The 57671-nt window shown below is 54.8% G+C and carries 48 protein-coding genes, 2 tRNA genes and 5 pseudogenes (1 of these 55 running past the window's edge); 35 read left to right on the forward strand and 20 right to left on the reverse strand.

What is annotated here, in order from left to right:
- Positions 1–798, forward strand: a 798-nt coding sequence (locus tag ACOTX2_RS06300) for an RHS repeat-associated core domain-containing protein (protein WP_421625891.1), incomplete at its 5' end; no start/stop codon positions are given.
- A complete protein-coding gene (locus tag ACOTX2_RS06305; RefSeq protein ID WP_063147192.1) occupies positions 795–1274 on the forward strand; it encodes a hypothetical protein in 480 nt (159 codons plus the stop codon). The genes ACOTX2_RS06300 and ACOTX2_RS06305, both read left to right, overlap by 4 nt.
- A 427-nt stretch (positions 1275–1701) precedes the next feature.
- Here the strand turns inward: ACOTX2_RS06305 and ACOTX2_RS06310 are convergent.
- Positions 1702–1950 (reverse strand): annotated as a pseudogene (locus tag ACOTX2_RS06310) (DUF933 domain-containing protein); the annotation flags it as partial.
- Between ACOTX2_RS06310 and ACOTX2_RS06315 the strand changes: the two are divergent.
- From ACOTX2_RS06315 to ACOTX2_RS06335, 5 genes and pseudogenes are all read left to right on the forward strand, one after another.
- Positions 1949–3122: pseudogene (locus tag ACOTX2_RS06315) on the forward strand (RHS repeat domain-containing protein); the annotation flags it as partial. The pseudogenes ACOTX2_RS06310 and ACOTX2_RS06315 overlap by 2 nt on opposite strands.
- An 8-nt stretch (positions 3123–3130) precedes the next feature.
- Positions 3131–3574 (forward strand): DUF6386 family protein, encoded by a 444-nt coding sequence (locus tag ACOTX2_RS06320; protein ID WP_058646411.1) that lies wholly within the window; start codon positions 3131–3133, stop codon positions 3572–3574.
- Between the two features lie 132 nt (positions 3575–3706).
- Positions 3707–3934 (forward strand): hypothetical protein, encoded by a 228-nt coding sequence (locus ACOTX2_RS06325; protein ID WP_023300301.1) that lies wholly within the window; start codon positions 3707–3709, stop codon positions 3932–3934.
- Positions 3935–4230: 296 nt separating this feature from the next.
- Positions 4231–4560: a hypothetical protein gene (locus ACOTX2_RS06330; RefSeq protein WP_226856410.1), complete on the forward strand. Its 330-nt coding sequence runs from the start codon at positions 4231–4233 to the stop codon at positions 4558–4560.
- Positions 4561–4660: 100 nt separating this feature from the next.
- A pseudogene (locus ACOTX2_RS06335) lies at positions 4661–5001 on the forward strand (hypothetical protein).
- A 59-nt stretch (positions 5002–5060) separates the two neighbouring features.
- Here the strand turns inward: ACOTX2_RS06335 and ACOTX2_RS06340 are convergent.
- A pseudogene (locus ACOTX2_RS06340) lies at positions 5061–5216 on the reverse strand (hypothetical protein); the annotation flags it as partial.
- Between ACOTX2_RS06340 and ACOTX2_RS06345 the strand changes: the two are divergent.
- A pseudogene (locus tag ACOTX2_RS06345) lies at positions 5200–6326 on the forward strand (RHS repeat-associated core domain-containing protein); the annotation flags it as partial. The pseudogenes ACOTX2_RS06340 and ACOTX2_RS06345 overlap by 17 nt on opposite strands.
- Before the next feature lie 11 nt (positions 6327–6337).
- Entirely contained in the window at positions 6338–6820 is a 483-nt protein-coding gene (locus tag ACOTX2_RS06350) for an SMI1/KNR4 family protein (protein WP_063147196.1), read from the forward strand.
- 276 nt (positions 6821–7096) lie between these two features.
- Here the strand turns inward: ACOTX2_RS06350 and ychF are convergent, their stop codons facing one another.
- Positions 7097–8191, reverse strand: a complete 1095-nt coding sequence (gene ychF, locus ACOTX2_RS06355; protein WP_010432886.1) for a redox-regulated ATPase YchF — start codon at positions 8189–8191, stop codon at positions 7097–7099.
- 126 nt (positions 8192–8317) lie between these two features.
- Complete coding sequence (gene pth, locus ACOTX2_RS06360) at positions 8318–8902, reverse strand: aminoacyl-tRNA hydrolase (RefSeq protein WP_006810922.1); 585 nt, start codon at positions 8900–8902, stop codon at positions 8318–8320.
- Positions 8903–9176: 274 nt separating this feature from the next.
- Between pth and ychH the strand changes: the two genes are divergently transcribed.
- Complete coding sequence (gene ychH, locus ACOTX2_RS06365; RefSeq protein WP_022648382.1) at positions 9177–9452, forward strand: stress-induced protein YchH; 276 nt, start codon at positions 9177–9179, stop codon at positions 9450–9452.
- Positions 9453–9572: 120 nt separating this feature from the next.
- Complete coding sequence (locus tag ACOTX2_RS06370; protein ID WP_421625892.1) at positions 9573–10631, forward strand: MerR family transcriptional regulator; 1059 nt, start codon at positions 9573–9575, stop codon at positions 10629–10631.
- On the opposite strand, the gene dauA is transcribed toward ACOTX2_RS06370, so the two are convergent.
- The 4 genes from dauA to lolB all read right to left on the reverse strand — a co-directional run bounded on the left by dauA (position 10617) and on the right by lolB (position 14971).
- Positions 10617–12296, reverse strand: coding sequence for a C4-dicarboxylic acid transporter DauA (gene dauA, locus ACOTX2_RS06375; RefSeq protein ID WP_063147197.1), 1680 nt, complete (start codon positions 12294–12296; stop codon positions 10617–10619). The two genes, ACOTX2_RS06370 and dauA, sit on opposite strands and share 15 nt — an antisense overlap.
- Before the next feature lie 124 nt (positions 12297–12420).
- The gene (prs, locus tag ACOTX2_RS06380) at positions 12421–13368 is read right to left on the reverse strand and encodes a ribose-phosphate diphosphokinase (RefSeq protein WP_003856663.1); all 948 of its coding nucleotides are present in this window, start codon (positions 13366–13368) and stop codon (positions 12421–12423) included.
- Between the two features lie 125 nt (positions 13369–13493).
- Positions 13494–14363, reverse strand: coding sequence for a 4-(cytidine 5'-diphospho)-2-C-methyl-D-erythritol kinase (gene ispE, locus ACOTX2_RS06385; RefSeq protein ID WP_063147199.1), 870 nt, complete (start codon positions 14361–14363; stop codon positions 13494–13496).
- Positions 14360–14971, reverse strand: coding sequence for a lipoprotein insertase outer membrane protein LolB (gene lolB / locus ACOTX2_RS06390; RefSeq protein WP_003856665.1), 612 nt, complete (start codon positions 14969–14971; stop codon positions 14360–14362). Before lolB ends, ispE begins: the two co-directional genes overlap by 4 nt.
- A 201-nt stretch (positions 14972–15172) precedes the next feature.
- Between lolB and hemA the strand changes: the two genes are divergently transcribed.
- From hemA to kdsA, 6 genes are read left to right on the forward strand one after another with little or no spacing between them, the layout of a single operon-like run.
- Entirely contained in the window at positions 15173–16429 is a 1257-nt protein-coding gene (gene hemA, locus ACOTX2_RS06395) for a glutamyl-tRNA reductase (protein WP_063147201.1), read from the forward strand.
- A gap of 41 nt (positions 16430–16470) precedes the next feature.
- On the forward strand, positions 16471–17553 hold the full coding sequence (prfA, locus tag ACOTX2_RS06400) for a peptide chain release factor 1 (protein ID WP_003856667.1): 1083 nt from the start codon (positions 16471–16473) through the stop codon (positions 17551–17553).
- On the forward strand, positions 17553–18383 hold the full coding sequence (gene prmC, locus ACOTX2_RS06405) for a peptide chain release factor N(5)-glutamine methyltransferase (protein ID WP_063147203.1): 831 nt from the start codon (positions 17553–17555) through the stop codon (positions 18381–18383). The genes prfA and prmC overlap by 1 nt, the downstream gene beginning before the upstream one ends.
- Positions 18380–18772, forward strand: a complete 393-nt coding sequence (gene sirB2 / locus ACOTX2_RS06410; protein WP_022648377.1) for an invasion regulator SirB2 — start codon at positions 18380–18382, stop codon at positions 18770–18772. Before prmC ends, sirB2 begins: the two co-directional genes overlap by 4 nt.
- A gap of 3 nt (positions 18773–18775) precedes the next feature.
- Complete coding sequence (sirB1, locus tag ACOTX2_RS06415; RefSeq protein WP_022648376.1) at positions 18776–19585, forward strand: invasion regulator SirB1; 810 nt, start codon at positions 18776–18778, stop codon at positions 19583–19585.
- A gap of 36 nt (positions 19586–19621) precedes the next feature.
- Complete coding sequence (kdsA, locus tag ACOTX2_RS06420) at positions 19622–20476, forward strand: 3-deoxy-8-phosphooctulonate synthase (RefSeq protein WP_022648375.1); 855 nt, start codon at positions 19622–19624, stop codon at positions 20474–20476.
- A 106-nt stretch (positions 20477–20582) separates the two neighbouring features.
- On the opposite strand, the gene chaA is transcribed toward kdsA, so the two are convergent.
- On the reverse strand, positions 20583–21683 hold the full coding sequence (chaA, locus tag ACOTX2_RS06425; RefSeq protein WP_003856672.1) for a sodium-potassium/proton antiporter ChaA: 1101 nt from the start codon (positions 21681–21683) through the stop codon (positions 20583–20585).
- Positions 21684–21951: 268 nt separating this feature from the next.
- Between chaA and chaB the strand changes: the two genes are divergently transcribed.
- Positions 21952–22182 (forward strand): putative cation transport regulator ChaB, encoded by a 231-nt coding sequence (chaB, locus tag ACOTX2_RS06430; RefSeq protein ID WP_003856674.1) that lies wholly within the window; start codon positions 21952–21954, stop codon positions 22180–22182.
- Between the two features lie 177 nt (positions 22183–22359).
- Positions 22360–23055 carry a gamma-glutamylcyclotransferase gene (locus ACOTX2_RS06435; RefSeq protein WP_017384255.1) on the forward strand — a complete coding sequence of 232 codons (696 nt, stop codon included), beginning with the start codon at positions 22360–22362 and terminating at the stop codon, positions 23053–23055.
- Positions 23056–23085: 30 nt separating this feature from the next.
- Here the strand turns inward: ACOTX2_RS06435 and ACOTX2_RS06440 are convergent, their stop codons facing one another.
- The 3 genes from ACOTX2_RS06440 to ACOTX2_RS06450 form a co-directional block, all read right to left on the reverse strand.
- Positions 23086–23325: a hypothetical protein gene (locus ACOTX2_RS06440; protein ID WP_015570352.1), complete on the reverse strand. Its 240-nt coding sequence runs from the start codon at positions 23323–23325 to the stop codon at positions 23086–23088.
- A 196-nt stretch (positions 23326–23521) separates the two neighbouring features.
- Complete coding sequence (locus ACOTX2_RS06445) at positions 23522–25306, reverse strand: methyl-accepting chemotaxis protein (protein WP_023306429.1); 1785 nt, start codon at positions 25304–25306, stop codon at positions 23522–23524.
- Positions 25307–25412: 106 nt separating this feature from the next.
- Positions 25413–25766: a DsrE/DsrF/TusD sulfur relay family protein gene (locus ACOTX2_RS06450; RefSeq protein ID WP_063147205.1), complete on the reverse strand. Its 354-nt coding sequence runs from the start codon at positions 25764–25766 to the stop codon at positions 25413–25415.
- A 73-nt stretch (positions 25767–25839) separates the two neighbouring features.
- On the opposite strand from ACOTX2_RS06450, the gene nasR reads away from it, so the two are divergent.
- From nasR to ACOTX2_RS06485, 7 genes are all read left to right on the forward strand, one after another.
- On the forward strand, positions 25840–27012 hold the full coding sequence (gene nasR / locus ACOTX2_RS06455; RefSeq protein ID WP_058646421.1) for a nitrate regulatory protein NasR: 1173 nt from the start codon (positions 25840–25842) through the stop codon (positions 27010–27012).
- A gap of 227 nt (positions 27013–27239) precedes the next feature.
- On the forward strand, positions 27240–28487 hold the full coding sequence (locus ACOTX2_RS06460) for a CmpA/NrtA family ABC transporter substrate-binding protein (protein ID WP_022648370.1): 1248 nt from the start codon (positions 27240–27242) through the stop codon (positions 28485–28487).
- Between the two features lie 2 nt (positions 28488–28489).
- A complete protein-coding gene (ntrB, locus tag ACOTX2_RS06465; protein WP_022648369.1) occupies positions 28490–29368 on the forward strand; it encodes a nitrate ABC transporter permease in 879 nt (292 codons plus the stop codon).
- 9 nt (positions 29369–29377) lie between these two features.
- Positions 29378–30166, forward strand: coding sequence for an ABC transporter ATP-binding protein (locus ACOTX2_RS06470; protein WP_042715167.1), 789 nt, complete (start codon positions 29378–29380; stop codon positions 30164–30166).
- A 12-nt stretch (positions 30167–30178) separates the two neighbouring features.
- A complete protein-coding gene (gene nirB / locus ACOTX2_RS06475; RefSeq protein WP_074136293.1) occupies positions 30179–34165 on the forward strand; it encodes a nitrite reductase large subunit NirB in 3987 nt (1328 codons plus the stop codon).
- Entirely contained in the window at positions 34162–36639 is a 2478-nt protein-coding gene (locus ACOTX2_RS06480; protein ID WP_063147207.1) for a nitrate reductase, read from the forward strand. The genes nirB and ACOTX2_RS06480 overlap by 4 nt, the downstream gene beginning before the upstream one ends.
- Positions 36640–36813: 174 nt before the next feature.
- On the forward strand, positions 36814–38232 hold the full coding sequence (locus tag ACOTX2_RS06485; RefSeq protein ID WP_022648365.1) for a YchO/YchP family invasin: 1419 nt from the start codon (positions 36814–36816) through the stop codon (positions 38230–38232).
- A 1-nt stretch (position 38233) separates the two neighbouring features.
- Here the strand turns inward: ACOTX2_RS06485 and narL are convergent, their stop codons facing one another.
- Together narL and narX are read right to left on the reverse strand one after the other, a co-directional pair.
- A complete protein-coding gene (gene narL / locus ACOTX2_RS06490) occupies positions 38234–38884 on the reverse strand; it encodes a two-component system response regulator NarL (protein WP_003856701.1) in 651 nt (216 codons plus the stop codon).
- Positions 38877–40673: a nitrate/nitrite two-component system sensor histidine kinase NarX gene (gene narX, locus ACOTX2_RS06495; RefSeq protein WP_063147209.1), complete on the reverse strand. Its 1797-nt coding sequence runs from the start codon at positions 40671–40673 to the stop codon at positions 38877–38879. The genes narL and narX overlap by 8 nt, the downstream gene beginning before the upstream one ends.
- A gap of 309 nt (positions 40674–40982) precedes the next feature.
- Between narX and ACOTX2_RS06500 the strand changes: the two genes are divergently transcribed.
- The 5 genes from ACOTX2_RS06500 to narI all read left to right on the forward strand — a co-directional run bounded on the left by ACOTX2_RS06500 (position 40983) and on the right by narI (position 49421).
- Positions 40983–42380 (forward strand): NarK family nitrate/nitrite MFS transporter, encoded by a 1398-nt coding sequence (locus ACOTX2_RS06500; protein ID WP_063147211.1) that lies wholly within the window; start codon positions 40983–40985, stop codon positions 42378–42380.
- A 381-nt stretch (positions 42381–42761) separates the two neighbouring features.
- Positions 42762–46505: a nitrate reductase subunit alpha gene (locus ACOTX2_RS06505; RefSeq protein ID WP_046619563.1), complete on the forward strand. Its 3744-nt coding sequence runs from the start codon at positions 42762–42764 to the stop codon at positions 46503–46505.
- The gene (gene narH / locus ACOTX2_RS06510) at positions 46502–48037 is read left to right on the forward strand and encodes a nitrate reductase subunit beta (RefSeq protein ID WP_032624103.1); all 1536 of its coding nucleotides are present in this window, start codon (positions 46502–46504) and stop codon (positions 48035–48037) included. The genes ACOTX2_RS06505 and narH overlap by 4 nt, the downstream gene beginning before the upstream one ends.
- Complete coding sequence (gene narJ, locus ACOTX2_RS06515; RefSeq protein WP_022648360.1) at positions 48034–48744, forward strand: nitrate reductase molybdenum cofactor assembly chaperone; 711 nt, start codon at positions 48034–48036, stop codon at positions 48742–48744. The genes narH and narJ overlap by 4 nt, the downstream gene beginning before the upstream one ends.
- A complete protein-coding gene (narI, locus tag ACOTX2_RS06520) occupies positions 48744–49421 on the forward strand; it encodes a respiratory nitrate reductase subunit gamma (RefSeq protein ID WP_022648359.1) in 678 nt (225 codons plus the stop codon). Before narJ ends, narI begins: the two co-directional genes overlap by 1 nt.
- A gap of 211 nt (positions 49422–49632) precedes the next feature.
- Here the strand turns inward: narI and ACOTX2_RS06525 are convergent.
- The 4 genes from ACOTX2_RS06525 to ACOTX2_RS06540 all read right to left on the reverse strand — a co-directional run bounded on the left by ACOTX2_RS06525 (position 49633) and on the right by ACOTX2_RS06540 (position 51342).
- Positions 49633–49717: transfer RNA gene (locus tag ACOTX2_RS06525), tRNA-Tyr, on the reverse strand.
- Positions 49718–49751: 34 nt separating this feature from the next.
- Positions 49752–49836 (reverse strand) — tRNA-Tyr (locus ACOTX2_RS06530).
- A gap of 157 nt (positions 49837–49993) precedes the next feature.
- Positions 49994–50836, reverse strand: coding sequence for a formyltetrahydrofolate deformylase (purU, locus tag ACOTX2_RS06535; protein WP_003856715.1), 843 nt, complete (start codon positions 50834–50836; stop codon positions 49994–49996).
- Between the two features lie 41 nt (positions 50837–50877).
- A complete protein-coding gene (locus ACOTX2_RS06540; protein WP_063147213.1) occupies positions 50878–51342 on the reverse strand; it encodes a YchJ family protein in 465 nt (154 codons plus the stop codon).
- Positions 51343–51455: 113 nt separating this feature from the next.
- On the opposite strand from ACOTX2_RS06540, the gene rssA reads away from it, so the two are divergent.
- From rssA to galU, 3 genes are all read left to right on the forward strand, one after another.
- Positions 51456–52358 (forward strand): patatin-like phospholipase RssA, encoded by a 903-nt coding sequence (gene rssA / locus ACOTX2_RS06545; RefSeq protein WP_022648357.1) that lies wholly within the window; start codon positions 51456–51458, stop codon positions 52356–52358.
- An 89-nt stretch (positions 52359–52447) separates the two neighbouring features.
- Positions 52448–53461: a two-component system response regulator RssB gene (gene rssB / locus ACOTX2_RS06550; RefSeq protein WP_003856721.1), complete on the forward strand. Its 1014-nt coding sequence runs from the start codon at positions 52448–52450 to the stop codon at positions 53459–53461.
- A gap of 199 nt (positions 53462–53660) precedes the next feature.
- Positions 53661–54566, forward strand: coding sequence for a UTP--glucose-1-phosphate uridylyltransferase GalU (gene galU / locus ACOTX2_RS06555; protein ID WP_022648355.1), 906 nt, complete (start codon positions 53661–53663; stop codon positions 54564–54566).
- A gap of 201 nt (positions 54567–54767) precedes the next feature.
- On the opposite strand, the gene hns is transcribed toward galU, so the two are convergent.
- Positions 54768–55181, reverse strand: a complete 414-nt coding sequence (gene hns, locus ACOTX2_RS06560; RefSeq protein WP_003856724.1) for a histone-like nucleoid-structuring protein H-NS — start codon at positions 55179–55181, stop codon at positions 54768–54770.
- Between the two features lie 550 nt (positions 55182–55731).
- Between hns and tdk the strand changes: the two genes are divergently transcribed.
- Positions 55732–56346: a thymidine kinase gene (gene tdk / locus ACOTX2_RS06565; protein ID WP_032622434.1), complete on the forward strand. Its 615-nt coding sequence runs from the start codon at positions 55732–55734 to the stop codon at positions 56344–56346.
- A gap of 69 nt (positions 56347–56415) precedes the next feature.
- Here tdk and adhE read toward each other — a convergent pair whose 3' ends face one another.
- Positions 56416–57671, reverse strand: partial view of a bifunctional acetaldehyde-CoA/alcohol dehydrogenase gene (adhE, locus tag ACOTX2_RS06570; RefSeq protein WP_063147215.1) — the end only. It continues 1426 nt past the right edge of the window; 1256 of the gene's 2682 nt are visible here — the last part of the coding sequence; its start codon lies beyond the right edge, outside the window — the gene reads right to left on this strand; its stop codon occupies positions 56416–56418.

A 57671-nucleotide genomic window follows, 5' to 3' on the forward strand; every position in this document is an offset into this window, starting at 1 on the left:
CCGCTGACCTACGTCTACAGCGATCAGGACAGCTACGATCCGCTGGCACGTATTGACGGCGTTGATGCCCCGGAAATCTTCTGGTTCCACTGTCAGCCCAACGGCACACCGGAGCGGATGACGGATATCGAAGGGCAGGTGCGCTGGGAAGGGGTGAACAGCGCCTGGGGCAAACTGCTGCGGGAAAGCGAAACGCAAGTATCAGGATATTCCCAGAACCTGCGCATGCAGGGGCAATACCTGGACCGCGAGACAGGGCTGCACTACAATCTGTTCCGGTATTACGACCCGGACTGCGGACGGTTTACGCAGCAGGACCCGATAGGGCTGGCGGGGGGGATAAATCTTTACCAGTATGCGCCGAATGCGCTGGGATGGGTGGATCCGTGGGGGTTGAGCCGTAAATGTAAGGATCCATCTAAAGAAGCTACGAAATGGCAAGGTCAAGGTGATTACAAAGGTATAGATGTCTACAAAAATAGGAAACTGAAAAAAGGCACGATTTTGTATGCATTATATCCGAACGGTGATACTCCTCCATCATATGCGGTGACTTATCCAACTGTTAGGCAAAACAAAGGAAATGCTATAGGCTACCATGAAGCGCTTCAGGTTAAAATTGATCCTCATCGTACATTAAGAACGCAAGTAAGAGCTTATTATGTCAGCGAGGATATTGATGTCGCATATGGAAGAGCATTGGCTAATAACATTTATGGCCGAGGGGGAGGGATGCAATTCTTTATCCCTGAGGAATTTAGAAATCTACTGATACCGGGGGAGGTTATAAGCATATGATTGATTTTGAAATTAACATCGCAGATGGCAAAGTTAAGTTAGATAATAAATATCTTTTCATACAACGGGAGGATACGTTTATAGTTTCTGAACTTTACAAATATCTTGAATCAAAAAATAAAATGCAAAGATTAATTCCTTATCATTATACCGTTAATACCGTTCTTTGGTTTGATAAGAAATTTGAGCTTATAATGCGCCCATTATGCTTTAGCAATTTTCCATTTATGGTGCAATTAATTTATAAAGAGGGTGAGTATTATCAGGCAATAAGTGATTGGAATAAAGTTTCTAACATTGATATGTTAAACAAAGAAGTTGATTTCTTATATCGTTGGGTAGCAGAGGAATATGATCTTGGCGAACCAGATGCAAAAGAAAAACATAGTGTAACATGGCGTTTGGAATGGGGTGATATTACTGTCTGCTATGACATTAAATCATTTAATTGCGGTATCTATATAACATGGAATTAACTATCAAATAAGTATCGCATGTTGACTGTTTTTTGATCTTTTCTTTTTTAATAATCGATACGCATAAACATATCAATGGTGTACCACGTCCACAGGTGGTCGATTCAGTGTAGTTAATGAGGGGTAAATAATTGCACACGTTTCTCTAGATCTCATTCTTAATGAAATCCGTGTAGCTGATTCCACAGATTGGAGCCTTCGAAAATAAAATGCCACAGTATGAATTAGGATTTATACTACGGATTATTACTTGATAAAAAGCCCAGCGCAAGCATTCGCTGGAACTATGACATCTTCTGTTAAACTGTGTAGAGCTCTAACGAGCGTGCCCGCTGCACTGTTGCAACTTTTCAAGTGCATATCTTGAATAAATTAATGGTGGAACATTACAGCTGCTAGGGATAGGACGCAATTACCCTATGATTTAGTCGGTGTGGATCTTACCGGCCGCCTGAGGCGCAGTCGCACCGACAGGGATGGTCCATGCACGCACTTCTTTTACGCCAGCAGTGAAGTAGATTTGCAGATTCAGCAGCTCATAGCCCGCGCGGATCACGCGGTTCAGGCCCGGCTCTTCCAGACCCGGCTCGGCCATTAAATCTTCACGATCGGTGTCGTTCATTTCAGCGATATCGGATTCAACCGCGGCGCAAACCGCCACCACTACAGAATCTTCACCGCTCGAAGATTTTGCTGAGAAGATCCCGCACAACCGCCTGTCGCAGCTCAACGGCATTCGCTGGCGTTATGACATCCATGGCCGCACCGTGGAGAAGGATAACGGCCAGACCCGCTGGCACTACCGCTACGACGGCGAGCACCGCCTGACGGAGGTCATCAGCCAGCCGCGGGACCGCAACAGACCGCCTGACGGAGGTCAGCTTCCGCTACGATCCGCTCGGGCGACGCATCAGCAAAACGCGCCGCCAGATGCTGGGCGGCCAGCCAACCGGCAAGCCGGTCACCACCCGGTTTGTCTGGGAAGGGTTCCGGCTGTTGCAGGAAGTGCACGGGGATGTGCCGCTGACCTACGTCTACAGCGATCAGGACAGCTACGATCCGCTGGCGCGTATTGACGGCGTTGATGCCCCGGAAATCTTCTGGTTCCACTGTCAGCCCAACGGCACGCCGGAGCGGATGACGGATAGCGAAGGGCAGGTGCGCTGGGAAGGGGTGAACAGCGCCTGGGGCAAACTGCTGCGGGAAAGCGAGACGCAGGTATCAGGATATTCCCAGAACCTGCGTATGCAGGGGCAATACCTGGATCGCGAGACAGGGCTGCACTACAATCTGTTCCGGTATTACGACCCGGACTGCGGACGGTTTACGCAGCAGGACCCGATAGGGCTGGCGGGAGGGATAAATCTTTACCAGTATGCGCCAAATGCGCTGGTATGGGTGGATCCGTGGGGGTTGAGTAGGTGTTCTGGAGGTACCCGCTTAACTGTTAATAAACCGAAGATTTTAAGCAGCACAAAGCTGTCATCAACTGAGAGAAAATTCCTCGAAAGACAGTTTATGAAAAAAATGAATGCCTTAAACCGAGCGGCTCAAAGAGGAGAGTTAGTTTGGTCTCCTGGCACCCATGAGGTTAGGATTTCATCTTTGCAAAGTTCTTACAGGCAGGCTGTTTCTGCACGCTTTGAAAAAATGTTTTGTTCAGCACCTGATCTAAGTAAATTAAACGCTGATCATCCTGTTGATTTAATTGTTGGAGGTTCGCCTACACAAAGATTACAAATGCTGAATGAAACTATTAATAAAAGTGTCGGTAGTTCTTTGAAAAATGCAGGCAGAAAGGCGGGGCTTCAGCCCGGAGATACCATCAGTGAAATAATATTTCAATAGGGGGTAAAATGAATAAATCTATTAATATACAGACGGATACTGCCACATTAGTAATTTATGATTTGATGTCATTAAAGCATAGGATTAATGATGATGCAGATTGGTGGAGTCTTCCAGAAGATGAAGTTGAAGAAATAAATAAAGGGAATGTATTATTTCTCAATGTTGGAGATGATGGTAACTATAAAGTTGATATTAAAAGTGAAATTGGTGAATATGCCGGATCGTTATTTTTAAACGTACCTACTGGAAAGGTTTTCATAGGGGCGGGAGAGGATGTCACTGGCGGAGATCTGGAGCCAGATGATTCAGATGCTATTTCAGGCGAGTTTATTACTTTAGAACCAGGTAGTTACGAGGTTAAATATAAAAAGCATGGTTCAGATGTGCTAATTTCCTTTACAAAAGCAACGTTTACTGAAAACTCATTAGAAGAGGGTGTTTATCTCTGAATAAAAATCCACGCCCTGGCGTAGATTTTTTCATCCAAAAAAATGTTAAAATGAAGAACCATAGATCAGCGACAAAAAGGCACTTCTAGTTATACTTGTGACTTTTTACATAAAATCAGTAAGGTAATCAAAATGTATTTTTTAGAAAGAAAAGATGCAGAAAAAATGCTCTTTGAATTTTTAAAGAGAACTTTAATAAAAGAATCAGATATTGATGAGTTAATGAGCATGGCAACTAAACATGATTCCGGCCCTCCGATGAAAGGTATAATGTATAAGTATGACAAAATGGAGAGAAATGAACTCACCGCACAAGATTTAGATGATCTTAGTACATTGATGCATTTTTATGGCCCGTGATTAAGCATATCAATCCTTTTCTTTTAAAATATTATAATTCCAGAGCCTGGAAAGCTATCAACAACCAAATAGATGATATTTTTATTATTTCTCAGATAAGATATTCAAATCAAAACTAAATTTAAGGTTGTTATTCTTAATGATAAAAACCTGAAGCCTCATTGGAATCTTGAGGCCGTTTTAAAGAGTAAAGTCAGCATCAATATCAAAAACTTTCAACATCATCCATGTATAAAAATAATTTTTTATTGAGAGCGAATATGATCGCTGACTTCAGGTTTATCTGAGAAAACAACGTGCTAGAATGGATTTTCTGTTCAAAAATTATTAGACTAAACATACCTCGCTTAGATGCCGCAAAGGTCGATCCTGTACGCCAATTAGTCTTTGCGATAAGCGAACCAGAACCATTACCAACCGTTTTGAAAATCTTCAATGTTGAGGGCCAAGAGCTATTACTTTCTGCACCACCTGAAAACGCTTATTTCTATTACTTAACATTTAATTTGTCGAAGGAAGTCATTGTTGTCTGTAGTTTCGCAATTCACCAAAATGGCTGGTATGACTGGTTTTATACCTATGATATGAAGCTTAACACGCTGTCTCGGTCAGGCCCTGCGTGTTGAGATCGAAAGCGCCCCAAAATATTAACAATAACTAGTGGCAAAAGAGGGTTGCATAAGCAGTTCTAACAAGTGGCTGATAAACTGTGCTGAGAAGCAAAGGATGAGCACTGTTTACTTTGTCATATTTACCTATATAAAACCAGTCAAAGAGATTGACGCAGCGATACCTGCTCATGTGGAATGGCTAGAAAAGGGGAATTCAGAGCGGATCTTTCAGGCGTCCGGCATACTGATACTGTGAATCGGAGGTGTCAGTCTCGCTAAGTGCTAGTGTCAGGCCTTACTTGGAAAGCATCTACGCGAGCAGTCTTTACAGACTTTAAAGTTTGAGACTCTGAAATCATTACTTTTGTACCCAGCTTGAAGACAGTTCTCTTAGACAATAACTTTTACCCTGCAATAAAAAATCCACCCCTAAGCGTGGATTTTTCCCGTTCATAAAAATTAAACGTAAACAAGAAGTTCATCACATCGCCATCTTCAACAATGTAATCTTTTCCTTATGCACGCATCTTGCCTCCTTCTTTCGCGCCTGGCCCTTCCTGACCCAGCTCGGCTATAAACTCTTCACGGTCGGCATCGTCCAGTTCAGCATTATCGGATTCAACCGTGGCGCAAACTACTACCACTAACGAACCTTCACCGCTTGAAGGTTCTGCTGAGAAGCACACGCAAAACCGTCTGACGCAGCTCAACGGCATTCGCTGGCGCTATGACGTTCACGGACGCACCGTGGAGAAAGATAACGGCCAGACCCGCTGGCACTACCGCTACGACGGCGAGCACCGCCTGACGGAGGTCATCAGCCAGCCGCGGGACCGCAACAGACCGCAGACGGAGGTCAGCTTCCGCTACGATCCACTGGGCCGCCTCATCAGCAATACGCACCGCCAGATGCCTGACGGCCTGCCAACCGGTAAGCTGGTCGCCACGCGGTTTGTCCGGGAACGGTTACGGCTGTTACAGGAAATGTGCGGGGATGTGCTGTTGACCTACGTCTACAGCGATCAGGACAGCTACGACCCGCTGGCGCGTATTGACGGCGTTGATGCCCCGGAAATCTTCTGGTTCCACTGTCAGCCCAACGGCACGCCGGAGCGGATGACGGATAGCGAAGGGCAGGTGCGCTGGGAAGGGGTGAACAACGCTGGGGCAAACTGCTGCGGGAAAGCGAGACGCAGGTATCTGGGTATTCCCAGAATCTGCGGATGCAGGGGCAATACCTGGATCGTGAGACAGGGCTGCACTACAATCTGTTCCGGTATTACGACCCGGACTGCGGACGGTTTACGCAGCAGGACCAGATAGGGCTGGCGGGGGGGATAAAACTATACCAGTATGCGCCGAATGCGCTGGGGTGGGTGGATCCGTGGGGGTTGGCATTAAAGGGAGTCGACTTTACAGGAAGCCCAGATCTTTTCCCAATCAATGGAACGAAACAGAATATTGTATCTATTACAATGCAAGGAACTCGAGATAGAGATTTCACCAAGGCATTCAAGGCAGCCGGTATTTCTAAAAACGAAGCAATCGGATATACATGGCACCATGTCGATGATTTTGACCCAGCCACAGGAAGGACAACAATGCAACTAGTAAAAACTTCTGCGCATGAAGCTATTTTCCCCCACAAAGGCTCAGTTTCACAATTCGAGAAATATTTTGGGGTAAAATATGGATCCCAAGAAGCTATTGCTGTTTCACATTCTAAAGGCTGGTTGAAGGGGTGTGTTCCGAAAAAATTGCGTGCAAACTGTCACCATTGAGGTATAAATCTATGAATCATTTCAGTAACTGTGAAAAAAAGATTGAACGTGCAGATATTGCTAAAATCGAAGAGAAATTATCTATTACCCTTCCGGATGATTTTGTTTCACATTATCTGCATTTTAATGGTGGCACTCCTGAGAAAAGTTGGTGGGACTGTGATGAAGATTTTGAGCCAGTAGAGGTGGCAGGGTTTAAACCGTTTGTTTATAATGCTCAGACAAATGATGATCCTAGATCTTTAATTGACGGCTGCTATATCAGCATGTTGGCTCGGGAAGTCATTCCTAATAACTTGCTTCCTTTCGCAAATGATTGGGGAGGGAACTTCTTTTGTCTGAATTTAGATAATTATTCAATCGTATATTTTGCTACAGATTCTTTTGATGAGGATTTGACTATGCAAGAAAATCACACAAAACTTCAAAGATATCTAACAAATTCATTTTCTAAATTTGTTAATGGATTGGTAACAGAAGAAGATCTTTCCTAAGAAGCCATTAAATGTAAGCGAATTATTCGCTACAGTTGCTGTTGTTATGAGATTTTTTAACAAAATGCAATGATAAGCCATAGGGTGTTATAAGGAAACAGCATGGCGCGCTTGATGGCATGAACGTACAGCTGCGAAGTTTTTGCTAGATGATCCTTGGAGGGTGAGAGAACCTCTTCCCAAAGAAGGTATTTTTTAAATTTAATACTGATCGGGGAATTAATCTCGGAATAAAAAAATCCACGCCAAGGCGTGGATTTTTTCACTCAAAACTAATCAGACGTTAAACAGGAAGTTCATCACATCGCCATCTTTAACGATGTAGTCTTTCCCTTCAGCACGCATCTTGCCAGCTTCTTTCGCGCCTTGCTCACCCTTGTAGGTGATAAAGTCTTCAAACGCGATAGTCTGCGCACGAATGAAGCCTTTCTCGAAGTCGGTGTGGATCTTACCAGCCGCCTGAGGCGCAGTCGCACCGACAGGGATGGTCCATGCACGCACTTCTTTTACACCAGCGGTGAAGTAGGTTTGCAGGTTCAGCAGCTCATAGCCCGCGCGGATCACGCGGTTCAGGCCCGGCTCTTCCAGACCCAGCTCGGCCATGAACTCTTCACGGTCGGCATCGTCCAGCTCGGCGATATCAGATTCAACGGCCGCGCAAACCGCTACCACCACAGAACCTTCAGCCGCGGCAATTTCACGCACTTTGTCGAGGTACGGGTTGTTCTCGAAACCGTCTTCGTTAACGTTGGCGATGTACATGGTTGGCTTCAGGGTCAGGAAGCTCAGGTATTTGATCGCCGCTTTGTCTTCTTCAGTCAGGTTTTTCAGCGCGCGCAGCATGCCCGCGTTTTCCAGCTGTGGCAGACATTTTTCCAGGGCAGCCAGTTCCGCTTTCGCGTCTTTGTCGCCGCCTTTGGCTTTCTTCTGCACGCGGTGAATGGCGCGCTCGCAGGTGTCGAGGTCAGAAAGGGCCAGCTCGGTGTTGATGACGTCGATGTCGTCAGCCGGATCCACTTTGTTGTTAACGTGGATAATGTTGTCGTTCTCGAAGCAGCGCACAACGTGGCCGATCGCTTCGGTTTCACGGATGTTGGTCAGGAACTGGTTGCCCAGGCCTTCACCTTTGGATGCGCCTTTTACCAGGCCCGCGATGTCCACGAACTCCATGGTGGTCGGCAGAATGCGCTGCGGCTTCACGATTTCCGCGAGCTGGTCCAGACGCGGATCGGGCATAGGAACAACACCGGTGTTCGGCTCGATGGTACAGAACGGGAAGTTCGCCGCTTCAATACCTGCCTTGGTGAGCGCGTTGAACAGGGTGGATTTGCCCACGTTTGGCAGACCGACGATACCGCATTTGAATCCCATTTCTAAATCACCTTAATATCTTGATAATCAATCCGTTAACGATAACCGATTGAAGAAAAGTAAATAACTACGCCTATTATACACGTAACCCGCGCGACGCGCGGTAAAAAAGCCCCATGGCGCCGATTATTGCGCTTTGAAAGCGTGCAGTCGATTGGTGGCTTTCGTCAGGCCGTCCTGAAGCCAAATCTCGGTGCAGCGGGCCGCTTCGTCCACCGCTTCGTCAATCAACTTCTGCTCAGAAACCGGTGGTTTACCCAGTACGAAACCAACAACTTTGTTTTTATCGCCCGGATGGCCGATTCCCACGCGCAAACGGTGGAAATTAGGGTTATTACCCAGTTTGCTGATGATGTCTTTAAGGCCGTTGTGGCCGCCATGACCGCCGCCCAGCTTGAACTTCGCCACGCCTGGCGGCAGATCCAGTTCGTCGTGGGCCACCAGGATCTCATCCGGATTGATGCGATAAAACGTTGCCATAGCCGCCACGGCTTTGCCGCTCAGGTTCATAAAGGTGGTTGGCACCAGCAACCGCACGTCAGCACCCGCAAGATTGATGCGTGAGGTATACCCGTAAAACTTGGGTTCTTCACGCAGGGGAGCGCGCAGACGTTCCGCCAGCAGATCAACATACCAGGCGCCGGCGTTATGGCGGGTAGCGGCATACTCTGCGCCCGGATTGGCGAGGCCGACAATCAGTTTAATCGTCACGATTTACTTCCTAATGGGTTCCAGATCTGGCGCGTAGTTTACTGTCTGGCGCGCCGCTTGACAAAGTTCTGCCTGCTGTACACCGAAATGCGAATAATTTCTTCTTTGAACAATTAGAATTTCAAGCTGTTCAATGTCTTATTTGTAAATTTTTGTCCGGGAGTTATCTGTAAATGTGATCATTCACGCAACTCATATAAGTGGCGTTGTCTATACTTTACACACAAGGAGAAGGGGTTTTTCCCCTGACAACCCAAAGTTCCGGAGGTGACATATGAAACGCAAAAACGCTTCAATGCTCGGTAACGTGCTAATGGGGTTGGGACTGTTCGTGATGGTCGCCGGTGTCGGTTATTCAATTTTAAACCAATTACCGCAGCTTGACCTCCCACAATACTTTGCGCATGGCGCGGTGCTGAGTATCTTCCTCGGTGCGGTATTGTGGCTCGCCGGGGCGCGCGTGAGCGGACATGAGGAAGTCTGCGATAAATACTGGTGGGTGCGCCATTACGATAAACGATGCCGCCGCGACCAGCATAAGCACGGCTAGTGCCCCATAAAGAACACCGAAACGACTTCATCTGAAGTCGTTTTTTTTTGCATGACGCATTGACCCTCACGTAACGTAAGGCTTCAGAGTAGCGACACTGGCAGAACAAAAGGAGCCGTTATGTTGATTCAGGTGGGTGAACTGGCGAAACGCGCAGGGATTACCGTGCGGACTTTGCATCACTACGAGCAAACAGGGCTGTTGTTACCTTCTGCCAGAAGCGCGGCAGGCTACCGGCTTTACAACCTGGCGGATGTGCAGCGTCTGCATATGATCCAGACGCTGGCAAAAGCCGGGCTGGAGCTTGCCGAAATCAGGGATTTTCTGGAACAGCGTTCGCTGTCATTAGCGGAATTACTCGACGGGCAAATCATTTTGCTGGACAAGCAACTGCGTAGCATCCATACGCTGCGCAACCGGCTGGTGGAATTGCGTACCGGGCTGACCGACGATGCGACGCCGGATCTGGAATCCTGGCTACAGACTCTGGAGTTAATGAATATGTACGATCGCTGGTTTAGCAAAGAAGAGTTGCAGCAACTACCGTTTGCGGTAGAGAAAGAGGCGCTGGCGGATATCTGGTCGGGTCTGGTGACGGAGGTTAAACACTTGCTGGAACAGAACGTCAGCGTCACGGACGCGCGGGCGACCGATTTGGCTTCACGGTGGATGGAACGCCTGGAACAGGATACCGCAGGCAAACCGGAATTTTTGACCCGTCTGAACGAAATGCACAGCGTGGAGCCGCAGATGCAGGAGCAAACCGGCATTACGCCGGAGATTACGGATTACATCACGCGGGCGTTTGCCGAATCAAAGCTCAGCATCTGGGAGAAATATCTCACTGCCGAAGAGATGGCCTTTACCCGGTCGCACTACTTTGACCGGATGATGGAGTGGCCGCCGCTGGTGGCGAAGCTGCATCAGGCGCAGCGGGATAATCTCAGTCCCGCTTCTGACGATGCGCAAAAGCTGGCAGAAAACTGGCTGGTTTTATTCCAGTCCTATGCGGGAACAAACCCGCAGACCCAGCAAAAATTTCGTCTCGCCATGCAGCAGGAGCCGCATCTGATGAAAGGCACGTGGATGACGCCTGCCGTGCTTGAATGGCTCCAGCAGGCGATCGGGGTGATGATGCAAAGACGTGTCTCTGCATCAGATGACTCACAGATCCGCTAATGCAGCTTCACGGTTAGGGTAGAAGGACAATCGGCCAGGGATCGGCTGCACGCCCGCGCGCGCCATGGTGCGCAGGGGCTGGAATTCGAGGTTACTGATCCGCAGCTCGCAGCCTTCCGGCAGGCGGGCAACAAAGCGCTGGAAGGCATCCAGACCGCCGGCATCCAGCACCGGGACGGCATCCCATTTCAGCACCACAATCCGTTTGCCCGCAATGCGGGATTCCAGATCGCTGAAAAGACCTTCCGCTGCGGCGAAGAACAGCGGGCCAATCACGCGCAGCACCAGCACATCGTCAGGCACCTCAACGTTAACCGGGGAGAGACGCGTCATCTGCGCGATGCGGCGCATAAACAGCAGCGAGGCCAGCACAATGCCGACGCTGATGGCGATAACCATATCGAACAGTACGGTCAACGACATGCAGATCAGCATCACGATAATGTCGTCTTTCGGCGCACGGCGCAGCAGATTCACCACCTTATGCGCCTCACTCATATTCCAGGCCACCATCAGCAGCAGCGCAGCCATGGCAGAGAGCGGAAGCCATGAAAGCAGTGGGGCAAGGATCAGCAGCGCCATGATCACCAGCAGGGAGTGAATGACCGCGGAAACCGGTGATGTCGCGCCCGCACGTACGTTCGCGGCGGAACGGGCAATCGCAGCCGTAGCCGTAATACCGCCGAAGAACGGTGCAACGATGTTCCCTAAGCCCTGACCGACCAGTTCGCTGTTGGCTTTGTGCTTAGTGCCGGTCATGCCGTCGAGCACGACGGCGCAGAGCAGGGATTCAATCGCGCCCAGCATTGCCATGGAGAACGCGGCAGGCAGCAGAGCGCGAAGGGAATCCCAGCTCAGGGTGAAGCTGGAGCCCGGCATGTCCCACGGCAGAACCAGCTGCGGCAGCAGCTGCGGAATACCGTTACCCTGTGAGCCATCCGCCAGAACATAGTGGAACTGGGAGCCAATGGTGGCGACCTGTCCACCGAGCAGGTTGACGACGCCCATCACCGCGCAGCCCAGCAGCAGAGCGGGGAGATGCCCCGGGAGACGAATGCCTAAGCGAGGCCAGACGATGAGTGTGCCGAGGGTAACGATGCCAATGGCTGCATCGCCCAGGTTGGCCGTCGGCAACGCCATAAACAGCGCGCCCACTTTCTGTAAGTAGTGCTCCGGAACATGGGCCATTTGCAGGCCGAGGAAATCCTTAATCTGCATGGTCCCGATGGTAATCCCAATCCCCGAGGTGAACCCCAGCGTCACGGAAAGGGGAATATATTCAATCAGGCGACCAAAGCGGGCCAGACCGAACAGAATTAAAAAGATGCCGGACATCAGGGTGGCAACCAGCAGGCCTGCCAGACCAAACTGTTGGGAAACCGGGTAGAGGATCACCACAAAGGCGGCAGTTGGGCCGGAGACGCTGAAGCGGGACCCGCCCGTCAGCGCAATCACAATCCCCGCAACGGCTGAGGTGTACAGCCCGTACTGCGGCGCGACGCCGCTACCAATCGCCAGTGCCATCGCCAGCGGGATGGCAATAATCCCGACGGTGATCCCGGCTATCAGGTCACGAACGAAGCGTGACGACGTGTATTTCTCTTTCCAGCAGGCGTCGATGAGGGCGCGAAAGGGCAGAACATGTGAGGAGGTTACGTTTTTCACAATTATCTATCATCCGTGTGCGCATCATCTGTCATATGAATGGCAGGTGAAGGAGGCATAAGTCATACAAATAAATACTATAAACAAAAAAACCCGCCGTAGCGGGTTTTTTGGCCGTGTTCGATCAGTGTTCGAACATTGCAGAGATGGATTCTTCGTTGCTGATACGACGAATCGCTTCGGCCAGCATCCCGGACAGAGTCAACGTACGCACGTTTGGCAGCGCTTTGATCTCGTCACTCAGTGGAATGGTATCGCACACCACAACTTCGTCGATGACGGAGTTACGCAGGTTGTTTACCGCATTGCCGGAGAAGATCGGGTGAGTCGCGTAAGCGAATACGCGTTTCGCACCACGCTCTTTCAGCGCTTCAGCGGCTTTACACAGCGTACCGCCGGTATCGATCATGTCGTCCACCAACACGCAGTCGCGGCCAGCCACGTCACCGATGATGTGCATCACCTGAGAAACGTTAGCGCGCGGACGGCGTTTGTCGATGATCGCCATGTCGGTATCGTTCAGCAGCTTCGCGATAGCTCGAGCACGTACCACGCCGCCGATGTCTGGAGAAACCACAATCGGGTTGTCCAGATTCAGTTGCAGCATGTCTTCCAGCAGGATTGGGCTGCCGAAAACGTTATCAACCGGCACGTCGAAGAAGCCCTGGATCTGCTCTGCGTGCAGGTCGACCGTCAGTACGCGGTCAACGCCGACGCTGGACAGGAAGTCTGCGACAACTTTAGCGGTGATTGGCACACGCGCGGAACGGACGCGACGGTCCTGACGTGCATAGCCAAAGTAAGGAATAACAGCAGTGATACGGCCAGCAGAAGCGCGACGCAGCGCGTCGACCATAACAACCAATTCCATCAGGTTGTCGTTCGTTGGAGCACAGGTGGACTGGATGATGAAAATATCACCACCGCGTACATTTTCGTTAATTTGTACGCTGACTTCGCCGTCGCTAAAGCGACCTACAGCGGCGTCGCCGAGGGAAGTGTACAGGCGGTTGGCAATACGTTGTGCTAGTTCCGGGGTGGCGTTACCAGCAAAAAGCTTCATATCAGGCACGAGAAGAACCTCAGGCATGCGTCCAGTGGTGGATAGCGTTCGCCGCAAACTGCGGGGCCTAAGCAAACGCTATCCAGGCGGTGTATTAAAGAGCGCGATGCAACGTCTGGAACAGGGTGACGTTGTCACCGAAACTCAGTCTGCGCCAGAATGGCCTGCTGTAGGGGGGAGGTGTTCATCCCGCGTGCTACAAAACCATGCAGCCAATCCGGCGCTTGCTCAAGCACCTGACGGGCGGCGGATTCGGTGTCAAATTCAGCAAAGACACAGGCCCCTGTACCGGTCAGGCGCGACGGCGCGTATTCTAACAGCCAGGAAAGCACCGCATCAACCTCGCGAAAACGTTTTCTTGCGATATCCTCGCAATCGTTGCTGAATTCACAATTTAATAACGTTTTTATTGACCGTACCGGGGTATTTCTTTTCAGGTCAGGATCTTTAAAGATGACCGGGGTAGGAATGCTCACGCCAGGGTGAACGATCAGATACCATTTTTCCGGCGGATCGACCGGCGTGAGGATTTCGCCCACCCCTTCAGCAAACGCCGCGTGGCCGCGCACAAATACTGGTACATCGGCGCCCAGCGTCAACCCTAATGCTGCCAGTTCGTCCGTCGTCAGACCGCAGCCCCACAGGTGGTTAAGCGCCACCAGTACGGTCGCGGCGTTTGACGAACCGCCGCCAAGACCGCCGCCCATCGGCAGGCGTTTGTCGATACGGATATCCGCACCGCTTCCCGCTGGCAGACGACCCGACGACGACGCCGTTTTCATCAGCAAGCGGGCAGCGCGCACGATCAGGTTATCGTCATGCGCCACGCCGTCGACTGGCGTCAGCAGGAAAATCTGCCCGTCCTGACGCGGTTCGATTGAGATCGTGTCGCCGTAGTCGACAAACTGAAACAGGGTTTGCAGGGTGTGATAGCCGTCAGCGCGCTGCCCGGTAATGTAGAGAAACAGGTTCAGTTTTGCGGGAGAGGGCCAGTGGGTCATCATTTAACGATCCAGTTATCCATTTTCAGCTTGATACGCTGGCTACCCTGCGTCAGCTCCATATTGGACGGCAGCGATGGTTGCGTCTTGCTGTCATACGCGCTGTACACCACTTTCCAGGTTTTACCGCCCTGGGTGTAGTTAACCTGGCTCAGACGGTATTGGTCATCAAGCGTATAGTCGGTGGCGTCACCCGGCAGGCCAAGGATCCACTGGCGCAGACTATTGAGCGGAATCGGCATCCCGGTCAGTTTGCCAATCATCTCTTCGGCGTCGGTCGCGGTGTAGTGCTGGCCTTTGTTATCGGTGATCTGCGCTTCGCCAGGCTTCGCGTTAAGCTCCAGCTCGGTGCTGCCCAGCGGGTTGAGCAGCAGCAGGCGATAGTTGTCCTGCCCCGTTTGCTGCCAGAAGAAGCGAGCATAAACTTTTTGTTCGTCAGAGAGATATGCAAATGCACCGCGGGTCTGGTACTGGCTTAATTTCAGCACATCCTGCTGGTGCTGACGCCACTGCGGTGAGTCGGGGCTTTTGCCCGGGCCTTTCGGCTGATGAACGGAACAGGCGGTCAGAACCAGGGCCGCCAGAGGCAGCAGGCGAATCATTCGGGTCATAATGATGACAAATCCTTGAGATACGTTGCAGTTATAACTGTTAATGCTAGCGTTGAAGGGTGCCACCGTCTACGTTCAAATTATCTCAAAGCGCGGCGTAAGCTATTACTCCGAAAGGGGGCAGTCTCTTTTATTGATCTCGCGCATCCTGTATGATGCGTCCTGCTAACCTTATTAACGCTGGTACTACTCCCGCTCAACATGACCCTATTAGCACTCGGTATTAACCACAAAACGGCCCCGGTTTCACTGCGAGAACGCGTTACGTTTTCGCCGGATTCGCTCGACCTGGCGCTGGATAGCCTGCTTGCACAGCCGATGGTGCAGGGGGGCGTGGTGCTGTCGACGTGCAACCGTACCGAGCTCTATTTAAGCGTGGAAGAGCAGGACAACCTGCACGAGGCGCTGATCCGCTGGCTATGTGACTATCACAACCTCAACGAAGAAGAGCTGCGCAACAGCCTGTACTGGCATCAGGATAACGATGCGGTCAGCCATCTGATGCGTGTGGCCAGCGGTCTGGATTCGCTGGTGCTGGGCGAGCCGCAGATCCTCGGCCAGGTGAAAAAAGCCTTCGCGGATTCCCAGAAAGGGCATCTGAAAGCCAGCGAACTGGAGCGAATGTTCCAGAAGTCATTCTCCGTGGCGAAGCGTGTGCGAACCGAAACCGACATTGGCGCCAGTGCGGTTTCGGTTGCTTTCGCGGCCTGTACTCTTGCCCGTCAAATCTTTGAATCGCTGTCGACCGTCACCGTACTGCTGGTGGGGGCGGGCGAAACCATCGAGCTGGTGGCGCGCCATCTTCGCGAACACAAGGTGAAGAAGATGATCATCGCTAACCGCACCCGCGAACGTGCGCAGGTGCTGGCAGATGAAGTGGGCGCTGAGGTGATTGCGCTGAGCGACATCGATGAACGTCTGAAAGAGGCGGACATTATTATCAGTTCTACCGCCAGCCCGCTGCCGATTATCGGGAAAGGGATGGTCGAGCGTGCGCTGAAATCCCGCCGCAATCAACCGATGCTGCTGGTGGATATCGCCGTTCCGCGTGATGTCGAACCGGAAGTGGGCAAACTGGCGAACGCCTACCTGTACAGCGTGGATGACCTGCAAAGCATCATTTCGCACAACCTTGCCCAGCGTAAGGCGGCGGCTGTGCAGGCGGAAACCATCGTTGAACAGGAAACCAGCGAATTTATGGCCTGGCTGCGCGCGCAAAGCGTCAGCGAGACCATCCGCGAATACCGCGGTCAGGCGGAGCAGGTGCGTGATGACCTGACGGCCAAAGCGTTAGCGGCCCTTGAACAGGGCGGCGACGCGCAGGCGATTATGCAGGATTTAGCCTGGAAACTGACCAACCGCCTGATCCATGCCCCAACCAAATCTCTTCAGCAGGCTGCCCGTGACGGGGACGATGAACGCCTGACTATTCTGCGCAACAGCCTCGGGCTGGAATAGCGCCCTATACCCATTTTCTAAGACAAGGTGCATTTACGCCTATGAAGCCTTCTATCGTCGCTAAACTGGAAGCTCTGCACGAGCGCCATGAAGAAGTCCAGGCGCTGCTCGGCGATGCCGGGACCATTGCCGACCAGGAACGTTTTCGCGCGCTGTCGCGTGAATACGCGCAGTTAAGTGATGTTTCAAAATGCTTTACCGACTGGCGACAGGTCCAGGAAGATATCGAAACCGCGCAGATGATGCTCGACGATCCTGAAATGCGCGAGATGGCCCAGGAAGAGTTGCAGGACGCTAAAGCACGGTCAGAAGAGATGGAGCAGCAGCTTCAGGTCCTTCTGCTGCCAAAAGATCCGGACGATGAGCGTAACGCTTTTGTGGAAGTCCGCGCCGGTACCGGCGGCGACGAAGCGGCGCTGTTCGCCGGAGATCTGTTCCGTATGTACAGCCGTTATGCGGAATCACGCCGCTGGCGCGTAGAGATCATGAGCGCCAACGAAGGCGAGCATGGCGGCTACAAAGAGGTTATCGCCAAAATCAGCGGCGACGGCGTTTATGGTCGGCTGAAGTTTGAATCCGGTGGTCACCGCGTGCAGCGTGTGCCTGCGACAGAATCTCAGGGACGCATTCACACTTCGGCCTGTACGGTGGCGGTCATGCCCGAGCTGCCGGAAGCGGAACTGCCGGATATCAACCCGGCGGATCTGCGCATCGACACCTTCCGCTCTTCAGGGGCGGGTGGTCAGCACGTTAACACCACCGACTCCGCTATCCGTATTACTCACCTGCCCACCGGGATTGTGGTTGAGTGTCAGGACGAGCGATCCCAGCACAAGAACAAAGCTAAGGCGTTATCCGTGCTGGGTGCCCGTATCCACGCGGCGGAAATGGCGAAACGCCAGCAGGCGGAAGCCTCTACCCGCCGTAACCTGCTGGGCAGCGGCGACCGTAGCGATCGTAACCGCACCTATAACTTCCCGCAGGGGCGCGTAACCGACCACCGCATCAACCTGACGCTCTACCGTCTGGATGAGGCAATGGAAGGCAAGCTCGATATGCTGATTGAGCCTATCGTGCAGGAATACCAGGCCGACCAGCTGGCGGCGCTGTCCGAGCAGGATTAATGGATTTTCAGCGCTGGTTACGTGAGGCGGCCCGTGAACTTTCAGAAAGTGAAAGCCCGAAGCGGGACGCCGAAATTCTGCTTGAGCATGTGACGGGTAAAGCCCGCACGTATCTGCTGGCTTTCGGCGAAACCGAACTGACAGCTGAACAGCTATCGCAGCTGGGGGCACTGCTCGCCCGCCGTAAAACCGGCGAGCCGGTGGCGCATCTGGTTGGCGAGCGCGAGTTCTGGTCACTTCCGCTGTACGTCTCAGCGGCCACGCTGATCCCGCGCCCGGACACAGAGTGTCTGGTGGAGCAGGCGCTGGCGCGGTTACCGGCGCAGTCGTGTCAGATCCTCGATCTCGGTACCGGCACCGGCGCGATTGCGCTGGCGCTTGCCAGCGAGCGGCCGGACTGTATCGTGACGGCGGTAGACGTGATGCCTGATGCGGTCGCCCTCGCGCGGCGCAACGTTGAACGGCTGAGGCTGAACAATGTTTCCGTTCTGCAAAGCAGCTGGTTTGCCGCGCTTGAAAGCCGCATGTTCGAAATGATTGTCAGCAATCCGCCTTACATCGACGAAGACGATCCGCATCTCGCGCAGGGCGACGTGCGTTTTGAACCGTTGACCGCGCTGGTCGCTGCGAATCAGGGACTTGCGGATCTCGATCACATTGTGACAACGTCACGGCAACATTTGCTTCCCGGTGGCTGGCTGCTGGTGGAACATGGGTGGACGCAGGGAGAGGCGGTGCGAGCACTGTTTACGCGTGCCAGATACGCCGCCGTGGAAACCTGCCGGGATTACGGCGGCAATGAACGTCTGACGCTGGGGCAGTGGTCATGAGCCTGTTTACGCTGCTAATCTCCGTTCACCTGGTTTCCGTTGCCCTGACCATCGGCTTTTTCATTGTCCGCTACTGGTGGCGCTACAGCAATAATCCGCTGATTAACGCCCGCTGGGTACGTATCGCCCCACACGGTATCGATACGGTGCTGTTCCTTTCCGGAGCCGGGTTAATGTGGAAGACCGGCTATCTGCCATTTACTGATAAAGGCCTATGGCTGACTGAAAAGCTGTTTGGCGTTATCATCTACATCGTTTTGGGTTTTATCGCGCTTGGGCGTCATCGTCCGCGCAGCCAGCAGACAGGGTTTATCGCCTTTCTGCTGGGTCTGGTGGTGCTGTACATCATCATTAAACTCGCCACCACAAGAATACCGTTACTGGGGTAAGTCATGAGGTCCTTAGCCGATTTCGAATTTAACAAAGTGCCGCTATGCGATGGTATGATCCTGATTTCAGAGATGATCCGCGACGATTTCACATCACAGTACGTTTACGCTGAACTGGAAAATCTGGTCAGCCTGGCGCGCGAAGAGATCAATCAGGCACGTCCGCAAGACTGGCAATTAGAGAAGCTGATTGAGCTTTTCTACGGCGAATGGGGTTTTTGCGACACGCGAGGCGTGTATCGCCTGTCTGACGCACTGTGGCTGGACCAGGTGCTGAAAAATCGACAGGGTAGCGCCGTCGCGTTGGGCGCCATTTTACTGTGGGTTGCGCACCGACTGGATATTCCACTGGTGCCGGTCATTTTCCCCACGCAGATGATTTTGCGGGCGGAGTGGCTGGACGGTGAGATGTGGTTAATCAATCCGTTTAACGGGGACACGCTGGATGAGCATACGCTGGACGTCTGGCTGAAAGGCAACATCAGCCCGATAGCGGAGCTGTTCAATGAAGATCTCGATGAAGCCGATAACGCCGAAGTGATCCGCAAGCTGTTGGATACGCTGAAGTCTGCGCTGATGGAAGAGCGTCAGATGGAGCTGGCCCTGCGCGCAAGCGAAGTGCTGTTGCAGTTCAATCCGGAAGATCCGTACGAAATCCGTGACCGCGGCCTGATTTATGCGCAGCTCGACTGCGAGCACGTGGCGCTGAATGATTTGAATTATTTCGTCGAGCAATGTCCGGAAGATCCGATCAGCGAAATGATTCGCGCGCAGATCAACGCGATCGCGCATAAACACATTACACTGCATTAATCTTAATTCCGATTCACACCTGAATAAGGCGATCCTATGAAACAAAAAGTGGTTAGCATTGGTGATATCAACGTGGCAAACGACCTGCCGTTCGTGCTGTTTGGCGGTATGAACGTTCTGGAATCCCGCGATCTCGCTATGCGCATCTGCGAACACTACGTGACCGTGACCCAAAAGCTGGGCATCCCGTACGTGTTTAAAGCCTCTTTTGACAAAGCCAACCGCTCCTCCATTCACTCCTACCGTGGCCCGGGCCTGGAAGAGGGGATGAAGATTTTCCAGGAGCTGAAACAGACGTTTGGCGTGAAAGTGATCACCGACGTGCACGAAGCGTCTCAGGCACAGCCCGTGGCTGATGTGGTAGACGTGATTCAGCTTCCGGCGTTCCTGGCGCGCCAGACTGACCTGGTAGAAGCGATGGCGAAAACCGGTGCCGTGATTAACGTGAAAAAACCTCAGTTCGTGAGCCCTGGCCAGATGGGTAACATCGTCGATAAATTTATCGAAGGTGGTAACGACCAGGTGATCCTGTGCGACCGTGGTTCAAACTTCGGTTATGACAACCTGGTTGTGGATATGCTGGGCTTCAGCGTAATGAAGAACGTCTCTAACCAGTCTCCGGTGATTTTCGACGTGACCCACTCCCTGCAATGTCGCGACCCGTTTGGCGCCGCGTCTGGCGGGCGTCGTGCGCAGGTGACCGAACTGGCGCGCGCCGGTATGGCAACCGGCCTGGCGGGTCTGTTCATTGAAGCGCACCCGGATCCGGTTAACGCGAAATGCGACGGTCCATCCGCGCTGCCGCTGGATAAGCTGGAGCCATTCCTGAAACAGATCAAAGCGATTGACGATCTGGTGAAGAGCTTCGACGAGCTGGATACCAGCAACTAATAAAAAAACCCGCTTCGGCGGGTTTTTCTTTGCCCGGCGGCGCTACGCTTGCGCGGGCCTACGGGTTTCGTAGGCCGGGTAAGCGCAGCGCCACCCGGCAAAAAAATTACGCAAATATCGTCATCAGATACGCAATAAACAGCGCCATATGCGCCGCGCCGTTCAGCACATTGGTGCGGCCGGTTGAGAAGGAAATCTGGCACAGTAGTAGCGACGCTACCATCACAATCATCTCTGGTGCACCCAGCGCAAACTGCAATTCATTCCCCGTCATAAAGGCAATAAGCGTTACCACCGGAACGGTAAGGGAGATGGTCGCCAGAACGGAGCCAAAGAACAGATTCATCGCACGCTGCACCTGATTATTGAGCACCGCTTTCAGCGCTCCCAGGCCTTCTGGCGACAGGATCAACAGGGCTACCAGGAAACCGGTAAAGGCGACCGGCGCGTTCAGTTCAGTTAACAGCGCCTCCAGCGGGTTCGCATTCATCTTGGTGACCGCAATTACCGCAATCAGATGCACGATCAGCCAAACCGTGTGCCACGCGCTGCTGTGGGCCGACGGCTTACCGTGATGCGGGTCATCATCGTCGCCGTCGTCTTCATGCTCGTAAACAAACAGGCTCTGGTGCGTTTTGGTCTGGATCAGCAGGAACACGCCGTACATTGCCGCGGAAATCAGCGCCACCAGCAGCGCCTGGCCGGTGGTGAAGTTTGCGCCCGGCAATGCCATCGGGAATACCAGCACGATAATCGCCAGCGGGAACAGGGCGATCAGATACTGTTTAATGCCAAAAAGGTTCATGTACTGGGTGGCAAATTTGCGGCCACCTAATAAAAGCGAAAAACCGACCAGGCCGCCGGTAACAATCATAATGATGGAGTAGAGCGTATCGCGCATTAACGTTGGTGCGGCGTCGCCGGTGGCCATTAATGCGGAAATTAGACTGACCTCAAGAATCACAACCGAAAGGCTTAAAATTAATGACCCATACGGCTCTCCAAGACGGTGGGCTAAAACATCCGCATGGCGTACCACGCTAAATGCACTGGTTAAAATACCCACCAGAGCCAGAATATTGATCCCCACAACCACTGGCAATGACTGACTGCTTCCCCAGAAGAGCAGCACAGCCAGTGCCAGAACCGGGAAAATGAGAGAGGTCTCCTTGTGGCGGGTCTTTACCGCCTCGTGTGTTGCTGTCATGTGTTTCTCCAACAGTGCAGGTGCTTGTAATTATAGATAGATTTTGAGGGTGTTAAATTAACAGAAAACGGTTAAATACCCTGTATTTTTTACTTAATTTTACCCTTTAATGGGATTTTTCTTCCTGAAGCTTATAATACCTTATTTACACAAAATAATAATTTAATAACAATGGTTTGTGCTATTAAATAGTTCATTTCTTGCTGTCGGCTGGCACCCTGGCGTATCGTCGTCCACACTTATCTTTTAGCCAAAAGAGAGGTTAGCGATGCCATACAAATCGAAAAGCGAATTACCGGATAACGTGCAAAACGTACTGCCTGCCCACGCTCAGGATATCTACAAAGAAGCCTTTAACAGCGCCTGGGATCAGTACAAAGATAAAGAAGATCGCCGGGACGATGCCAGCCGTGAAGAGACGGCGCATAAAGTGGCCTGGGCCGCCGTAAAAAATGACTATGAGAAAGGGGATGATGACAAATGGCACAAAAAGAAATAGCTGCCGAATAATACGCTGCCTCCATTTTGACATTTCAGGCGGTTGAACTGCCGCTGTATTGCATCTGGCCCGCGAATTGCTTATCGTTGCTCAACTGCTGTTAAAATGAACAGCACAGAATGCCGGGAAGGCGCATTAAAGATGTCGCAAGGAAGCATGCAGTGGCGGAGGTGGAATGTGTTAACGCGTGATTTCTTGATGAAGGCAGATTGTAAGACGGCATTTGGTGCTATTGAGGAATCGCTTCTGTGGTCGGCTGAACAACGTGCGGCGTCGCTTGCGGCAACGCTGGCCTGCCGCCCGGATGATGGCCCGGTCTGGATTTTTGGTTACGGCTCTCTGATGTGGAACCCGGCGCTCGAGTTTGTTGAATCGGCAACCGGAACGCTGCCTGGCTGGCACCGCGCCTTCTGTTTGCGCCTGACCGCCGGACGCGGCAGCGCGTGTCAGCCTGGACGTATGCTTGCACTAAAAGAGGGCGGGCGCACCACGGGTGTGGCATACCGGCTGCCGGATACCACGCTGGAAGATGAGCTGACGCTGCTGTGGAAGCGCGAGATGATCACCGGCTGCTATATGCCCAGCTGGTGCAAGCTGGAACTGGACGACGGCCGCACCGTCAACGCGCTGGTGTTCATTATGGATCCGCGGCACCCGCTGTATGAAGCCGACACCCGAACCCAGGTGATTGCCCCGCTGATTGCCGCCGCCAGTGGACCGCTGGGCACTAATGCCCAGTACCTTTTCTCGCTCGATCAGGAGCTGACGCGTCTCGGTATGCAGGACGACTGTCTGAGTGAGCTGGTGGTGAAGGTTAAAGCGCTGCTGGAAGGGAACCCGCTCAGCAATACGCTCCGCCCGGGTTTTGCCTGATAATACGCCCGGCTGGCCGGGCGTTTATGGTTATGCTGCCACGTAACTTACGGAATGTTCGAGCGACTGGCTGTGGCTGTCGATCAGCACATCCCAGGTGCCGGTGTAAGGCACCGTCAGCCAGGCCTTATCATCCTGGACGGTAAGGATATCTGCCTGCGATTGCTTTTGCCCTTTTGTACTCATCAGATGGATGCGGCAACGTTCTGAGCAACGCACCACTACCGTATCCCCGCCAAACAGTTTCAGACTCGTTTTAACTCGTGCCATTTTTTATACCCCGTCGTTTTTGCCCATCCCGAGCGTGATGTTGTTCACAATTTACTCATTGCATAACACCAAAGGGGAAGGTGGGTGATGCTGATTTCGATCAAAAAATGGCGCAACGATTAAACAAAAATGACAAAATTTCTGAAACCTTTCAGCCGACGCGCGTTTTCCCTGCTTAACGCGCGTCCGGGAAAAATTATATGCGGAAATGGCCAGCGGTCTCAGCAAGGTCGCCCGCCTGGCTTTGCAGCGCGCTGGCCGCAGCAGCAGACTGTACAACGAGTTCAGCGTTCTGCTGCACCATGCGATCCAGGTGAGTCACCGCGTGGTTAATTTCATGGATGCCTTTCATCTGCTCGCGGGTGGCAATAGATATTTCACGCATAATGCCAGACACGCTCCCGACGCTGGCGCGGATCTCATCCATGCTGTCGCCCGCAAGGTGCACAAATCGGGAGCCGGTTGCAACGCTTTCGGTAGTGGAGTCAATAAGGGATTTAATCTCTTTCGCCGCCTGAGCGCTGCGGCTGGCCAGATTACGCACTTCCCCCGCAACGACCGCGAACCCACGGCCCTGCTCACCGGCACGAGCCGCTTCGACGGAGGCGTTAAGCGCCAGAATGTTGGTCTGGAAGGCGATGCCGTCAATCACGCTGGTGATATCGCCAATCTTTGCAGAAGCCACTTCGATGGACTGCATGGTGCTGATTGCCTGCGAGACAACTTCGCCGCCGCGCGCTGCGGCCGCAGAGGCCTTACTGGCCTGGTCGTTGGCTTCTTCGGCCGATTCATTCGACTGGGTAACGGAGGCGGTTATCTCTTCCACGGCGCTGGCGGTCTCACGCAGGCTGGACGCGGCCTGCTCGGTTCGTCCGGAGAGATCCTGATTGCCTGCCGCAATCTCCTGCGCGGCGTTTTTCACTGAGGCGCTGGCGTCGCGAAGCTGGACCATCACCACCGAGAGTTTATTGCTGAAGGCGTTAAACGCCTGCGCAATTTGCGCCACTTCGTCATCGCCGCTATCCGGCAGACGCTGGGATAGATCGTTGGTGCCGTTGGCAATGCTGTGCATCGCGTCGCGAATGTCGGACAGGCGCTTAAGCAGGCGGGCTATCAGGAGGTGGACAATGGCGCCGCTCAGAAGCGCCAGAATCACCAGCGAGATTGCCGACGCTTTCAGCAAGGAACGCATGCCGGAGGTAGCGTCGCTGCTGTCGAGGGCGACGACCAGCAGCCAGTTCGTGCCCGGCACGGCTGAGGCTATAAAGGTTTTTTCCTCATCATTCAGCGTCCCGTCGACCGGATTACCGCTCTTCAGCGCCGCAAGGTCGATGCCTTTGATCGTCCCGGTAAACGGCTTCAGCGTCAGGGTCGGCTCGTTGGCGGCAATAACCGTGCCGTCGCTGTTCAGGAGCAACCCGCTGCTGGCAGGCGTTGGGTGGATCCCGCGCACGTTCGCCACCACGCTATCCATGGCGACATCGCCCGCTACCACTGCTTTCAGAGTACCATTCTCCTTCACCGGTACGGCAAACGTCACCACCAGCTTCCCGGTCCCGGCATCAACGTAGGGCGCCGTCACAACCGGGCCGTCCGTGCTCACCACCTGCTGATACCAGGGACGAATGGTTGGGTCATAATCCGCCGGGACCCCCGCAGGATCGGAGAATTTCGCCGTCTTGCTGGCGTAGCCTGCGTAGACGTTGGTGAAGCCGCCCGCCTGGGCTAATTGCTTAAACACCGGAACCGGATCGTCAGCCAGCGCGATACTCTGCGCGGAGGCAATCACCGTCATTTTGCTTTTGACCCAGTCGGCAATCGCCATATTGTGACTGGCGCTGGTGCTGGTCAGTATATCGCGCTGCGACTGCTGATTATCCTGGCGCGTGACCTGAAAGTTGATAATAGTATTAAGAAGAAGGGCGACGACCATACAGCCTGTCGTCGCCGCAATAATGCGGGCGCGAATGGATCTGAACATAAGTGTAATACCTGCTGTGTTGTTTCCATGCCTATCGGCAATGGCGCAGGTAAACTTGATGCTGAAACCGCGTCCATAAGAAAATAATATTTTTAGCGATTTATTATTAAAAAGTTAATACTTTATCAGCGGTAAGAGTCCATTCAGCCAGTTCAACCAGCGTGCCAATTTCCACGCCATCAATCAGGGTCAGCCCGGTAATGCCGCGACCGTCGGTACAGGTTTTGCACAGCTTGACCGGAACGTTTTGCGCGGTCAGGATCTCCAGCATGTGTTGTATGTTGTAGCCCTCAGCGGGTTTCTGCCCCTTCAGCGCGGCCGTGACGGCATCGGACATCAAAAAGAGGCGCAGCTCCAGCTCACTCTCCTTATCGCGCAGCGCGATTGCCAGGCGCAGACTGTTAAAAAGGGATTCACTGCCGTAGGCCGCACCGTTGGCGACGATCACAATCTTCTGCATGTTGACTCCTGTTCTTTGAAAAGGCACGAATATTGCTTCTCATACCGAAGAATATGTATCGGAGAGAGAAACGATGACGATAGTGGCTGGCAGTTCGCCTGGCGCGACCGAATGGTTCCAGCGTGCAAGAATGCTGCGGGAGGAACAGCTCGGCAGATTAGCGCAGCTGGGCGCACTGGTGAACGGCATCAGTCGACTGGTGCATATGCTACAGTGCGAACGCGGTGCGTCAAATGTCTGGCTCTGCTCGCAGGGTAAATTGTACGGGCCTGAATGCAAGGCCAGCAGGGCTTTGGTGGATGAAAACCTTGCTGCATTGCACCTCCTGTTTAGCGAACCGCTGCCGGGCAGCGCCCTCTGCGAACGTATCGCCAGCGCACTGCACGGCCTTGAAACGCTGACGGTGCTGCGTGATGGCGTTACAGGTCAACGCGTCACCGCGCCGCAGGCGATGGAACACTACAGCCGCATACTGCGTCATCTGCTCAATATCGTACCTCAACTCAGCGACAGCATTGACGATCCGCACATCGCGGGCCGATTTGTGGCCCTTTACAGCCTGATGCAGGGCAAAGAACTTGTGGGACAAGAGCGGGCGTTAGGGGCTATTGGTTTCACCCAGGGATTCTTTGACGATGAAACTCGCCAGCGGCTGGTGGATCGCATTGATGGCCAGCAGGCCTGCTTTGAGGTTTTTATCTCCCATTGCACTCCAGACGTGCAGGAGACGTTTACCCTCAACTGTCAGCCGGGTCTGGAGACTGAAAAACTCAGGCGTGAAGCGTGCACCCGCCAGCCTCCGGCAGATAATGGCGATACCGCCCTCAAATGGTTTGCCCTGCAAACCGCGCGTCTTGAGCATCTGCGCACGCTGGAGGAGGTAGCCATTGCCGATCTGATGACGGCAGTTGAGGAGCGTCGCTATAGCGAAAACCTGCACGTAGACGATGAGTACGGCGATATCCTGGCGCGATTTCCGGATAGACCACTGCTGCCGCTGGTGCGCCAGCAGGCGCGCGAAATTGAGCAACTCTCCCGTCAACTTGCTTCCCTGCGCGACACGCTGGAGGAGCGCAAGACCATCGACAAGGCCAAAAGCGTGCTAATGACGCATCAGAACATGAGCGAGGAGCAGGCGTGGACAGCCCTGCGCAAAATGGCGATGGATAAAAACCAACGCATGGTGGATATCGCCCGTGCGCTCCTTACGGTGAAAAATCTGTGGAAGATACCCCCTGGGGAGTAGTTGCACAGTCAGTGGGCATTTAATGCCTGATTGAGGTGCGTAAAACAGTGCTCTCCTTGCAGAAACCCCGTAACGCCGGGGTTAAAAAGCTGGCATCACCTTTGCATTAACAGATTAACTATTTTTGACGATGCGCCAACGGCGGTGCATACGTCTTCGGGATAAAGGCGTCCAGCGGTGCTTCAGCACCGTCGGGCGCTTTTTTTTGCCTTTTTTAAGGAGCAATTATGGCGGATTTGTCGAGACGGCGGTTATTGCAGGCCAGCATGCTGGCGAGTGGTGCGATGCTGTTGCCGGGTGTCATGCAGGCCGCATGGGCGGCGGGGTCAGATAAGCCGGAGCAGGATACTGTGCGTATCGGGTTTATCCCCTTGACCGATTGCGCGCCAGTGGTTATCGCGGCCCTGAAAGGGTTCGATAAAAAACACGGCATTACCATTGTACCTACCAAGGAGGCGAGCTGGGCGGCGGTGCGCGACAAGCTGGTGGCGGGGGAGCTGGACGCCGCACACATTCTTTACGGCCTGCTGTACGGACTGGAGCTGGGTATCGCGGGCAAGCCGCAGCAGATGGCGAACCTGATGACTCTCAACCAGAACGGTCAGGCCATTACGCTCTCCAGCGATCTGGCGGAGAAGGGCGTTCGTGATCTCGACGGGCTGAAAAAGCTGATTACACAGCAGGCACCGGGAACCTACACCTTCGCGCATACCTTCCCGACGGGGACACACGCTATGTGGCTCTACTACTGGCTGGCCAGTGCGGGCATTAACCCGTTTGACGACGTGCGCACTGTGGTGGTCCCGCCGCCACAGATGGTGATGAACATGCGCATCGGCAACATGGTCGGGTTCTGCGTCGGCGAGCCGTGGAACGCGCGGGCGATTAACGACCGCATCGGGTTTACCGCCGCCACGTCACAGTCCATCTGGGCCGATCACCCGGAAAAGATCCTCGGCACCCGACGCGACTGGGTGGTGAAAAATCCGCACACCGCACGGGCGCTGGTGAGCGCCGTGATGGAAGCCGCGCGCTGGATCGAGGCGTCAGCGGAAAACAAACGTGAAACCGCGCAGATCCTCTCGCGCCGCGCATGGCTCAACTGCAAGGAACAGTACCTCACCGGACGCATGCTCGGCGAATACGACAACGGGCTCGGTCAGCGCTGGCAGGATGCGCACCCGATCCGTTTCTTCAATGAGGGTGCCGTGAGCTACCCGTATCTCTCCGACGGCATGTGGTTCTTAACCCAGTTCCGTCGCTGGGGCTTGCTCAACGCCGCGCCGGATTATGCGGGCATCGCACAGCGCATTAACCAGACCGCGGTCTGGCAGGATGCCGCGACCGCCGTGGGCGGCATGTCCACACCGTCATCACCGTATCGCAGCAGTACCCTGATGGACGGCACCGTCTGGAACGGCACCGATCCGGAAGGGTACGCCAACCGCTTCGCCATTCACCGTAAAGGGGCCTGAGTATGCAGCATCTGCAAAATACGCAACCACAAGAGAAGTCAGAGAGCGGGGAAGTGATTGTCCTGCCTCCGCTACAGGTTCGCCGTCGTGCGCCAGCGTTTACGCGTCGGATGAATGAGTTTTTACAGCGCGTCATCCCGGCGCTGCTCGGTCTCGGTCTGCTGGTGGTGCTCTGGCAGCTGGCGGCGATAAACAGTAAAGGTTTCCCGACGCCGCTCAGCACGCTCGATTCGGCCATGACCCTGTTTGCCGATCCGTTTTATCGCGACGGGCCAAACGATATGGGCATTGGCTGGAACGTGCTGGCGTCGTTGCAGCGCGTCGCCATCGGCTTCGGTCTGGCGGCGCTGGCGGGCATTCCGCTGGGCTTTTTGATTGGGCGCTTCACCTTTTTCTCCCGCATGTTCAACCCGCTGATCGCGCTCCTGCGTCCGGTCAGCCCGCTGGCCTGGCTGCCTATCGGCCTGCTGCTGTTCCAGAAAGCGGAGCCCGCGTCGAGTTGGACCATTTTTATCTGCTCCATCTGGCCGATGGTCATTAACACCGCCGAAGGGGTGCGCCGTATTCCGCAGGACTACCTCAACGTGGCCCGGGTGCTGCAACTCTCAGAGTGGACCATCATGCGCCGCATTCTTTTCCCCGCCGTGCTGCCTGCGGTGTTGACCGGGGTACGTCTCTCCATTGGCATTGCCTGGCTGGTGATTGTCGCCGCCGAGATGCTCACCGGAGGTTTAGGCATTGGCTTCTGGATCTGGAATGAGTGGAACAACCTTAACGTCGAAAACATTCTCATCGCCATCGTCATCATTGGCGTGGTCGGGTTGCTGCTGGAGCAGGGGCTGATGCTGATCGCCCGTCGCTTTAGCTGGCAGGAAAAATAAGGAGTGAAGATGAAACCTTTAATTCAGGTCCAGGCCGTGAGCCAGCGTTTTTCCACCGCCAGCGGCGAGTTTCTGGCACTGCAAAACGTCTCTTTTGATATCCACGAGGGCGAAACCGTCAGTCTGATTGGTCACTCCGGCTGCGGCAAGTCGACGCTGTTAAACCTGATCGCCGGGATCACGCTGCCGACGGAAGGCGGGCTGATTTGCGACAACCGCGAAATCGCCGGGCCGGGGCCTGAGCGTGCGGTAGTGTTTCAGAATCATTCGCTGCTGCCGTGGTTAACCTGCTTCGACAACGTGGCGCTGGCGGTGGATCAGGTCTTCCGTCGCACCATGAGTAAGGCCGAGCGCAAAGAGTGGATTGAGCACAATCTCGACCGGGTGCAGATGGGCCACGCGCTGCATAAGCGCCCCGGGGAGATCTCCGGCGGTATGAAGCAGCGCGTCGGTATTGCCCGGGCGCTGGCAATGAAGCCGAAAGTGCTGCTGATGGATGAGCCGTTTGGCGCGCTCGATGCGCTGACGCGTGCCCATCTTCAGGACTCGGTGATGCAGATCCAGCAGGCGCTGAACACCACCATCGTGCTCATCACTCACGACGTGGACGAGGCGGTACTGCTCTCTGACCGCGTATTGATGATGACCAACGGCCCGGCGGCCACCGTGGGTGAGATCCTGCGCGTCGATCTGCCGCGCCCGCGCAACCGGGTGCAGCTGGCGGACGATAGCCGCTATCACCACATGCGCCAGCAGATCCTCCATTTCCTCTACGAAAAACAGCCGAAAGCGGCGTAATGAGGGGGCACGATGCGACTGGTCATTATCGGTAATGGTATGGCGGCAACCCGGCTGATTGCATCGCTCACCGGGCGTGTGCCCGGTCGTTTCGCTATCACCGTCATCGGTGACGAGCCGGAGCAGGCGTACAACCGCATCCAGCTTTCGCCGGTGCTGAGTGGTGAAAAGCAGGCGGAGCACATCTGTCTGCACGATGAAGACTGGTACACGGCACGAGGCGTGACGGTGCTGCGAGGAGAAACGGTGCTATCAGTAGACGTTAACGCGCGTAAAGTGCGTACCTCTGCTCGCACGCTGGGCTGGGATGCGCTGGTGTTTGCCACCGGGTCTACCCCTGTAGTGCCGCCGATCCCCGGCGGCGATGCGCCGCATGTGTTCACCTTTCGCACCCTGGCAGAGACCCGCGCCATCCAGAACCTCTCCGGTCCGGCGGTAGTGCTGGGCGGTGGCGTACTTGGCGTGGAAGCAGCGGCAGCGCTGGCGCGCAACGGTGACAACGTCACGCTTATCCATCGTGGTCCCTGGCTGATGGAACAGCAGCTGGATCAGCAGGCGGGACTGCTGCTTGAAGAGGCGCTGGCGGCGCGGGGCGTTAGCTGTGAACTCGCCTCTGGCATCGCGGCGATTAACGGCAAGAGCGTGACGCTACTCAACGGATGCCGCGTCACCGCCGCGCGCGTGGTGCTGGCCACGGGTGTACAGCCCAACGTTGCGCTGGCAAAAACCAGCGGCATTCGCTGCGCGCGCGGTATCGTGGTGGATCACCAGATGCAAACCTCCGTGCCGGCTATCTACGCCATCGGCGAGTGCTGCGAAATTGACGGCCAGACATTTGGCCTGGTCGCCCCCTGTCTGGCGCAGGCGGATATTCTCGCCGCGCGGCTGGCCGGGGAGGTCACCGCGCCGTTTACCCGGACCGACAACGGCGTGCGTCTTAAGGTGACCGGCGTGGAGCTGTTCAGCCTCGGACGCGCGACGGCGCAGGCGGACGATGTGGTATGGAGTTCATGGGATCCGCTGACCCGTCACTATCGACGTTTACTGATCCATCAGGGGACGCTGGCTGGCGTGCTGCTGCTGGGTGACTGCCGCAGCGCGGCAACCTTTACCGATTTACTGGCAACGGCTGCGCCCGCCCACGCGGACTGGCTGTTCGATCGTTTCACAACGCAACCGCAGGTTGCAGGACAGAACGCTATGACAAAACCTACTCTGGTGGTGGTTGGGCACGGTATGGTCGGCCATCATTTCCTCGAAGACTGCGTTAACCGCAATTTGCATCAGCAGTATCAGATTATTGTTTTTGGCGAAGAGCGCTATGCGGCCTATGACCGCGTGCATCTGTCGGAATATTTTGGCGGACGCAGCGCGGACTCGCTCTCGCTGGTGGCGGGGGAGTTCTTTGCCGATAACGGTATAGAGCTGCGCCTCTCGCAGCAGATTGTCGCTATCGATCGTGATGCACACGTTGTGCGTACCGCCAGCGGCCATGAAACCCACTGGGATAAGCTGGTGCTGGCGACCGGCTCGTACCCGTTCGTACCGCCCGTTCCGGGCAGCGATCTGCCGGGTTGTTTTGTCTACCGCACCCTCGACGATCTGGACAACATTGCGGCCCATGCGGCAGGCTCTCGCCGCGGCGTGGTAATTGGCGGCGGCCTGCTGGGGCTGGAGGCGGCGAATGCGCTTAAGCAGCTAGGGCTGGAAACCCACGTGGTGGAGTTTGCGCCGAACCTGATGGCGGTGCAGCTCGACAGCGACGGTGCGGCAATGCTGCGCAGGAAAATTGAGGCGCTGGGCGTAGGGGTACACACCAGTAAATCGACGACGGAGATTGCCACCGCAGACGACGGGCTGGTACTGCGCTTTGCCGATGGTGAACAGCTGGAAACGGACATGGTCGTCTTCTCTGCCGGTATTCGTCCGCAGGACGCGCTGGCACGCAGCAGCGGGCTGGCTATTGGCGAGCGCGGCGGGATCTGTATTGACGACGGCTGCCGGACCTCCGATCCGGACGTGCTTGCCATCGGGGAATGCGCGCTGTGGGAGGGGAAAATCTTTGGCCTGGTGGCCCCGGGCTACCAGATGGCGCGCGTGGCTGCCGCTGTGCTGGCGGGTGAGGAGAAGCGCTTCACCGGCGCGGATATGAGTACCAAACTCAAGTTGCTGGGGGTGGATGTGGCGTCGTTTGGTGATGCCCACGGGCGCACGCCGGGGGCGCTGAGCTACCAGTGGACGCACGGGCCGCAGCAAATCTACAAAAAAATTGTGGTCAGTCACGACAGCAAAACCCTGCTGGGTGGCGTGCTGGTGGGCGATGCCAGCGAATACGCCACGCTGGTGCAGATGATGCTTAACGGCATTAGTCTGCCAAAAGAGCCGGAAACGCTGATCTTACCCGCGTCGTCAGGCTGCGCGCCGAAAGCGCTGGGCGTGGCGGCGCTGCCGGAAAGCGCGCAGATCTGTTCGTGTCATAACGTCAGCAAAGGGGATATCTGCCTGGCGGTAAGTGCGGGCGCAACGGATATCGGCGCCATTAAGCAGTGCACCAAAGCGGCGACCGGCTGCGGAGGTTGTAGCGCGCTGGTGAAGCAGGTGATGGAGTTCCAGCTTGCGGAGCAGGGCGTGGAGGTGAAAAAAGATATCTGTGAGCACTTCCCGTACTCGCGTCAGGAGATATACCACCTGGTGCGCGTCAACCATATCCGGACCTTCGACCAGCTTATCAGCCGTTACGGACAAGGGCACGGCTGTGAGATCTGTAAACCGCTGGTGGGATCAGTGCTGGCCTCCTGCTGGAACGAATACCTGCTGAAACCGGCGCATCTGCCGCTGCAGGACACCAACGACCGCTACTTTGCCAATATTCAGAAGGACGGAACGTATTCCATCGTGCCGCGCATGCCCGCCGGGGAAGTGACGGCCGACGGGCTGATCGCCATCGGCCAGATTGCGAAACGCTATAGCCTTTACAGCAAAATCACCGGCGGACAGCGTATTGACCTGTTTGGCGCCACGCTCGAACAGTTGCCGGAAATCTGGCAGGCGCTGGTGGAGGCCGGATTTGAGACCGGACATGCGTACGGGAAATCCCTGCGCACGGTGAAATCCTGCGTCGGGTCGACCTGGTGTCGCTATGGCGTGCAGGACTCCACCGGCCTTGCGGTCAAACTGGAGCATCGCTACAAGGGGTTACGTGCGCCGCACAAAATCAAAATGGCGGTCTCCGGCTGTACCCGTGAGTGCGCAGAGGCGCAGAGCAAAGACGTGGGGGTGATTGCCACGGACAAGGGCTGGAACCTTTATCTGTGCGGCAACGGCGGGATGAAGCCGCGCCACGCGGATCTCTTTGCCAGCGATCTGGACGACGAAACGCTGATCCGCACCGTTGACCGTTTCCTGATGTTCTACATTCGCACGGCAGATCGTCTGCAACGCACCAGTACCTGGATGGATAACCTGGAAGGCGGCCTCGACTATCTGCGCGAGGTGATCCTCAACGACAGCCTTGGGATCGCCCACGAGCTGGAGCAGGAGATGGCCCGGGTGGTGGAGACCTATCAGTGCGAATGGCAAACCACCCTCAACGATCCTGATCGCCTGGCGCTGTTCCGCACCGCGGTGAATGTCCCTGCCGCGGCGGAGAGCAAGCGCTGGCAGGAAATTTGCGGCATCAATGATATCCCCGAGCAGGCGGGCATCGGCGCGCGGCTTGGCCGAAAACCGATTGCGCTGTTCCGCTTTGGAACGTCCGTTTATGCCCTGGACGACCTGGAGCCGGGCAGCAGCGCGAACGTGCTTTCGCGCGGTATCCTTGGCGATGCAGCGGGCGAGCCGGTGGTGATTTCCCCGCTTTACAAGCAGCGCATACGTCTGCGCGATGGATGTCAGGTGGAGAACGGCGAACCCGTGGTGCGCGCCTGGCCGGTAAAAATTGAAAACGGCAAGGTTTGGGTTGGAAGCCAAGAGCTGTTGATGCGTGCGGAGGCCTCATGACGGAAACCCGTACAACGTGCCCTTACTGCGGGGTGGGCTGCGGCGTGGTCGCCAGTGTGGAAGATGGCGCGGTAAGCGTTCGTGGGGATGAAACTCATCCGGCGAACTTTGGTCGCCTGTGCGTAAAAGGATCTGCCCTCGGGGAAACGACGGGGTTGCAGGGACGTCTGCTGCGCCCGGTTGTTGACGGCATGGAGGTGGCATGGCCGCAGGCGCTGGGTGAAGCGGGCGAGCGGCTACGGAAGATCATCACCGAATGGGGGCCGCAGGCGGTGGCGTTTTATGCCTCCGGCCAGCTGTTGACCGAGGATTACTATGCGGCCAACAAGCTGATGAAAGGCTTTATCGGGGCGGCGAACATTGATACCAACTCGCGGCTGTGCATGTCGTCGGCGGTGGTGGGCTACAAACGCGCCTTCGGTGAAGACATTGTGCCGTGCAGCTACGAGGACGTGGAAAACAGCGATCTGGTGGTACTCGTTGGCTCAAACGCGGCCTGGACGCATCCGGTGCTGTATCAGCGGCTGGTGCAGGCAAAACGCAGCAACCCGCAGATGAAAGTGGTCGTGATCGATCCGCGCAAAACCGCCACCTGCGATGTCGCTGACCTGCATCTGGCGCTTAAGCCCGGCAGCGACGCCGGGCTGTTTGTGGGATTGCTCAATCTGATTCAGGGGAGCGGCGAGTGGCCGATTCCTCACGTGGCCGCGTTTTGCGATCTGCCTTCAGACGAGATTGGCACCTTCTACGACTGGTTTGTCACTGCGCCACGCGCGATCACGCTCTACACCATGGGGATCAACCAGTCCTCCAGCGGCAGCGACAAGTGTAACGCCATCATTAACGTGCATCTTGCCAGCGGGAAGTTCAACCGTTCGGGCTGCGGCCCGTTTTCGCTGACCGGACAGCCAAACGCCATGGGCGGGCGGGAAGTGGGTGGGCTGGCGAACCAGCTGGCGGCGCACATGAACTTCGAGCCGGACGATCTTTCGCGCGTGGCGCGTTTCTGGGGAACCGAGCGGCTGGCACAAACGCCGGGGCTGATGGCGGTAGAGCTGTTTGACGCGATTGCCCGCGGCGAGGTGAAGGCGGTGTGGATCATGGGCACCAATCCTGCCGTGTCACTTCCCGACAGCCACGCGGTGTGCCAGGCCATGGCAGTCTGCCCGCTGGTCATAGTATCTGAGGTGATGCAGGAGACGGACACCAGCCGGTTTGCTCATATCCGTTTTCCCGCCCTGGGCTGGGGCGAAAAAGACGGAACGGTGACCAATTCCGAGCGGCGTATTTCGCGCCAGCGCGCGTTTCTGCCTGCGCCGGGCGAGGCCAGACCGGACTGGTGGATCATCGCCCGGATCGCAGAGCAGCTCGGTTATGGCGATGCCTTCGCCTGGGAACACCCTCATGAGATATTTTGTGAACATGCGGCGCTGACGGCGTTTGAAAATAACGGCGAACGGGCGCTAAACCTGCGCGAACTGGCGTCGCTGTCGCGAGAGGCGTGGGACGAGCTGGCGCCTTATCAGTGGCATGCCGGTGATTTCCCGCAAAGAAATCTTGTACCGGTTGATCCTTCCTCGCATGGGGCAGGCGTCGACGAATTGTACCCCTTGATACTGAATACCGGGCGGATCCGCGATCAGTGGCACACCATGACGCGCACGGGGTATGTTCCGCGCCTGATGCAGCATATCGATGAGCCTTTTATTGAGATGAACGCAACCGAAGCGGCGCGCGCGGGGCTGACTGACGGCCAGCTGGCGCGGATAAGTTCCCCGCGCGGGGTCATGGTTGCCAGAGTACGTATCTCTACCGCACAGCGTGCGGGCGAGCTGTTTGCGCCGATGCACTGGAACGCGCAGTTTGCCCGGCAGGGGAAGGTCAACGCGCTGGTGGAAGGGCGGGTTGATGCCTGGTCCGGCCAGCCGGAGAGTAAACAAACCGCGGTGAGGATCCTGCCCTGGCTACCCGCCTGGCAGGGGGAGCTGTATGCCCGCGAGTTGCCAGCGCTGCCGCCGTCGGTATGCTGGTGGCGTAAAGCCTCACGTCTGACGGTGGCGGGGGAGCAGCCGTTGCTGTCGTGGGTCATGGCGTACGCCAGCGGTCGGGGCTGGCAGTTACAGGTGGCACAGACGGGAGAACGCAGCAGCGTGCTCGCCTGGCATCACGGCGAGCTGATGCTGGGCTACTGGGAAGGCCAGACGCTGCCGGCGCTGGCGCATGCGTTTATTGAAGAAGCCTTTGCTGCTGCGCCCGTACAACTCGCTGAACGCCACGCGCTGCTGCACGGACAACGGCCGGGCGAAGATGCCGATCCCGGGCGAATTATCTGTAGCTGCTTTAGCGTGGGTGAAAATACGATACGTAAGGCGATAGCCGGAGGCTGTAATTCTGCCGCAGCGCTGGGCGTGAAGCTGCGTTGCGGTACGAACTGCGGCTCCTGCCTGCCGGAGCTGAAAGGGCTGTTGGGATAATAGTGTAAAGGCGTCAGGTGGCGGCTTCGCACCGGCACGAATTTGTAGGTCGGGTAAGGCGAAGCCGCCTCCCGACAATTCTGTTCAGGATATTCCTGAAATTTCTGTTAAGACTGGTTTTCAGGGCTTATGGCGTTAACATAATAAGTGTTTGTTCATAAACACAGGTTCTGATTGACGACGTTGAAGGCTGTATCGTCCCGCATCCGTTTTTTGCTGTTACTCCCCCTTTTTACGGCTGGAGCCGTTCACGGTGCGCCGAAATCCTTCGTGCAGCAGGCGCAAAATCCGTTTGATAACAACGGCGATAGTCTGCCGGATCTCGGTATGGCGCAACCGACTACCGAAGGCGAAAAGCACCTGGCTGAAATGGCAAAGGCCTTCGGTGAAGCCAGTATGATCGATAACGGCCTGACGGCCGGGCAGCAGGCGCGACAGTTCGCGTTTGGCAAGGTGCGGGATGCCGTCAGCGGGGAAGTCAACGAGCAGATCGAATCCTGGCTTTCCCCCTGGGGTAACGCCAATGTCAATGTACTGGTGGATGACGACGGTAACTTTAACGGCAGCAGCGGAAGCTGGTTTATCCCCTGGAGCGACAACACCCGCTATCTGAGCTGGAGCCAGCTTGGCCTGACGCAGCAGACAGACGGGCTGGTGAGCAACGTCGGGATCGGGCAGCGCTGGGTTGCCGGAAACTGGCTGCTGGGCTACAACACCTTTTACGACAACCTGCTGGAAGACAACCTGCAACGTGCCGGACTGGGCGCAGAGGCGTGGGGCGAAAACCTTCGCCTGTCGGCCAATTACTACCAGCCGTTCGCTGGCTGGCAGCCGCGTTCCGACATCCGGGAGCAGCGCATGGCGCGCGGGTACGACGTAACGGCCAAAGCCTGGCTTCCCTGGTTTCATCACCTGAACACCAGCGTCAGCTTTGAACAGTATTTTGGCGATAACGTCGATCTGTTTAACAGCGGTACGGGGTATCACAACCCGGTTGCGGTCAACCTGGGGCTGAACTATACCCCCGTTCCGCTGGTCACCCTGACGGCTGCCCATAAGCAGGGGGAGAGCGGCGTTAGCCAGAATAACCTCGGGCTGAAGCTCAACTATCGCTTTGGCGTGCCACTGGCGAAACAGCTTTCCGCCGGGGAAGTGGCGGCGACGCGCTCGCTGCGGGGCAGCCGCTATGATTCACCTGAGCGTGATAATCTGCCCGTGATGGAATTCCGTCAGCGTAAAACCCTCTCGGTCTATCTGGCCACGCCGCCGTGGGATCTTAAGCCAGGCGAAACTGTGATGCTGAAGCTGCAAATTCGCAGCACGCACGGTATCCGTCAGATCCACTGGCTGGGTGATACCCAGGCGCTCAGCCTGACCTCACCGGCAAACAGCAACAGCAGCGATGGCTGGAGCATAATCATGCCCGCCTGGAACGACGCGGAAGGGGCGAAAAACGAATGGCGGCTTACGGCCGTGGTGGAAGATAAGGATGGGCAGCGTGTCTCCTCCAATGAGATCACGCTTTCCGTGGTGCAACCGCTCGTCGCAATGCCTGCCGACGATCCACGGTGGAAGTTGCTGCCGGATGAGTAAGTTAAAAAATGCGCTCCTGATGCACCCAGACGGCGGCTTCGACGCGGGATTTTAACTTCATTTTCTTCAGCATGTGTTTGACATGCACTTTGACCGTGCTCTCGGTGATGTCCAGACGGCGGGCGATCATTTTGTTCGGCAGACCCTGAGCAATCAGCTTCAGAATGTCGCGCTCGCGCGGGGTCAACTGGCTGACGTCACGGTCAGACGTGGCGCGGTTCGCACGCAGGCTGGCGGCCAGTACCGGCGTTAACGCTTCACTCAGCACCATCTCGCCTGCGGCAGCCTGTTGCAGCGCCTTGAGCAGATCTTCCGGCTCCATATCTTTCAGCAGATAGCCGTCTGCCCCCCGCTTGAGGGCGGTGACCACGTCTTCTTCATGGTTTGAGACGCTGAAGACCACCACCCGGCCAGAGAGGGATTTCTCCCGCAGCTTGTCGAGGGTTTCCAGGCCATTCATGCCCGGCATGTTGAGATCGAGCAAGATCAAATCAGGATCGAGCGATTCGGCAAGTTCAATACCCTGTTCGCCGTTGCTGGCTTCCCCGACGACGGTGATATCGGGCGCCATGCTGACAAGCTGTTTAACGCCAGTGCGCAGCATCGGATGATCGTCAATCAACAGGATAGATGCCGGTTCCTGATTAGTCATGGTTTTCTCCTTGAGCAGTTATGAGGGGCTTTTCGGGTATAAAGGTGACCACGACTTCGGTGCCACCTGACTCTCCCCGGCGAACCTGGCAATCACCGCGCAGGCTTTGCGCGCGGTCTCGCATGATGATTAAACCATAATGGTTCGTTCGTTCGGCATTTTCCGGCACGCCGCGGCCGTTATCCTGAACCCTGAGCTTCACCTGATTATCCTGGCAGCTGACGGTGACCGTGACGGCCGTCGCCTCGGCATGCTTAAGCACGTTGCTCAGGGCTTCACGGGCAATTTGCAGCAGATGGATCGCCTGGTGAGAGGGGACAAAACGCGGTGGCAACTGGTAATCCAGCTTCACCGGGAAGCCCAGCCGGGCACTAAATTCCTGACAGCTGGACTCCAGCGCAGGGCGTAGCCCCGGCTCGGTGAGCTGTAAACGGAAGGTGGTCAGCAGCTCGCGAAGCTGAATCCACGAGGTGTTAAGCTCGTTGCGGATCTGGCTGAGCAGCTGTTTGCTGCTCTCGGGCATGCCTTCGTCCTGCATTTGCAGGCAACTCACCTGCATCTTCATGCAGGAGAGGGACTGGGCGATGGAGTCGTGCAGCTCGCGAGCGATGGTGGCGCGCTCCTCCATCACGATCAGCTGCTGCTGTTTTTCCTGGTGACGGTCGAGCGCCAGCGTGGCCGTGAGCTGCTCTACAAGAGTATCGACCAGCTGCTGCTGGTCGTGGCTCAGGTGACGTCCGGCGGGCAGGGTGGCCAGCAAAATACCGTACTGGGTATGGCTGTCCATCAGCCGCCACTTGAGGGTCGTGCCGCTGGTGGTAAGCGGCGGCAAGCCGCGCGGGCACAGATGACACCCTTTATCGTCGCAGGAGATGTCCGACTGACAGGTAAATTCCTGATGGTTTTCCTCATCTTCAACGTCATAAACCCGTAGCTCAAGATCGTGGAGCAGAGTCAGGTTTTGCAGGCCGTTCAGTACCGGCGAGAGACGCTCGCAAAGCGGTACCTGCATATGCAGGCGACGGTTCGCCTGCCAGAGGAAAGAGAGGATCTCGTTTTTCTGCTCAAGCCCGGCGGTTTTCTCCTGGACGCGTTTTTCCAGTACCGCGTAGCTTTCAGATAGTTCCGCCGACATGGTGTTGAGCGCCTCGCCGAGCATCGCCATTTCGTTGCGCCCGCTGATGTGCGTGCGTTGGGTAAAATCGCGCTGTGTGACGGCGCGGGCCATCGCCAGGAGTTGCTTCCAGGGGTTAAGCAACCGCGCACGCAGCCAGATAACCGTGAAAATCAGCAGCAAACCCATAAACAGCGCCATTGCGCGGTGAACCATCACCACGCGGTCAATGCGTAACTCTGTGGTGCGATCGAACGAGGAGACGAGATGATCGATGCGTGACACAAACCCGGCGACATCCTGGGCGACCGTTTCCCGGTCTTCCGCCCGCTTTAACCCGGGCTCCAGCTGGGTATGCCAGTAGCCCTGAAGCGCCTTAAGCTGAGATTGCTGGCCGTCACGAATGGCGGCTCTTTCCAGTTCATGGCTGAATGCGGTACGCTCCATTTCGTCGATAAGCGGTTGGTCAGCCTGCGTCAGCGGCACCGACGCCAGCAGCCGGTAACTCTGCATACGTAGCGAGCCTGCCTCGTTGATGGCATGCGCATTACCCTGCACACCCTGTACCAGCCAGCCAGAAATAGCCATGCCGGTCACACCGATAGCGGTGGACAGCAGAACAATAAGCGCCAGCTGGTTAACCAGCGTCAGCGGAGATAAACATCTTTTTAACATAGAGTTGCCGGGCTCCTGACGTGACCTGATTGCAGGAATGGCGCTATTCTGGTGCATACCCTGGAGTATACCCATACCAATAAAGGATTACCTCTAAATTGCCAGGGAGGTAACGGTTAGTGGGTGGACGAAGCAGGGATGCGTCAGCACCGTGAAAAATCACACCTTTTTTACGTTTTGCATCTACTCATTAAGAGTGATGGCTTTTTTTTCGCCGCAAAACCTCCCACTTTTCCTTTGATTTATATCAACTTACCGCCGCCCTAAAGCCCTAATGTTTGCAGCATCATTCGAGAATCAGAGGTGTCTATGAGTCACTCTTCCGCTCCCGAAAGGGAAACTGGTGCCGTTATTACAGACTGGCGTCCAGAGGATCCGGCGTTCTGGCAACAGCGCGGCCACCGTATAGCAAGTCGTAATCTGTGGATTTCCGTGCCATGTCTGTTACTGGCGTTTTGCGTCTGGATGTTGTTCAGTGCGGTTGCGGTTAACCTGCCAAAAGTGGGCTTTACCTTTACCACCGATCAGCTGTTTATGTTGACTGCGTTGCCGTCGCTTTCAGGCGCACTGCTGCGCGTTCCTTACGCGTTTATGGTGCCGGTCTTTGGTGGTCGTCGCTGGACGGCTTTCAGTACCGGGATCATGATCGTGCCGTGCGTGTGGCTCGGTTTTGCGGTGCAGGATACCTCTACACCGTTTAGCGTGTTCGTGATTATCTCTCTGCTGTGCGGCTTTGCGGGGGCGAACTTTGCGTCCAGTATGGCAAACATCAGCTTCTTCTTCCCGAAAGCGAAGCAGGGTGGTGCGCTGGGCATTAACGGCGGTCTGGGTAACATGGGCGTGAGCGTGATGCAGCTGATTGCTCCGCTGGCGATCTCGGTCTCCATCTTCGCGGCGTTTGGCGGCGGCGGTGTGACGCAGCCCGACGGTTCAGTGCTGTTCCTGCAAAATGCCTCCTGGATTTGGGTACCGTTCCTGGTGGTCTTTACCCTGGCGGCATGGTTCTTCATGAACGACCTGTCCGCGTCCAAAGCGTCCCTGAGCGAGCAGCTGCCGGTTCTGAAACGTGGCCACCTGTGGGTAATGGCACTGCTGTATCTGGCGACCTTCGGCTCGTTCATCGGTTTCTCCGCAGGCTTTGCCATGCTGTCGAAAACCCAGTTCCCGGACGTACAGATCCTTCAGTTTGCCTTCTTCGGTCCGTTTATTGGTGCGCTGGCACGTTCGCTGGGCGGGATGATCTCCGACCGTCTGGGTGGAACGCGCGTTACGCTGGTGAACTTTGTATTGATGGCCATCTTCTGTGCGCTACTGTTCCTGACGCTGCCTGCGGGTGGTGAGGGAGGTAACTTCTTTGCCTTCTTCGGCGTCTTCATGGTGCTGTTCCTGACCGCCGGGCTGGGCAGTGCGTCTACTTTCCAGATGATCTCTGTCATCTTCCGCAAGCTGACCATGGACCGCGTGAAAGCGCAGGGCGGGAGCGACGAGCAGGCGATGCGTGAAGCCGCCACCGATACCGCTGCGGCGCTTGGGTTTATCTCTGCGATTGGCGCGATTGGCGGCTTCTTTATTCCAAAAGCGTTCGGTATCTCACTGGATCTGACCGGCTCTCCGGCGGGTGCGATGAAGGTATTCCTCATCTTCTATATCGCCTGTGTGGTCATCACCTGGCTGGTATATGGCCGTAATACCAAGAAAAACAAGTAAGCTTGATTATCCGTTTGCGCGGCCTGAGTGCCGCGCTTTTTTTAATCGCTTAATAGTTACAACATACTAATAGCGTTTCCCGTAGTCGCACGCAGGTAACGCTGTGATCGCCATCGCTTTACAGGTGTCTCTACCCCTTAATACCTAAGATGTTAAATTTTGCTCCGCTTATTGTACGATAAATAAAATATATCCATATAAATCATTGAGTTAAAAAATATTAACAGCTACCGCTTTGGTGGTATTTGATCTAATACCCCCCTTCAGAGACCCCCTCCGTCTTGATCGTTATCAATTCTCACCATCTTTCATAGCGTTACCTTCGCTGCAAATCAGCAATGTCGATTTAGAGAGCCACAGGCTCCACACAGGAGATACCCGATGAGCAAATTTTTGGACCGGTTTCGCTACTTCAAACAGAAGGGTGAAACTTTTGCCGATGGGCACGGCCAGGTTCTGGATACCAACCGGGACTGGGAAGACGGTTACCGTCAACGCTGGCAGCATGACAAAGTTGTCCGTTCTACCCACGGTGTAAACTGCACTGGCTCATGTAGCTGGAAGATTTTCGTTAAAAACGGTCTGGTGACCTGGGAAATGCAGCAGACCGACTATCCGCGTACCCGTCCGGATATGCCGAACCATGAACCGCGCGGCTGCCCGCGTGGGGCCAGCTACTCCTGGTATCTCTACAGCGCCAACCGTCTGAAATACCCGCTGATGCGTAAACGCCTGATGAAAATGTGGCGTGAAGCGAAAGTGCAGCACAGCGATCCGGTTGATGCCTGGGCATCCATCATCGAGGACGCCGACAAAGCGAAAAGCTTCAAACAGGCGCGTGGTCGCGGTGGTTTCGTTCGTTCTTCCTGGAAAGAGGTGAACGAGCTGATTGCGGCCTCCAACGTCTATACCGTGAAAACTTACGGTCCTGACCGCGTGGCAGGCTTCTCGCCAATCCCGGCAATGTCGATGGTCTCTTACGCCTCCGGCGCGCGCTACCTTTCACTTATCGGCGGTACCTGTCTGAGCTTCTACGACTGGTACTGCGACCTGCCGCCAGCGTCGCCGCAGACCTGGGGCGAACAGACCGACGTGCCGGAGTCCGCTGACTGGTACAACTCCAGCTACATCATCGCCTGGGGCTCTAACGTTCCGCAGACCCGTACCCCTGATGCGCACTTCTTTACCGAAGTACGTTACAAAGGGACCAAAACCGTTGCCGTGACCCCGGACTACGCCGAAATCGCCAAACTGTGCGACCTGTGGCTGGCACCGAAACAGGGTACTGATGCCGCCATGGCGCTGGCGATGGGCCACGTCATGTTGCGTGAATTCCACCTCGACAAGCCAAGCCAGTATTTCACCGATTACGTGCGTCGCTACACCGACATGCCAATGCTGGTGATGCTTGAAGAGCGTGACGGCTATTACGCCGCTGGCCGTATGCTGCGTGCTGCGGATCTTGTGGACGCGCTGGGTCAGGAAAACAACCCGGAGTGGAAAACGGTCGCCTGCAACAGCAACGGCGAGCTGGTGGCACCAAACGGTTCTATCGGCTTCCGCTGGGGCGAAAAAGGCAAATGGAACCTGGAACAGCGTAACGGCAACACGGGTGAAGAGACAGAACTTCGCCTCAGCATGCTGGGCAGCCAGGACGAAATCGCCGATGTCGGCTTCCCGTACTTTGGTGGTGAAGGTTCCGAGCACTTCAACAAGGTTGAGCTGCAAAACGTTCTGATGCACAAACTGCCGGTTAAGCGCTTGCAACTGGCGGACGGTTCTACCGCTCTGGTCACTACGGTCTACGATCTGACCATGGCGAACTATGGCCTGGAGCGCGGTCTGAACGACGAAAACTGCGCGACCAGCTATGACGACGTGAAGGCTTATACACCAGCCTGGGCGGAGCAGATCACCGGTGTGCCACGCGCCCAAATCACCCGTATCGCCCGCGAATTTGCGGAAAACGCAGACAAAACTCACGGTCGCTCCATGATCATCGTCGGTGCCGGTCTGAACCACTGGTATCACCTCGATATGAACTATCGCGGCCTGATCAACATGCTGATCTTCTGTGGCTGCGTCGGGCAGAGCGGCGGCGGCTGGGCGCACTACGTGGGCCAGGAAAAACTGCGTCCGCAGACCGGCTGGCAGCCGCTGGCGTTTGCCCTTGACTGGCAGCGTCCGGCTCGTCACATGAACAGCACCTCCTACTTCTATAACCACTCCAGCCAGTGGCGCTATGAGACGGTGACCGCGCAGGAGCTACTGTCGCCGATGGCGGATAAATCCCGCTACAGCGGCCACCTGATTGACTTCAACGTGCGCGCTGAACGCATGGGCTGGCTGCCGTCTGCACCGCAGTTGGGCACTAACCCGCTGCGCATTGCAGAAGCGGCGAAGAAAGCGGGCATGTCACCGGTGGACTACACCGTGAAATCGCTGAAGGATGGCTCAATCCGTTTTGCGGCAGAACAGCCTGAGAACGGCAAAAACCATCCGCGTAACCTGTTCATCTGGCGCTCCAACCTGCTGGGTTCGTCCGGTAAAGGCCATGAGTACATGCTGAAATACCTGCTTGGTACCGAAAACGGTATTCAGGGTAAAGATCTCGGCAAGCAGGGCGGCGTGAAGCCGGAAGAGGTGGAGTGGAAAGACAACGGTCTCGACGGCAAGCTGGATCTGGTGGTGACCCTCGACTTCCGTCTGTCCAGCACCTGCCTGTACTCGGACATCGTGCTGCCAACCGCGACCTGGTACGAAAAAGACGACATGAATACCTCGGATATGCATCCGTTTATTCATCCGCTGTCTGCGGCAGTTGACCCGGCGTGGGAATCAAAAAGCGACTGGGAAATCTATAAAGACATCGCGAAGAAATTCTCCGAAGTCTGTGTAGGGCACCTGGGCAAAGAGACCGACGTGGTGACGCTGCCAATCCAGCACGACTCCGCTGCCGAACTGGCGCAGCCGCTTGACGTGAAGGACTGGAAAAAAGGCGAATGCGACCTGATCCCGGGCGTGACCGCGCCGCACATTATTCCGGTTGAACGTGATTACCCGGCTACGTACGAGCGCTTTACCTCCATCGGCCCGCTGATGGAGAAAATCGGTAACGGCGGCAAAGGCATCGCCTGGAACACCCAGAGCGAAATGGACCTGCTGCGCAAGCTCAATTACACCAAAGCGGACGGCCCGGCCAAAGGCCAGCCAATGCTGAACACGGCAATTGATGCAGCGGAAATGATCCTGACCCTGGCACCGGAAACCAATGGCCACGTGGCGGTAAAAGCGTGGGCGGCTCTGAGTGAATTTACCGGCCGTGACCATACGCATCTGGCGAAGAATAAAGAAGAAGAGAAAATCCGCTTCCGCGATATTCAGGCTCAGCCGCGCAAGATTATCTCCAGCCCGACCTGGTCTGGCCTCGAAGATGAACATGTGTCCTATAACGCCGGATACACCAACGTTCATGAGCTGATCCCATGGCGCACGCTCTCTGGCCGTCAGTCTCTGTATCAGGATCACCAGTGGATGCGTGACTTCGGTGAAAGCCTGCTGGTTTACCGTCCGCCAATCGATACCCGCTCCGTGAAAGCGGTGATGGGGGCGAAATCAAACGGTAACCCTGAGAAGGCGCTGAACTTCCTGACGCCGCACCAGAAGTGGGGTATCCACTCCACCTACAGCGACAACCTGCTGATGCTGACGCTGTCGCGCGGGGGGCCGATCGTCTGGATGAGCGAAGCGGACGCCAAAGATCTGGGTATCGAAGATAACGACTGGATCGAAGTGTTCAACAGCAACGGTGCCCTGACGGCACGTGCGGTGGTGAGCCAGCGTGTACCAGCCGGGATGACCATGATGTACCACGCGCAGGAACGTATCGTTAACCTGCCGGGTTCAGAGATCACCGAGCAGCGCGGCGGTATTCACAACTCTGTGACCCGTATTACGCCGAAACCGACGCATATGATCGGCGGCTATGCCCAACTGGCCTACGGCTTTAACTACTACGGCACTGTAGGATCAAACCGCGATGAGTTCGTGGTGGTACGTAAGATGAAGAATATTAACTGGTTAGATGGCGAAGGTAATGACCAGGTACAGGAGAGCGTAAAATGAAAATTCGTTCACAAGTCGGCATGGTGCTGAATCTGGATAAATGCATCGGCTGTCATACCTGCTCAGTCACCTGTAAAAACGTCTGGACCAGCCGTGAAGGTATGGAGTACGCCTGGTTCAACAACGTGGAAAGTAAGCCGGGCACCGGCTTCCCGACCGACTGGGAAAACCAGGAGAAGTGGAAGGGCGGCTGGATCCGTAAAATCAACGGCAAACTGCAACCGCGCATGGGTAACCGTGCGATGCTGCTCGGTAAAATCTTTGCTAACCCGCATCTGCCGGGCATCGACGATTACTACGAGCCGTTTGATTACGACTATCAGAACCTGCACAACGCGCCGGAAAGCAAACACCAGCCGATCGCCCGTCCTCGCTCGCTGATCACCGGTAAGCGCATGGACAAAATTACCAGCGGTCCAAACTGGGAGGAAATTCTGGGCGGCGAGTTCGAAAAACGCGCCAAAGACCAGAACTTCGAGAACATGCAGAAGGCGATGTACGGCCAGTTCGAAAACACTTTCATGATGTATCTGCCGCGCCTGTGCGAACACTGCCTTAACCCGGCGTGCGTGGCGACCTGCCCAAGCGGCGCCATCTACAAGCGTGAAGAAGATGGCATTGTGCTGATCGACCAGGACAAGTGCCGCGGCTGGCGTATGTGCATCACCGGCTGCCCGTACAAAAAAATCTACTTTAACTGGAAGAGCGGTAAGTCTGAGAAGTGTATCTTCTGCTACCCGCGTATCGAAGCCGGTATGCCGACCGTCTGCTCAGAGAGCTGCGTAGGGCGTATCCGCTACCTCGGCGTGCTGCTGTACGACGCGGATGCGATTGAAAATGCCGCAAGCACCGAGAACGAGAAAGATCTGTATCAGCGTCAGCTGGACGTCTTCCTCGATCCGAACGATCCGAAGGTGATCGAGCAGGCGCTGAAAGACGGTATTCCGCAGAGCGTGATTGACGCCGCACAGCAGTCCCCGGTGTACAAAATGGCGATGGACTGGAAGCTGGCGCTGCCGCTGCACCCGGAATACCGCACGTTGCCGATGGTCTGGTACGTGCCGCCGCTGTCTCCGATTCAGTCTGCGGCTGACGCAGGTGAACTGGGCAGCAACGGCATTCTGCCGGACGTGGAAAGCCTGCGTATTCCGGTTCAGTATCTGGCCAACCTGCTGACGGCCGGGGATACCCAGCCGGTGCTGCTGGCGCTGAAACGTATGCTGGCGATGCGTCACTTCAAACGTGCGGAAACCGTTGACGGCGTTAACGATACCCGCGCGCTGGAAGAGGTCGGCCTGACCGAAGCGCAGGCGCAGGAGATGTACCGCTATCTGGCAATCGCTAACTACGAAGATCGTTTCGTGGTGCCGAGCAGTCACCGCGAGCTGGCTCGCGAGGCCTTCCCGGAGAAAAGTGGGTGTGGCTTTACCTTTGGCGACGGTTGCCACGGGTCAGACAGCAAATTCAACCTGTTCAACAGCCGCCGCATCGACGCGATGGATGTGACCAGCAAAACGGAGCCGCACCAATGATTGAACTCGTCATTGTTTCGCGTCTGCTCGAGTACCCTGATGCTGCGCTTGTGCAGCATCAGCAGGAACTCTTTGATGCACTCGCGTCATCTGAAAACCTGGATAAAGAGGATGCCCAGACGCTGGGCATTTTCCTCCGCGACCTGCTGGCGCGCGATCTTCTTGATGCGCAGGCGGACTACAGCCAGCTGTTTGACCGTGGTCGTGCCACGTCTCTATTGCTGTTCGAACACGTTCACGGTGAATCCCGCGACCGTGGTCAGGCGATGGTGGATCTGATGGCCCAGTACGAGCAGCACGGTTTGCAACTCGACAGCCGCGAGCTGCCGGATCACCTGCCTCTGTACCTGGAATATCTGGCGCAGCTGCCGAAAGAGGAAGCGCTGGGCGGGTTGCAGGACATCGCTCCCATTCTGGCGTTGCTCGGCGCACGTCTCCAGCAACGTGAGAGCAATTATGCAGTCCTGTTCGATCTGCTGGTGAAACTGGCTAACGCCTCGGTTGACAGTCAAAAAGTGGCGGAAAAAATTGCGGATGAAGCCCGTGACGACACCCCACAAGCACTGGATGCCGTCTGGGAAGAAGAGCAGGTGAAATTCTTTGCTGACCAGAGCTGTGGCGAATCTGAAATCTCCGCGCATCAGCGTCGTTTTGCCGGAGCGGTGGCTCCGCAATATTTGAATATCTCTAACGGAGGACAGCACTAATGCACTTCCTGAATATGTTCTTCTTTGACATTTACCCGTATATCGCGGGCACCGTGTTCCTGGTGGGAAGCTGGCTGCGTTATGACTATGGCCAGTACACCTGGCGTGCTGCCTCCAGCCAGATGCTGGATCGTAAAGGGATGAACCTGGCGTCAAACCTGTTCCACATCGGGATTTTGGGTATTTTCGCCGGTCATTTCCTGGGGATGCTGACGCCGCACTGGATGTACGAAGCGTGGCTGCCGATTGAAGTGAAGCAGAAGATGGCGATGCTCGCCGGTGGCGCCTGCGGCGTGATGACCCTGGTGGGTGGGCTGCTGCTGCTGAAACGCCGTCTGTTCAGCCCACGCGTGCGGGCTACCACGACCGGAGCGGACATCCTGATCCTCTCCCTGCTGATGGTGCAGTGTGCGCTGGGTCTGCTGACCATTCCATTCTCTGCGCAGCATATGGACGGCAGCGAGATGATGAAGCTGGTGGGATGGGCGCAGTCTGTCGTGACCTTCCGCGGTGGTGCCTCTGAGCATCTGGACGGCGTGGCGTTCATCTTCCGCGTTCACCTGGTGCTGGGTATGACCCTGTTTGTGCTGTTCCCGTTCTCTCGCCTGGTGCACATCTGGAGTGCGCCGGTGGAGTACCTGACGCGCAAATATCAGATCGTGCGTGCTCGTCGCTGATTCGCTGTATTGATACAACCCCGCATTTGCGGGGTTTTTTTTGTCCTGGAACCAGGGTTTCGTGCGGATGCCGGGTGGCGGCTGCGCCTTACCCGGCCTACGGAATTCACTATGCTCGGATCGAACCCTGGTCGAAGCTTCTCATCTTTCCCCGCATGGGAGAACCATAGGGCATTGTGCTTTTGGAGAGTGCTAAAGAATCTGGAAGTGATGGTGGTGGGGGAAGGATTCGAACCTTCGAAGTCGATGACGGCAGATTTACAGTCTGCTCCCTTTGGCCGCTCGGGAACCCCACCAGGGGTAATTCATATTTTGAGGTAAAGCTGGAGATGGTGGTGGGGGAAGGATTCGAACCTTCGAAGTCGATGACGGCAGATTTACAGTCTGCTCCCTTTGGCCGCTCGGGAACCCCACCACGGGGTAATGCTTTTAACTGGCCTGCTTCCTGCTGGAAGCGGGGCGCATCATATCAAATGAGACGCCCCTGTAAAGCATTCCTTTAGGAAAATGAAGCTGTTTGCCTGCTTTTTATCCGTAAAGGCGTAAAGCTAATCAATTCATTTTCCGAAGGATTAAAGAATAATCGTTCTGTTGCCGTACACAAAGACGCGCTGAGCAAGTACCTGATAAAGCGCACGGCTCAGTACGTTCTTCTCAACGTCACGGCCAGCTCGCATCATATCTTCTGCCGTGTAGGTGTGATCCACGTGGATCACGTCCTGCATGATGATTGGGCCTTCGTCCAGATTATCATTCACGTAGTGCGCGGTTGCGCCAATGATCTTCACCCCACGCTCGTACGCCTGGTGGTACGGACGCGCGCCAATAAAGGCTGGCAGGAAGGAGTGGTGGATGTTGATAATTTTGTTCGGGAAGCGCGCCACGAAGGATGGCGTCAGCACGCGCATGTATTTTGCCAGCACCACGTAGTCCGGGTTATGTGCTTCAATCGCAGCAGCCATCAGGTTGTCGTGCTCTTCGCGGGTATGACCTTCATGGCTGACCAGTTCAAACGGAATGTCGAAACGTTCAACCAGCGTACGCAGCGTCTCGTGGTTGCCAATGACGGCGGCAATTTCGACGTCCAGGCCACCGTAGTTGGCTTTCATCAGCAGATCGCCCAGGCAGTGCGCCTCTTTGGTGACCAGAATGACAATGCGGCGACGACCCGCCGGGTTTAGCTCGCGCACCGAGCCTTCCGGCAGGGCGCTGTCCAGATCGGCAAGCAGGGTTGTGTCGTTGAAAATACCTTCCAGCTCGGTACGCATAAAGAAGCGACCGGTACGGTGGTCAACGAACTCGTTGTTCTGCACGATATTCAGTTCATGCTTGTAGCAAATGTTGGTAATTCGTGCGATCAGTCCTTTTTGATCGGGACAGATAGTGCGCAGAACTTTACGTTGTAATGATTGCATCGCCGGGAAATCCTGTTTATGTATTTGCGAAGTCTGAGTTGTCAGGCATTACTGCCGCAACACTTTTTAAATTTTTTTCCTGAACCACAGGGGCAGGGATCGTTACGACCGAATTGCGGACGTGTGCCGTCAATATAATACCATTGCCCGCTGTCCTTTAAGAACCGTGAGCGTTCAATGATGGCGCCGGGTTTGTTTTGTTCGCTAAAGCGGGCGACAAAACTGACATAGCCCTCGTTGGCATCGCGGCCGGGAGCGGCATCAAAGACGGTAAGGCCCAGCCAGACGGTGTTGGCAAATCCGGCTTCAATCTCTTGTCGAAAATCGGCAGCAACACAGGACGGATGCCAGGTTTTAATCAGGTAGTCTGCGTTTTTGATCACAAAAGCAGTATACCGCGAGCGCATAAGGTGTGACGGGTCTGGTGCAACCTGCTCGCCAGAAAGATATCGCTGGCAACATAGGCTATACTCCAGAGCGCTACCACAGGGGCAGAGTTGAGACACGATTCTCTTCCTGGAACAAAAAATAAGGCGTTAAACGCTTAAGGTAGCAATATGTTAACTGAGCAGGTGCGTTGACGCTATGTCGGGAATCCAGGGGAAGTAAAACAGGGCTAATGAGAAAGGTAAAAATTGGACTGGCGTTGGGCTCAGGTGCAGCCCGGGGTTGGTCACATATTGGCGTTATCAATACCTTAAACCAGATGGGGATTGACGTTGATATTGTCGCAGGATGTTCTATCGGGTCGCTGGTCGGATCCGCGTACGCCTGCGGTAAGCTCCCGCAGCTTGAAAGCTGGGTGCGCTCCTTTAGTTACTGGGATGTACTGCGCCTGATGGATCTCTCCTGGCAGCGTGGCGGCCTGCTGCGCGGCGAACGCGTATTCAATCAGTTTCGTAAGATAATGCCCCTCGCTGACTTCAGCCACTGCCAAATGCCTTTCGGCGCCGTTGCAACCAACCTCAGTACGGGCAGGGAGTTATGGCTCACCGAAGGGGATATTCATCTCGCCGTTCGCGCATCCTGTAGCATGCCTGGGTTAATGGCGCCTGTGCCTCATAATGGCTACTGGCTCGTTGATGGCGGTGTGGTGAATCCTGTGCCCATCTCTCTGACGCGCGCCATGGGGGCAGATATCGTCATTGCAGTGGATTTACAGCACGACGCTCACCTTATGCAGCAGGATTTGATGCCGGTTAATCTTCAGAGCGATGATGCGGAAGAAGAGAAACTTGCCTGGCATGCGCGTTTACGCGGCAGAATAGGGCGCCTGACTGCCCGTCGCACGGTGACCGCGCCGAACGCCATTGAAATCATGACGACCTCCATTCAAATTCTTGAGAATCGCCTGAAGCGAAACCGTATGGCTGGCGATCCTCCGGATATTCTTATTCAGCCCTATTGTCCACAAATCTCTACCCTTGATTTCCACCGGGCTGAGGCCGCCATAGCAGCGGGCTCGTTAGCCGTCGAAAAGAAAATAGATGAACTGTTGCCTTTTGTGCGTACAGCACGTTAAGCACTTTTTTGATTACTTCAGCAAAATCTGACAGGCGATAGTACCAATAGCATGCCACTATTGAGTAACTGTCAGCCAGGGGAGGAACCATGACACAGCCATTGGCCGGAAAACATATTTTGATAGTAGAAGACGAGCCCGTTTTCCGATCGCTACTGGATTCGTGGTTATCCTCACTGGGTGCAACCACGTCCCTTGCCGAAGATGGCGTCGAGGCACTGGAAAAAATGGCCAGCATGGCGCCTGATCTGATGATCTGCGATCTCGAGATGCCGCGCATGGACGGATTAATGCTGGTGGAAAATCTGCGTAACGAAGGTTATCAGACACCGATACTGGTGATCTCGGCAACCGAAAATATGGCGGATATTGCTAAGGCGTTGCGTTTGGGTGTGCAGGATATCCTGCTCAAACCGGTTAAAGATTTAAACCGACTGCGTGAAACGGTGTTGGCCTGCCTGTATCCCAATATGTTTAATTCCCGGGTGGAAGAAGAAGAACGTCTTTTCCAGGACTGGGATGCTTTAGTCAGTAATCCGCTCGCGGCCGCGAAGCTGCTTCAGGAACTTCAGCCGCCGGTGCAGCAAAATATCTCTCATTGCAGAGTAAATTATCGCCAGCTGGTAGCGGCTGACCAGCCTGGACTGGTGCTGGATATTGCGCCGCTATCAGATTCCGACCTCGCTTTTTATTGCCTGGATGTTACCCGAGCGGGAGATAACGGCGTTCTGGCGGCCTTATTACTCCGTGCGCTGTTTAATGGATTGCTACAGGAACAATTATCCCATCAGGGGCAACGACTTCCTGAGTTAGGCAGTTTACTAAAACAGGTCAACCAACTTTTTCGCCAGGCCAATTTGCCGGGGCAGTTCCCGCTTCTGGTTGGCTATTATCACAGCGGGTTGAATAACCTTATTCTGGTCTCTGCTGGATTAAATGCCACGCTGAATACCGGCGAACACCATATACAGGTGAGTAACGGTGTGCCGTTGGGAACGTTGGGTAATACTTACCTTAATCAAATTAGCCATCGCTGCACCTCCTGGCAGTGCCAAATTTGGGGTGCCGGTGGGCGGTTACGCTTAATGTTGTCCACGGAGTAAGCAGTCAGATTTTATTTTTCAGATTGCTTTACCTGTGTTTTTGCTGACAGTGCTACTATCGCTGCAAGTTTCATGCGTATTTGTCTTAATTGATCGGCAACGCGTTCTTTTCAGACCCGTATTAGTGGCTGAGACTGTATACTCAACGCGTTATTCAATGCATAAAAGTTCAAAACTTGAACAGTTCAGGAGAATTTCAATGGCTGCCCTAAATTCGAAAGTCAGAAAGGCCGTTATCCCGGTGGCGGGATTGGGTACCAGGATGTTGCCAGCGACGAAGGCAATCCCAAAAGAGATGCTGCCTCTGGTTGATAAGCCATTAATCCAGTATGTCGTGAATGAGTGTATTGCGGCAGGTATCACCGAAATTGTACTGGTGACGCATTCATCTAAAAACTCTATCGAAAACCATTTCGATACCAGTTTCGAACTCGAAGCAATGCTGGAAAAACGCGTAAAGCGCCAGCTGCTGGAGGAAGTGCAGTCTATTTGCCCTCCACACGTTACCATTATGCAGGTTCGTCAGGGCCTGGCGAAGGGCCTGGGGCACGCAGTATTGTGTGCACATCCGGTAGTGGGTGATGAGCCGGTCGCGGTTATTCTGCCAGACGTGATCCTTGATGAGTATGAGTCCGATCTTTCCCAGGAAAACCTGGCGGAAATGATTAAACGCTTCGACGAAACCGGCAGCAGCCAGATTATGGTTGAGCCAGTCGACGATGTGACTGCTTACGGTGTGGTTGACTGCAAAGGTGTTGCCCTGCAACCTGGTGAAAGCGTACCAATGGTTGGCGTTGTTGAAAAACCTAAAGCGGACGTCGCGCCGTCTAATCTTGCTGTCGTTGGCCGTTACGTACTGAGTGCTGAAATCTGGGCGCTGCTGGCCAAAACGCCTCCGGGTGCGGGCGATGAAATCCAGCTGACGGATGCTATCGATATGCTGATCGAGAAAGAGACCGTGGAAGCCTACCATATGAAAGGTAAGAGCCATGACTGCGGTAATAAGCTCGGTTATATGCAGGCATTCGTCGAATATGGCATTCGCCATAACAGCCTGGGTGAAGAATTTAAAGCCTGGCTCAAAGGTAGCGTGGGTATTAAGTAATAAACTCACGGACCAGTGAACAAGACCGGTGTGGCGATGCCCACCGGTTTTTTTATGCCTGTCGATCCGTAATTGGCTGGAGATTGTCAAGGACGTTAAATAGTGAGCCAGGCAATATGACAGAATGTAAGGAGATGTTTGGGGAATATTATGGGCATAAAAAATCCCGCATTAAGCGGGATTTTTCAGAATCTTTCCAGATTAATCCTTGATCAGGAAGTCATCCAGTTGTTTACCTTGTTCGTCCATAGCTTTCTTGATTACAGCAGGAGTACGACCCTGGCCGGTCCAGGTTTTCTCTTCGCCGTTCTCGTCGATGTAGCTATATTTAGCAGGACGTGCTGCGCGTTTTGCTTTGGTACCGGTTTTAGCCGCAGCCATGCTGTTCAGCAATTCGTTTGGATCGATACCATCGGCAATCAGCATTTCGCGATACTGTTGCAGTTTACGTGTACGTTCTTCGATTTCAGCCGCTGCTGCGCTTTCTTCTTCACGACGTTCGTTAACGACAACTTCTAATTTTTCGAGCATCTCTTCAAGCGTTTCGAGGGTACATTCTCTTGCCTGCGCACGAAGAGTACGGATGTTGTTCAGAATTTTAAGTGCTTCGCTCATTGTAGTAATCTCAAACTTATAATGGGGGTGGGTTTGTTGTCCTAATAATAGAGCGTTAATTTCACTTGTGCAATAGGTTGGAATGTAAGGAATTCAAAAAATACAAAATTAATGACGCTATTATTAATTACGCTAACTTAAATTTCATTGTTTGCTGGGGCGATGAGATATCGTTTCAAACGGCAAAAGCGCGTCATTTGCATGTTTGTTTTGTGACTTTTACCTCAGGAATTATAGTTGCGGTTGATAAATATCAGCCTTTCGTATTACTCCGGCTAAGCGCAGCGAACAGAAGAATAGTTAATAAATAGTGAATTTTAAAGATTGCAGAAGCCACTATAAAAAGAAGTGTTATCTCCGGTGTCGAGCTCGCCTTATTGTCCGTGCTAAAAGCCTTTACTGTCTGTTTTAACGCATTATTTTGCGCTATCAACGAAGAGTTTATTGGTGCAGAACAGCCTGGAGCACGCAGCCCGCCGCTGATGACAATACAAAATATGGTACAATGATCCATCGGGAATATTACACATTGATTAGGATTCTTCGGCCAATGGCACAACTTTATTTCTACTATTCGGCAATGAATGCAGGGAAATCGACGGCGTTACTGCAATCCTCATACAATTATCAGGAGCGGGGGATGCGTACCGTTGTTTATACCGCCGAAATCGACGATCGCTTTGGGGCAGGGAAGGTAAGCTCAAGAATAGGGCTCTCGTCGCCTGCAAGGCTGTTTAACCCTGAAACGGACCTGCTTGAGGACATTCGTGCCCAGCATGCCTCTAAGCCTGTCCATTGCGTGCTGGTAGATGAAAGCCAGTTCCTGACCCGCGAGCAGGTCCATGCGCTTTCAGAGGTCGTTGATGAGCTGGATATTCCCGTTCTTTGCTATGGATTACGCACTGACTTTCGCGGTGAGTTATTTGCCGGTAGCCAGTATCTGCTCGCCTGGTCGGATAAGCTGGTTGAGCTGAAAACTATCTGCTTTTGTGGCCGCAAGGCAAGTATGGTTCTTCGCCTGGACCAGTCGGGTAAGCCTTATGCTGATGGCGAGCAGGTGGTGATAGGGGGCAATGAACGTTATGTCTCGGTCTGCCGCAAGCATTATAAAGAGGCGCTGGCTGTAGGCTCGCTGACGGCGTTACAGGGCGACAATCGCAAATAAAAAAAATGTCTTACGGATCCTCAGATATAAAAAAACCCGCCAGCGGCGGGTTTTTTTTCACACTGTCAATCAAGCATTTTTCTTCGCTTTCTTGTCAGCCTTTACAACTGCGGGGATGTCAACTTTTACGGCAGCGACATCGCTTTCAGTGAAGTTACGACCGTAATAGGTATCCAGCAGGATCTGTTTCAGTTCGGAAATCAGTGGGTAGCGCGGGTTAGCACCAGTACACTGGTCATCGAATGCATCTTCAGACAGCTTATCTACGTGAGCGAGGAAGTCAGCTTCCTGAACGCCTGCTTCGCGGATAGATTTAGGAATACCCAGTTCAGCCTTCAGGCTTTCCAGCCATGCCAGCAGTTTCTCGATCTTCGCTGCAGTACGGTCGCCCGGTGCGCTCAGACCCAGGTGGTCTGCGATTTCAGCGTAGCGACGACGAGCTTGCGGACGGTCGTACTGGCTGAATGCAGTCTGCTTGGTTGGGTTGTCGTTGGCGTTATAGCGGATAACGTTGCTGATCAACAGGGCGTTCGCCAGACCGTGAGGAATGTGGAACTGTGAACCCAGCTTGTGCGCCATGGAGTGACAGACACCCAGGAAGGCGTTAGCAAATGCAATGCCCGCGATGGTTGCCGCACTGTGTACACGTTCACGAGCTACAGGGTTTTTCGAACCTTCGTTGTAAGAAGCTGGCAGGTTTTCTTTCAGCAGTTTCAGTGCCTGTAAAGCCTGACCGTCAGAGAACTCAGAAGCCAGTACGGAAACGTAAGCTTCCAGGGCGTGAGTTACCGCATCCAGACCACCGAACGCACACAGTGATTTCGGCATTTCCATGACCAGGTTGGCGTCAACGATAGCCATATCTGGCGTCAGTGCGTAGTCAGCCAGCGGATATTTCTGACCCGTTGCGTCATCAGTCACAACAGCAAATGGCGTCACTTCTGATCCGGTACCGGAAGTGGTGGTGACGGCGATCATTTTCGCTTTCACGCCCATTTTCGGGAACTTGTAGATACGTTTACGGATATCCATAAAGCGCAGCGCCAGTTCTTCGAAGTGGGTTTCCGGATGCTCGTACATGACCCACATAATTTTCGCGGCGTCCATTGGGGAACCGCCACCCAGTGCGATGATCACATCAGGTTTGAAGGAGTTAGCCAGTTCAGCGCCTTTACGTACAACGCTCAGGGTTGGGTCAGCTTCAACTTCAAAAAAGACTTCAGTTTCGACGCCAGACGCTTTCAGAACAGAGGTGATCTGGTCTGCATAGCCATTGTTGAACAGGAAACGGTCAGTCACGATGAGCGCACGTTTGTGGCCATCAG

The organism is Enterobacter cloacae complex sp. IR5412 (genome assembly GCF_049237385.1).
GTDB lineage: Bacteria > Pseudomonadota > Gammaproteobacteria > Enterobacterales > Enterobacteriaceae > Enterobacter > Enterobacter intestinihominis.

Bases quoted from the DNA above. Each gene is read 5' to 3' on its own strand.
- lolB (WP_003856665.1), bottom strand. From the start codon at position 14,971: ATGACCCGAATGATTCGCCTGCTGCCTCTGGCGGCCCTGGTTCTGACC.
- prfA (WP_003856667.1), top strand. From the start codon at position 16,471: ATGAAGCCTTCTATCGTCGCTAAACTGGAAGCTCTGCACGAGCGCCAT.
- ACOTX2_RS06350 (WP_063147196.1), top strand. From the start codon at position 6,338: ATGAATCATTTCAGTAACTGTGAAAAAAAGATTGAACGTGCAGATATT.
- galU (WP_022648355.1), top strand. From the start codon at position 53,661: ATGGCTGCCCTAAATTCGAAAGTCAGAAAGGCCGTTATCCCGGTGGCG.
- narI (WP_022648359.1), top strand. From the start codon at position 48,744: ATGCACTTCCTGAATATGTTCTTCTTTGACATTTACCCGTATATCGCG.
- prmC (WP_063147203.1), top strand. From the start codon at position 17,553: ATGGATTTTCAGCGCTGGTTACGTGAGGCGGCCCGTGAACTTTCAGAA.
- ACOTX2_RS06370 (WP_421625892.1), top strand. From the start codon at position 9,573: ATGTTGATTCAGGTGGGTGAACTGGCGAAACGCGCAGGGATTACCGTG.
- ACOTX2_RS06320 (WP_058646411.1), top strand. From the start codon at position 3,131: ATGAATAAATCTATTAATATACAGACGGATACTGCCACATTAGTAATT.
- ACOTX2_RS06440 (WP_015570352.1), bottom strand. From the start codon at position 23,325: ATGGCACGAGTTAAAACGAGTCTGAAACTGTTTGGCGGGGATACGGTA.
- ACOTX2_RS06325 (WP_023300301.1), top strand. From the start codon at position 3,707: ATGTATTTTTTAGAAAGAAAAGATGCAGAAAAAATGCTCTTTGAATTT.
- purU (WP_003856715.1), bottom strand. From the start codon at position 50,836: ATGCAATCATTACAACGTAAAGTTCTGCGCACTATCTGTCCCGATCAA.
- narH (WP_032624103.1), top strand. From the start codon at position 46,502: ATGAAAATTCGTTCACAAGTCGGCATGGTGCTGAATCTGGATAAATGC.
- sirB1 (WP_022648376.1), top strand. From the start codon at position 18,776: ATGAGGTCCTTAGCCGATTTCGAATTTAACAAAGTGCCGCTATGCGAT.
- ACOTX2_RS06470 (WP_042715167.1), top strand. From the start codon at position 29,378: ATGAAACCTTTAATTCAGGTCCAGGCCGTGAGCCAGCGTTTTTCCACC.
- hemA (WP_063147201.1), top strand. From the start codon at position 15,173: ATGACCCTATTAGCACTCGGTATTAACCACAAAACGGCCCCGGTTTCA.
- nasR (WP_058646421.1), top strand. From the start codon at position 25,840: ATGACGATAGTGGCTGGCAGTTCGCCTGGCGCGACCGAATGGTTCCAG.
- ACOTX2_RS06505 (WP_046619563.1), top strand. From the start codon at position 42,762: ATGAGCAAATTTTTGGACCGGTTTCGCTACTTCAAACAGAAGGGTGAA.
- narL (WP_003856701.1), bottom strand. From the start codon at position 38,884: ATGACTAATCAGGAACCGGCATCTATCCTGTTGATTGACGATCATCCG.
- ispE (WP_063147199.1), bottom strand. From the start codon at position 14,363: ATGATGACCCACTGGCCCTCTCCCGCAAAACTGAACCTGTTTCTCTAC.
- ychH (WP_022648382.1), top strand. From the start codon at position 9,177: ATGAAACGCAAAAACGCTTCAATGCTCGGTAACGTGCTAATGGGGTTG.
- ychF (WP_010432886.1), bottom strand. From the start codon at position 8,191: ATGGGATTCAAATGCGGTATCGTCGGTCTGCCAAACGTGGGCAAATCC.
- ACOTX2_RS06460 (WP_022648370.1), top strand. From the start codon at position 27,240: ATGGCGGATTTGTCGAGACGGCGGTTATTGCAGGCCAGCATGCTGGCG.
- narJ (WP_022648360.1), top strand. From the start codon at position 48,034: ATGATTGAACTCGTCATTGTTTCGCGTCTGCTCGAGTACCCTGATGCT.
- ACOTX2_RS06305 (WP_063147192.1), top strand. From the start codon at position 795: ATGATTGATTTTGAAATTAACATCGCAGATGGCAAAGTTAAGTTAGAT.
- tdk (WP_032622434.1), top strand. From the start codon at position 55,732: ATGGCACAACTTTATTTCTACTATTCGGCAATGAATGCAGGGAAATCG.
- hns (WP_003856724.1), bottom strand. From the start codon at position 55,181: ATGAGCGAAGCACTTAAAATTCTGAACAACATCCGTACTCTTCGTGCG.
- narX (WP_063147209.1), bottom strand. From the start codon at position 40,673: ATGTTAAAAAGATGTTTATCTCCGCTGACGCTGGTTAACCAGCTGGCG.
- sirB2 (WP_022648377.1), top strand. From the start codon at position 18,380: ATGAGCCTGTTTACGCTGCTAATCTCCGTTCACCTGGTTTCCGTTGCC.
- ACOTX2_RS06445 (WP_023306429.1), bottom strand. From the start codon at position 25,306: ATGTTCAGATCCATTCGCGCCCGCATTATTGCGGCGACGACAGGCTGT.
- ntrB (WP_022648369.1), top strand. From the start codon at position 28,490: ATGCAGCATCTGCAAAATACGCAACCACAAGAGAAGTCAGAGAGCGGG.
- chaB (WP_003856674.1), top strand. From the start codon at position 21,952: ATGCCATACAAATCGAAAAGCGAATTACCGGATAACGTGCAAAACGTA.
- kdsA (WP_022648375.1), top strand. From the start codon at position 19,622: ATGAAACAAAAAGTGGTTAGCATTGGTGATATCAACGTGGCAAACGAC.
- ACOTX2_RS06500 (WP_063147211.1), top strand. From the start codon at position 40,983: ATGAGTCACTCTTCCGCTCCCGAAAGGGAAACTGGTGCCGTTATTACA.
- nirB (WP_074136293.1), top strand. From the start codon at position 30,179: ATGCGACTGGTCATTATCGGTAATGGTATGGCGGCAACCCGGCTGATT.
- ACOTX2_RS06480 (WP_063147207.1), top strand. From the start codon at position 34,162: ATGACGGAAACCCGTACAACGTGCCCTTACTGCGGGGTGGGCTGCGGC.
- rssA (WP_022648357.1), top strand. From the start codon at position 51,456: ATGAGAAAGGTAAAAATTGGACTGGCGTTGGGCTCAGGTGCAGCCCGG.
- ACOTX2_RS06450 (WP_063147205.1), bottom strand. From the start codon at position 25,766: ATGCAGAAGATTGTGATCGTCGCCAACGGTGCGGCCTACGGCAGTGAA.
- chaA (WP_003856672.1), bottom strand. From the start codon at position 21,683: ATGACAGCAACACACGAGGCGGTAAAGACCCGCCACAAGGAGACCTCT.
- rssB (WP_003856721.1), top strand. From the start codon at position 52,448: ATGACACAGCCATTGGCCGGAAAACATATTTTGATAGTAGAAGACGAG.